Here is a 54,930-nt window from a genome sequence, read left to right on the forward strand (position 1 = left end):
CATCCGACGAAATCCACGGTCCAGTTGATGTCCTGCGGGGAGTCAGCGCTCCTCTCGACTGTCAGATGGCGTCGTCCCTCGCGGCGCCGGGCGATCCGTCGATGCGCCAGATCGGTCTGCCTCGGCCGCGGAACACCTCGGATTTGGCGCAACGACCGATTGGTTTTCTCCTTGCCGGCCGTGCCGCTGCTGCGCTCCCTCCCCGCGGCCCGCGTCATCATCCCGTTGCTGGCGTGCCGGAAGAACGATCCCCGACCTCGAATCACGGTGGAGCGCTTGTCCACGCACGGCATTGCCGGGCACTTCCTTCTGGGACGCGACGATCTCGAACCCTCCGGCATCGCTATCGTCGAACGCTCCGCCGAGTTCCCAGGCGCCGGGGCGGACTGATGTTGTCGTCGCGGCGGGGCGCAGTGCGTCGAATGGGGAACGGGCTTGGGTTCGACATGCCCCTCGATTGCCCAGTCCCTCGCTCCGTCGGCCGTCGCCCGGACACCCGCCGGGCGTCCGGAACGGATCCTTCGGAAAATCGGCGATCGAAATCGTCCGCGCCCTGTCACGTTGGTCACATCGCCGGAGGCCGGCATTGCCGATGCTGATCCCAGGCCAAGGGCCGGCGCATGTCAGCCTGCCGTCGAAGAAGGGGCAAACCGATGCAGAACGTTGAACAGGCGATCGAAGCGCTCGGAGCCGCGATGGGGCTCGACGGGATCGGCCTCGACGGCGCCGGCAACCTCACGCTGATCTTCGACGGATCTCTGCCGCTGAACATCGCGCGCCGCGGCGCGAGCGAGCTCGAACTCTGGACGCCCCTGCCCGGCCAGGGAACCGACGCCGCTTCGCTGCGGCGCCTCCTGGAGGCGAACCATCTCGGCGAGGCGACGGGCGCCGCCCGGCTGGCCCTTCAGCCCGGCGGGGGCGCGGCCGTTCTGTGCGAGCGCCTCGACGTGCGCGACCTCGACGCGGAGGCACTCACGCGGCGCGTCCTCGATTTCGTGCGCCATGCGAGCTTCTGGCGCTCCGACGAGGCGACGCACGGCGCGGCGAGCCCGTCGATGCCGACAGACGATTTCCAGATGGGCGGCACGATCTTCCGCGCCTGACCGGCGCGAGCAGGCCATCAGCACGGACACAAGGACCGCAGGGACATGAGCAACACCATCCATCAACGCGCGAGCCTGCCGATGACGGGCAGCGAGGTCGGCTCGGCCAGCGCGGCGCAGGCGCCGACCGGCGTTTTCGGTGCGCATACGGTGCAGCAGGCGCCCCAGGCCCAGGCTCCCGCGCCCGCCTCTGGCATCGGTCACAAGATCCAGGCCTTCTTCAAGCCGCTCACGGATCTCTTCGGCAAGTTCGGCGACCAGCTGAAGGCGTTGTTCAAGCCGGCGGCCGCGGCAAACGCGCCGGCCCAGCCAGCGGCTCAGGCGGCAGCGCCCGCCGCGGCAGCCGCGCTGCCCTTGAAGCGCCAGGCCCATGGGATCTTCAATTCCGACGGCCTGCCCTTCGACGTCAACAAGGCCAGCGTGAGCGAGCGGAACGCGGCCACCTACGCCATCGTCAAGAACACGGCCGACGGCATGACCGCGGACTCCATCGGCGCCTTCCTGCGCGGCGCCAACCCGATGTCGAACGGCGCGAACCTCACCGGCGCCGCCTGGGGGGCCGAGGTCGCCGGCCGTGCGCTGGCCCATCTCCCGAATACGCCCCTCGCCATCTCGCCGCGGGCTCATGGGCTCGACGTCAACAGCGGTGAGCCGATGGATTCGACGTTCAAGGCGCTTCGCGACGGACCGGTCGACCACGACGCGCTTGCGGATCAGGCCGTCGACGTCATGAAGGGCGCCTGGGCCTCGATCTTCGGCGCCCCGGGCGATGCCGCGTCCATCGCGACCGCGGCGCAACGCGTGCCGACCGAACTGCGCGCGGCTTTGGCCACGGCGTGGCAGGCGATCGACGACTCCGCCGCCGATCCCCAGCTCAAGACGGCGATGAAGGAACATGCCGCACGCGACATCCTGCTGCTGCGCACGGTCAATGCGCACGTGGGCGCCAAACCGGCTCCCGTCGAGGGCACGAAGGAGGAGATCGACGCCTTCCGTGCCGCGGAGAAGGAAAGCACGCCCTATCAGAACCGGGTGGAGCTTTCCGCGGCGCTGCAGCGGCTCGGCAATGGCCGGGATTTCGAAGCCAAGAGCGGGCATCCCTCGCTCACCGCGCGCACGCAAGGCTTCGGGCAGACCTACGGAGCGGCCCTCCAGGAGTTCGCCCGCGCCGTGGTCGACGGGGCCGATGCCTGGGACGTCTTGGCGGCCAAGGGCGGCGGTCGTCAGATGATCGCCGATTTCGAAGCCATCCGGACGGACTGGAACACGAAGATCGACAACGGCATCGATCCCCGCCAGCCCGCCTGATCAGCGCGCGCCGGGCCTCCCGGCGCCACCGGGCTTCGGGTCGCCGGCCGGCGCGTGCGGATCGGCGTCCATCTCGATGACGCCGTGGTCGAGGCGCTCGCGATACAGCTTGTCCTTGTTGCGGGCGACCCAGGCCAGCACTTCCGCCACGGCGTCGAAGAACTCGTCCGGGATCGCCTCGTAGAGCTCGGCCTCGGCGAAAAGACCGCGCGCCAGCGGCGGATTGCGGAAGATCGGGACGCCCGCCTCCTCGGCCTGGGCGCGCAGGTAGTGGGCCTGCATGTTGCGCCCCTTGGCGGTGACGAGGGGCAGCGGCGTCTCGCCGGGCTCGTAGCGGATCACCACGGCGAAGTGCGTCGGGTTGACGACGACCGCGGTGCCCTTGCGCGCCGCGTGGCCCCCGTCGCCCATGGCGAGTTCGTGGGCGAGCTGCTTGCGCTTGCCCTTGATGTGCGGGTCGCCCTCGCTTTCCTTATATTCGCGCTTCACCTCGTCCTTCGTCATCATCAGGCTCTTGGTGTGCGAGTGGCGCTGATAGACGAAGTCGACGAGCGCCACGACGATGAAGGCGAGCGCGGAATAAACCAGGACCTGGCCGAGCGCGGCCACCGTGATGTCGCCGATGCAGGGCAGCCCGCAATCGAGCGACTGCACGTAAGGGGCGATGACGTCGAGAACGACGAGGTAGAGCAGCACCGACAGGAAGACGATCTTGACGATCGACTTCAGGAGGTCAACGAGCTGCTTCATCGAGAAGATGCGCTTGAAGCCCGCGCCGGGGCTGATCTTCTCGAGCTTCGGGCTGATGCTCTCGAAGGAGAACAGGGCCCCGATCTGGAAGTAGTTGGCGGCCACCCCCGAAAGCACCACGACGCCGAGGATCGGCGCCATGATCATCACGGCGTCCCAGGACGCCGCGGCGATGCCGGCCATCGCGTTGGTGCGGAAGTCGCCGACCGCGAGCGCGGCGACCTGATCGAAGAGCGTCGTGAGCCGCGCATTGGTCGCGTCCCAGGTCACCCAGACATAGGCGATCACCGAGAGGAGCGAGACGGTCGTCACGACGTCCTGGCTTTTGGCGACCTGCCCCTTCTCGCGCGCGTCGCGCTCCTTTTTCGGGGTCGGAAGCTCGGTCTTCTCGCCCGATGAGCCGCTCATCGCGGCGTCTCGGGAGCGGGCGGCGACGGATCGGCGGGCAGCCGCCCCGGCGAAACCGGCCCGGCATCGGGATCGGCGAAGCGCATCTCGTCGTAGAAGCGGTTCATCGCGGGCTCGAAGAGCTTCAACTGGTCGGTCGCGTAGGGCAGCAGCCGCGAAAAGTAGAAGATCAGGATGAAGATGGCGAGCGCGCTCTTGATCGGCATCGCCAGGATGAAGACCTGCACCTGCGGCGCGAAGCGGCTGATCATGGCGAGCGCGAACTCGGCGAGAAACATCACCGCGACGATCGGGCCCGCGATGATGACGACGATGCGCATGGCCTCGTCGGCGATCGAGAGGGCGAGCGCGGGGAAGGCCTCGGACAGGATCGGAATGCCGCGCGTCGCCGGCCACAGAACGAAGGACTGGTACATCAGCCCGAGCACTGGGAGGATCGCGCCGGTGACGAAGACGTAGGTGAGGAAGGCCTGGCTGAACAGGATGCCGAGCGGCGAGGTCTCGTGCCCCTGGAGCGGGTCGATCGAGGCGGCGATGGCCGCGCCGCGCTGGTTGTCGATCAGCGCGCCGGCCGACTGGACAGCCCAGAACAGCCAGCCGACGACGTAGCCGAGCACGAAGCCGATCGCGTATTCCTTCACGAAGAACAGCGCGAAGGACACGACCGTCATGTCGAAGTCGGCGGCGTGCGCGTAGTTGATCGGCACGGCGATGACGGACAGGGAGATGATCGCGCCGGTGCGCGCGAGGCGCGGAACGGCGGTCTGCGCGAGGAGCTGCGAGGTCGAGAGAAAAGCGTAGATGCGCGGCAGCGTCAGGAGGAGCGCGACGATCTCCGTGTCGAAGAAGCTGAAGTAGAGCCGCGCGACCTCGATGACGTCCCTCATGTCATGCTCGGAAATTCCGTGAAGAGCTTGGTCGCGAAGTTCACCATCTCCGAGCCGAGGAGGCCGGCCATGGCAGCGATGGTCGCGGCCACGGCCACGAGCTTGATCGCGAAGGACACGGTCTGCTCCTGGACCTGCGTCAGCGCCTGGATCAGGCTGATGCCGATGCCCACCACGGCCGCGACGATGATCGGCGGCATGGACAGGACCATCACGAGGACCATGGACTCGGTGATCTGCTGCAATGCGACGTCGGGGGACATGGAACGTGCCTTTCGGACCGGGCGGCCGGGATCAGACGTAGCTTTCGACGAGGCCGAGGATGAGCCGCGACCAGCCGTCGATCATCACGAACAGGAACAGCTTGAAGGGCAAGGAGATGGTGAGCGGGCTCACCATCATCATGCCCATGGCGAGCAGGATGTTCGAGACGATGAGATCGATCGCGATGAACGGCAGGTAGAGAAGGAAGCCGATCTCGAAGGCCTCGCGCAGCTGCGTCACCGTGAAGGACGGCAGAACCACGGCGATGCTGTTCATGTCGAGCTGCGCCGCGAGTTCGGGCGGCCAGAGCGTCTGCGCGGCCTGGAGAAAGAAGACCTTCTCGCGGTCGGCCGCGTGGCGGTTGAGGAACTCGGTGATCGGCCCCTTCCCCGCGTCGTAGGCGGCGCGAACGCCCTCCATGGTGTTGAACTGGAAGGTGCCGGTGGAAAGGATGTTGAAGGTCTCCACCACCACCGGCGCCATGATGTAGCCGGACAGGATGATGGCGAGCGCGTTCAGCGCCATGTTGGGCGGGATGTTCTGGACGCCGATGGCGTTGCGCACGAGCAGGAAGACGACCGAGATCTTGATGAAGCTCGTCGCGACCACCGCCAGGAAGGGGAACAGCGCCGCGGCGGCGACGATGAAGATGAGGTTGAGCGGATCGATCACGCCGGCTGTCCCCGACGGCGGAGGACAGGGCGGCACGCGAAGCTAGGCGCCGCATACGGCGCTGCGACCAAGTCTGCCACGGATCAGGCTCGCAGCGACAGACGGGTGATGCGGACCGCTACCCGGTCGTCGATCCGCACGAGGTCGCCGCTGCCGACGAGGTCGCCGTTGACGCGGATCGTCACCGGGATCCCGTTGTCGAGGGTCGGCGAGCCGAGTTCGACCAGGGCGCCGCGCTGCCAGGACGCGATGGTCGAAAGCGGCAGCATGGAGCGGCCGAGGTCGAAGTCGACGGCAACGCGCAGGTCGCCGAGCGAGAGCGCCTCACCCGCGTCTTCCTTCGTATCGTCGGCCTCGTCGGGGCGGGAAGCCTCGTCCATCATGCGTCCCTGCGATGAGCGGTGAACGGGGTGACGCGGCTCGAGTGCTCGAACCGGACGCGGGCCGGAACAGCGCCAGCCGTCGTCGCTGTCGGTGAATTCGAAGAGGTGGTCGGCGGCGCGCAGGACCACGAGCCCGGCCGGCCGCTCGGCCAGGACGACCACCGCGCCGGGCGCCAGCGCGCGCAGCTCGCCGAGCGTCAGGACCAGGGTGCCGAGGGTCATGTCGACGGGCGCCGGAATCTGCGCGGCGACCGCCTCGATCCGCCCGTCGCCGAAGGGCGGAGGCAGGTGGTCGGCCGCGGCCGCGACGATGCTCGCCCGATCGCCGCCGAGTCGGAACCGCACGGCGAGGCCGTCGGCACGGCGCAGGTCCAGCTCGAACCATTGCCGCCCCGCATCGGTCAGCGTCGGAAAGCCGGATGCGATGCCCTGCGCCTCGACGACGAGGTCGGCCGCGAGCGCCGGCGGCAGCATGGCGCGGGCAGTTTCCAGGATCCCCTCGATCAGCGCGAGCCGCAGGCCGTCCGGCAGTCCGCCGAGGTCCGGCACGGAGAGATCGACGCCGAAGCGCTCGCGAAACGGGAAGTCGAGGATCTGCACGAAGGTCGGCCCCGCCAGCGGCGGCAGCCGAAGCTGGGCGACGGCGGCTTCAGGCGGCGGCGGTTCGCAGAGCGCGTAGGCGAGCGTCGCGCCTGTCCCGGTGAGCGGCAGCGGCGTGCCGGCCGCGGCGGCGACGCCGTTCCACAACTCGGTCGGCCCGAAGCCGGTGCCCAGATGGCTCGGAAACCAGGCGAGCGTCACGAGCGGGCATCTCCGCGCCCGAAGAGCTGCGAAATCTCGGACAGGCCGTCGCCGGCCGCACGATCGTCGGCCGCGGCGACGTCGATCTTCTCGTGGATGCGCACGGTGCGGCCGGGCCAGCGGGCATGCAGGCGGTCGGCGAGCGACTGCGCGGCCGCGGCCAGCGCGCCCATTCCCGCCTCGTCGCACAAAAAGACGAGATCGATGGCGTCGGGCGTGATCGTCAGCGTCAGGCCGCCGATTCCCGTGCCGCCCACCGGAAAGTCGATGCGCAGCGGCTCCCCGGCGGACGCGGCGGCGAATGACGCTTCCGCGGCCTTCTCGACGCGCAGCGCGAGGTCTTCGATGCCCGCGACGCGAGCCCCCGCCGGCGTGGCGCCCGCACGCTCGGGCGCAGACACGGCCACGAAGCCGCCGGCCAAAGCCGACGCCCCGCCGCCGGCCATGGCGAGCAGCTTGGCGCCCTCGTCCGCCGGCTCGCGGTTCTGCGTCTCGGATTTCCCGTGCCTGGCGCCGGCCAGGCGGAGCCGATCCTCGAAATGCCCGCGCGCGGCATCGTCGGCATGCGAGCTCCAGAGCGGGTCGCGCCCGCCCGCGGCCCCATGCTTGTCGAAGCTGCCGAAGTCGCGCTCGCTTGAGCGTTGGTGGAGGTGCCCTTCGCGCCCGAAGCGCTCGTCGCGTCCGAAGCCCTGACCGGCGCGGTTGTCGGCCGACCGGCGCTCCGCGGCGTCCGCGTCGAGGCGCGGGTCGGGGCCACGCATCTGATTGTCGATCCGCATCAGGCCGCCCTCGCCCGCGGCCGCGAGAACAGCTCCTCGACCTCGTTCTCTTCCTTCGCGTCGGCTTCGGCGGCCGCGACGCTCACGAGCTCGTCGGTGATGAGCACGAACTTGTCGCGGATCTTCACCGCCCCCTGATAGGTGGCGAGCGCCGCCTCGACCTCGCCGGCGAGACGGGCCTCGACGTGGATGCAGCGCTCGACGCCGTCCTTCAGGATCTGATGGTCGCGCTCCAGCTGCTTGACGCGAGCATGGACGTCGTCGACGCCGTCGAGCCCGACGACGCGGCCGAGAACCTCGGCATAGATCGCGTCCTCGCGCGCGCCGTAGGTCGCCGCGCTCTCAACAACGGCCGCGCGCGCCCGTGCAGTCGCCGCGACCGCCGCGGCGTGCTGGCTGCGCTTGGCCTGAAGGGCGCGGAACGCCTGATCCTGCTTCAGCTCCTTGACGCGAACGAGGACCTTCATCTGCCGGATCATGCGGTCAGAGCCTGGAGCTTGCGCAAGGTCACGTCGAACGAGTCGAATTCGTCCGTGCGCTGTTGAAGAAAGGCATTGATCTGCTTGTACTTGGCAATGGCGACGTCGGCTTCCGGATCGCTGCCCTTCTTGTACTCTCCGACCTTAACAAGAAGCTCGACATCGGCATAGAGCGCCAGCCACGAATTCACCTGCCCGGCCATGGCGCGGTGGTCGCGCGTCGTCACCGCGTTCATCACGCGGCTCTTGGAGGCCAGGACGTCGATCGCGGGGTAGTGGTTGGCGGCACCGAGCTTTCGCGACAGCACGATGTGGCCGTCGAGGATCGAGCGCGTCTCGTCGGCGATCGGCTCGTTCATGTCGTCGCCCTCGACGAGCACGGTGTAGAGCGCCGTGATCGAGCCCTTGTCGTTCATCCCGACCCGCTCCATGAGCTTGGGCAGGTTGGCGAAGACCGACGGGGGAAAGCCGCGCCGCGTCGGCGGCTCGCCGGCGGCGAGGCCGATCTCGCGCTGGGCGCGGCCGAAACGGGTGACGGAGTCCATCAGGAACAGGACGCGCTGCCCCTGGTCGCGGAAGTATTCCGCGATGGCGGTCGCGGTGAAGGCGGCCTTGGCGCGCTCCATCGAGGAGCGGTCGGAGGTGGCGACCACCACGATCGCCTTGGCCATGCCTTCGGGGCCGAGGTCGTGCTCGATAAATTCGCGCACCTCGCGGCCGCGCTCGCCGATCAGCGCCATGACCGTGATGTCGACCTCGGCGCCCTTCACCAGCATCGACAGGAGCGTCGACTTGCCCCCGCCCGCCGCGGCGAAGATGCCCATGCGCTGGCCCTCGCCGCAGGTGAGGATGCCGTCGAGCGCGCGCACGCCGAGCGGCAGCGGCTTGTCGATGATGCGCCGCGTCATCGGATCGGGCGGATCCTTGTAGACGGGGTAGTAGGTTTCCGGCGCGAAGGGCTCGTTCTTGTTGTCGATGAAGTTGCCGAGCCCGTCGAGGACGCGGCCTTTGAGGCCGGGCCCGACGGCCACCTGCTGGACGCGGCCGGTGCGACGCACCTCGGTCTGGGGGCTCACCCCTTGCGTGTCGCCGATCGGCGAGAGCAGCGCTTCCTCCGCGAGGAAGCCGACGCATTCGGCGAAGAGGCGCGTGCCCGCGGCGCGGTTGAGGAGCTCGACGATCTCGCCCACCTGCACGTCCGGCACGGCGGCGTGGATGATGGTGCCGACGACCTTCCGCACGCGGCCGGTCATGGGATAGGGCACGAGGGCGTCCGTCGCGGCCGCGAGCCGGCGGCGCAGCGCGTCGATGCTCGTGCCGATCACCAGCGCCCGCTCGGCCTCGATCGAGATGGAGGAAGCTTCCTCCAGCGGCTGCTCGCCTTCCGGCGCGACGACGACGGGCGGTCCGGCCACGTGACCCGGCAGGACGACGCTGGTCATTCGGCCTCCGGCGTCAGCAGGATGGGCGCCGCGGTCCCCGGTCCGCCGGCACGGCGCAGCGCGCGGCCGAGTTCGTCGAGGCTGCGGCCGATGTCGCCGTCGACCCGGCCGATCGCCGTTTCCACCACGACCCGCGAGCCCTCCAGCGACATGTCCTCGACGACGTCCACCGACTTGATCTCGGGAAAGTCCTTCAGGATGTCGGCGACGCGCGCGCGCATCGGCTCGTGGAGCTCGGGCGAGACGCGCAGCTCGGCCTTGGTTTCGCGGCGCATCTGACCAAGCGCGAGGCGCACGATCGACTCGGCCTTCTGCGCGTCGTCGAAACCTTGAACGAGCCGGCGGACGGCCGCGATGACGATCTCGGTCAGGTGCGCCTCGATCTCGGCGAGCTTCTCGTCGAGGAGATGAGTCTCGCCGAGCAGGCGCTCGATCGCTTCGAGGCGAGCCATGCGCAGCCCTTCCTCGTAGCCGCGGAGGCGCTCCGCCTCGAAGGCCGCCTGCGCGCCGCTCTCGATCTCGGCGGCGCGGGCCTGGGCGGCGCGCACGAGCGCGTCCGCCGCTTCGAGCGCCTCGACCGCTTCGGTCGGCAGGACGTGCGCGCCCGCGGGCAGGCGCAGCCCGTGCTCCTTCAGCCGATATGGTCCGACCATTCCGGATGCCTCCTTCGGACGAAGCGCGTGAAGGCCGGGAGGTGCGGGCCGAACGCGCCCGGGGTGGCGGCCGCGGCGGGCGCGAGCGGCAGGCGGGCCGCCATGGCGCCGGCGAGGCGCGGCTCAGTGGCCTCGACGAAGGCGAGAAGCAGCGCGAGGCCCCAGTCGGTCAGCCGCCGGCGGTTCTCCTCGGCCTCGTCGGAGACGACGATCGCGTCGAGAGCGCCCTCCGGCGCGAGGGCGGCGAGGCTGGGGTGAAGCGTCGGCGCTTCCTGCGTCGCGACGAGGAACGCGGAAGCGCCGAAGGCGGCGCGCAGGCGCTCGCGCATCGGCTTCAGCGCGACGCGCAGCACCTGCTTCTGCAAGGCGACGGCGGCGGACGAGAGCGCGACCGGCTCGATCGTTTGACGCGGCTCGCAGACGAGGAGCCGCGCGAGCCGAGCCGGCGCCTGGCTCGCGGGTGCCGCGAGGGAGCGTTCTTCAAGGTCCAGGCGGGAGCGGTCGAGCGCCGCCGCGAGGACGCGTTCGAGCGGTCTGCGAAAGGCCGCCTCCCCCGCCAGCGCAAAGACCTCGCTCGGTGCCAGCGGCCCGGCCGACCACCGGGAGGGATGCACGAGGTCAAAGGTCCGCGACAGCGCCACGCCGAGGCGCCCCGCCTCGGCAAAGGCGGCTCCCGGCGCGGGATCGGGTGGTGCGGCAGTCTCCATCCCCCGGCGCTCCCCGCCTCAGATCCGGCGGGCTGGCGGCGTCGCGCGGCCGGCGCCGCCCGCGCTCACGAGGGCTCCATCAGCGCGTTGGGCGCATCGCCCGCGACCACGACGGCGCGGCCCGCACGACGAGCGCGACGCCGCGACAGAACGGACACGATCCCGACGACCGTTCCCGCCAGAAGCAGTGCCAGGAGCACCGCGACCCCGCCGGCAAGGCTCCAGAAGAAGCCGACATCGGCCTCCCGAACCGCGAGGCCGGGCAGCACGTTCACCGTCCGCTCCGCCGCGGGAGGCGGCAGGTCGGTCGCCGCCGCCTCGGTGAGCACCACGGTCACCGCCTCGTAGGACAAGCCTTCGATCGAGCTCGAAACGAGGCGGCGGATCTGCGGCACGAAATATTCGAGGTCGACGTTCGGCTCGTGCTTGATGAACACGGCGGCGGAGGACGGCGTCACCGGCTGGCCGAGCTGCGGCTCCGCCGGAAGAACCACGTGCACCCGGGCCGACACGACGCCGTCGATCTCGCTGAGCGTCTGCGCGACGTCTTCGCCGAGGGCGTAGATGTAGCGGACGCGCTCCTCGAAGGGCGAGGAAATGATGCCGGACTTCTGGAAGACCGAGCCGATGGAGTCGCGCTGGTTGCGGGGATAGCCCTTGGCATTGAGGATCGAGATGGCCTGCACCATGTCGGCCTCGTCGACGCGCAGGGTGAAGGTCTCGCCGAGCCCCGACTTCTCCGCCTGGATGCCGCTCGACATCAGAGCGGCCATCATCTGGTTGGCCTCGACCTCGGACAGGTTCGAGTAAAGGTCCGCCTTGCAGCCGGACAGGAGAAGGAGCCCGACCGCCAAGCCCGCCAAAAGCGCGTTGGACCGGCGCCGCGGATCGCGCGCCTTCGAGAAAGCCGCCTGCAGCACCGGTATCGCCCCTCAGCCCTTCATCAGGGTGTCGAAGGCCTGCGTCGACTTGCCCGTCAGCTTCGAGGAGATGTCGACGAGCATGGTGAAGTTCACCACCTCCATCTGCATGGCCATCAGCGCGTTGGCGTCGAGCGTCTTGCCGCTCATCAGCTCGCCGATGCGCGCTTCCCGGGCGTCGAAGACGCCGCGCATCTTCTCGATGCCGTTGAGGATCATGTCGCCGGCGCTCGGCGGCTGCGCGGCGCCGACCGAAGCCGAACCGCCGTCGATGCCGAGCCCTTGCCGGGCACGCGCCTCGGCGTCGGCGTCGATGCCGCCGGCCTGCGGCGTCGGCGCGGGCGCGTCGGCGCCGGACACCGCCGTCGCCTCGGGCGCACCGCCGGCCGCAGCCTCGTCGACGCGGCGCTGCATGGCGCTCTCGAAGGCATCGATGCGGTCGGCCGATACGGGGGCTGCGACCGGCTCGGGCGTCGGCACGACGCCCGCCGCGGAAAAGAGGACGGAAGTATACATGGACGAGCCCCTCTAGACCGACGGGCCGGTCGAAGGACCCCTCCCCACGCAGCCTCACTCACTCATAACTCTTGGACAGGCCGAAAGAAAGAGCCGCAACCGGAGAACGAAACGAAGGTAAATCGGGTCCCTATTCATATCTTCGCGAGGTGCGCGACATCGGCCGGCGCGAACGTTCCTCAGCCGCCCCGCAGCTCGGCGAGGGTGGCTTCCGCAAGGTCGCCGAAGGGCGTTCCGGAGGCGGTCTGCGCGACGTCGGCGAGAATTCGGCGCGCCTCGCCGATCGATCCTTCGCGCGCCAGCGCGAGGCCGAGATAGGCGAGCGCGGCGTCGGTCGGCGGCAGCGGGCGCAGGAGCGCCACGGCGCGGGCCGGCTCGTTGCGGGCGAGATGCACGAGGGCCAGGCCGATCGGCCCTGCTTCCCCGCCCGGCCGCGCCGCCGAGACGCCGGAGAAGATCGCCTCCGCGTCCCGGTCGAGGCCGGCGGACAGGGCGATGAAGCCGATCTCGACGAGCATGCGCGCGTCGTCGGCGTCTACGAGATGGCCCGGCATGCGATGGCAAGCCCCTTGTCAGGAGGAAAGGTGCATGAGAAGCAGTGCGCGCTGCGCCGCCTGGAGATCCTGCCGCAGCTCGGGATTGGCGCGCGCGAGCCGCGCGGCCGCGGCGAGATAGCTCTGCGCCCCCGCCATGTCGCCGCGCTCCAGGGCGCAGATCCCCGCGACGGACAGGGCTCTCGGATGGCGCGCTTCGGCCTGGAGGCAGCGCTCCGCCAGGACCTGCGCCTCGGCGAACAGTCGGAGGCGACATGCGATCACCGACAGGCCGAGGCAGCCCTCGACCTCGCCCCAGGCGCTTCCGGCCAGAAGTCCGAGAATGAGCACGGCTTCGCCCGTCGCGCCCGTGGCATCCGCCTCGAAGGCGAGCGCGTAGAGCGCGGACGCGTCCTCTTCGGCGCCGGGAACGAGCCCGAGCCGAACCGCCGCGGCTTCCCGGTCGGCGGCCTTCGGAACCGTCTCGATCAGCGTCCGCGCGGCGCGCGCCTCGACCCCGCCTTCGGCCGCCCGTTTGTCGAGGCGCGACAAGCCGTCCTCGATCAAGCGACGTGCCGGTCCGGTTCCGACGGCGGGTCCGGCCTCGCGCGGCTCACCGTCCCGCCCCCCGATGGGAGCCGGAATCCGGTCCGAGACCTCGGCAAGGGCGTTTGGCATCCATTCTCCTGGCCTGTGCGGCCTTGCACGCCGCCCGGCAGCGCGCGACGCTCGTCGCCCGCACCATGCCACGACCGGCCGTGCCGCCAGTGTACCATATGGCACAGCAGCCGGCGGCGGCAGGACCTAGAGAAGATGGCGCCCTTCGCATCGGTGGCTCGGGGCGCGGGGCGAGCGGCCGGAGCGGACATGGCGGACGAGGAGCAGTCGAGCGAGGCGGCACGGGCGAGCGCAGTGGTGGAAGCCTGGCTCGCCGCGCGCGGAAGCCGGCCGCCGCTCGACACGGCCGTGCTTGTCGAGCTGCGTCTGGCGCTGGCGCGGGTCTGCGAGGCCGAAATCGTGGGCCGCGATCCGATGGCGCAGCGAATCCTGCGCAACATGGCCTGGGCCGAGGACATGGACGAGTTCCACGCCGCGCTCGACCGCTTGAGCGCGCGCGTGGCGGAATTGACGAGCGGCGCGCGGCACGAGACGGCGGCGCCGCGCCCGCCGCGCCGGCTTCTCCGCCTTTAGGGATGAGCGCGGGACGCATATGAAAACGGAGACCGGCCGGGGCATCGCGAGACCCGGCGTCGACGCCATCGGGAGACGGCAGGCATGAGCACCATCTCGAATTCGTGGACGGGCATGACGACGCTCGCTTCGGGCCAACTCGGCACGGTGCCGGCGAAGAACGAGGACCTCGCCGTCGCGCCCGCCAGTCTCCTGCCCGACACCTTCCGCTCCTGGACGCTGGAGAAGCAGGACGCCTACCTCACCCGGCACGGCTCCCCCCTGACGCTGGGCACTGCCGTCACCTCCCGCCCGCTGGATGTGAAGCGCAGCGGCGAGCCGGCCCTGACTCTGACGATGAAGACGGCGAAGTTCCTCAACGGGGCGGCCGACGGCTTCACCTTTCGGGACGTCACCGCCGAGACCGGGATGGTCAGCCGCCCGACGGATTTCAGCCTGCCGCCCGCCTCCCTTCCGCCGAGCTCCTTCCTGTCCTGGACGCGCGAGGAGCGGCTGCGCTACGCGCAGGCAAACGGGTTCGGCGCGATCGGCGGCTCGACGACCATCGGCAGCGCGACCAACCAGGGCACCCTCCTCGTCGGCGTGGTGGACGACATCGTGATGGAGTCGGGTCCAGTCTACGGCAATTCGGCCGCGACCGGCGGCTCGGCCGGGATCCCCTACTACCACCTCAACGGCTCCACGGACGGCATGCCCTCGCAGACCGTTCGCGACCAGGCCGACAAGCTGTTTCCGACGATCGACGGTGAAAAGCACACGCTCGACGCGGCCGATCGGCCGAAGAGCATCTACAAGGAAACGAACGACCCGGCCGACCCGCGGCCTCTCCGCCCGGACGCCGAGCAGAAGGGCTTCTATACGAACCCGGGCCGGCTGACGACGGAAGCCCAGGCGCAAGCCTTCATGAAGGACTTCGTGACCTGGCATTCCGGCTATCAGCTCGAATTCGTCAAGCTGCACGGCTCGGGCGACCCGACGCGGCTGGTGATTCCGGCGGGCTCCGCGACGCCCGTGCTGGCGGCGATGGTGTCGCAAACCGACAAGACCCAGCTCTACATCCTCTCCAGCCTCGACAAGGCGGCCTTCGCCAAGATGTCCCTGGCCGATCAGACGGCGATCGCGACGCTGCCGGGCTTCGCCGCCGTCGCCAACCAAGTCGGCCTCAAGGCGAAGGACACGAGCGGAGCAAGGATCACCGACCTCACCAGTCCATCGGGCGATGCCGTCGCGCCGGACGTGGCGGCGAGCAACCTGAAAGCGTTCATCAACTCCAAGATCTCGACCAAGTCCCCGGGAGAGCTCCAGGGGCGGATCGTCACCCTCTCCCAAACCAACCCGCAAACCGCCGAGGATCGGGCTGCCAACATCTATTACGTCGGACCGACGGCAGTCACGCCGGCAACCAATCCCGCAAGCTATTCGTGGGAAAAACGGGAGCGACTGCCGACGGCGGAGCATCGCAGCTACTTCACCAGCCAGATCGACGTCCTCACGACTCAGCTGAGCACGATGGCGATCGTTTCACCGGCCGAAATCACGAATCGACTCAAGGCTTTGAAGGATCGCTTCGACCGCGCCTATGCCTTCTGCGACGTGGCTATCCAGACCCCGGTCACCGGCTTCATGGGCGTTCCCGCCACCAACGCGACGATGTACAAGGACGTCATCAGCCTCGACGACAACAAGACGATCGCCAAGGGCTACCAGGTCTTCATCGCGCAGGAAAAGCGGCTCGCCGAAACGATGCAGGAACGATCGCGCGTCGCCTCCAACGACGGCGCCCTCTACGGCCGCCGGCTGGACGTGCCCGAGCTCGTCTTCCGCCTGCAGAGCCTCTACAACATCCAGCTCGAGGCCGAGGTCGTGATGGAGACGGAGGAGGTCAGCCAGCAGAACGCCCTGCTCCAGACCTATGCCAAGATGCAGGACATCGTGAACGAGACGCTGTCGCGATTCGGCAAGACCGACGAAGACGGCAAGTATATCCTCGGCAAGGGCGTCGACGACCTTCGGAACGACCAAAGCAACTTCTCGGACGATCAACGCAAGATCATATCCATGTTCGAGACCGAGCTCGGCAAATTCCAGAAGCACCCGCTCGAAATCCTGCGCAAGATCGACCGGCCGCTGCACAACACGATCTCGCAGTTCAACTACACCGACACCAATCTCGGCGGCGGCGGCAGCAACGACAACTATAACCTCAACACCTTCACTCATCCGCAGTGGCAGGGCTTCGGCACCCGCCTGTCCGAGACGGTGACGATCATCAACCAGAACAGCCAGATCAAGATGAACGAGATCAACTCCACGGACAAACAGCGCAACCGGCACTTCGAGCTGGCCAACAGCGCTCTGTCGAAGATGAGCGAGATGATCAACAACATCGCCCGGGCTGGCTGAGGGGCCGACCGGGATGCGCATCAAGAACCTCGACGTCGGCGTCGAGCAGGTCACCCACTGGCAGGCCGCGGACGAGGTCCACCTGCCGGCCGAGGGCAAGGTCGCGCCGGCCTTCCTGCCGCAGGAGCGCGCCCTCGACGCCATCCTTCAGCGCCCCTCGCTCGACGAGCGGCTGCCGAACCTTCTGGAGCCGTCCGGCCTCGATCCCTCGCTGCTCGAGCCCGCCGCCCTCGCCCGCACGCGCGACGAGCTCGGCAGCCTCTTTCGCCGTGCCGCGGCCTCGGCGCACGACCACGAGGACAGCGCGGTCTTCTCCGCCGCCGCCGAGGTCATCGCCGCCGACCAGCGCCTCGACGACGAAGTGCGCACCGCCCTCGCGATGCTGCTGCGCGGATGAGCGACCGCTTGTCCGTGGCGGCTGCCTCGCCGCTCGATCGCCGCTCGCGCGACTTCCTGCTGCTCAACATCTTCGTCTACCTGCGGCACGGCTACGTGACCAAGGCGTCGATCCTCGCCGAGGCGCTCAACCGCCTCGGCGACGATACGGCGGAGGTCCATCTCGCCCGCGCGGTTCTGCGCTATGCGGCCGGCGCCCATGCCGAAGCGCTCGAGGCCTTGCGCGAGCTCGACCGCGTCGATCCCCTGGAGCGCTTCGGCGATTATCGCCTCACCGAGCGCCAGCGCATGCGCCGCTACCTCAAGCTCCGCTGCCTCCACGAGATCGGCGAGACGGGCCGCGTCCGCGACGCCCTCGATTCCTACATGCGCCACGGCGAGGCCGGCCCGGACGCGTCCGAATAGAAGCCGGGGGCGCTGTCACGTTCGAGACAGGGCCCGCGGCGAGCCCGCGCCATCCTGCCTTCGAGAACAAGCGGTGCGATTCCCGAAAGGCCATCCGATGTCGATCCTGGACCATCCCCTGGGCAATCCCGATCACCTGCCGGACGCGATCGTCTATGCCGCACAGATGACGGCCGCGGCCCTGCCGGAGCTGGACCCCAAGACCCGGCGGATCCTGGAGCTGACGGCCGACGGCACGTCGCTCGGCGACGCGCTCGGCATCACGAAGGAGCAGAAGCAGGCGCTTCTCGACCTCGGCTGCCGCCTCATCCAGGTCGGCGAGCTGGAAAAGGCCACCGACGTCCTGTTGCGCCTCAACCAGTACGATCCGCTGATGGAGCCGGCGCTCTACGCGCTCGGCGTCATCTGCCAGATGCGCGGCGAGCTGCAGAAGGCCGCCTTCATGTACACGCAGTTCCTGGCGCTCGATGCCACCAACCCGATGGGCTACCTGCGCGTCGGCGAGTGCCTGATCGCGGCCGGCGAATTCTCGGAGGCGCGCGCGACGCTGGAGATGGCGAAGCTCTTCGCCGCGGAAGGCAAGGGCCAGCCCGGCAACCTCGCCGAGGCCGAGACCCTTCTCGCCCACCCCGACGTCGCGGCCGCGCCGCTTCCGCAGACGTCCTGAGGCAGGCGGAGCGCCTCGCTCCGCATTCCCCGTCGATGCTGGCTTCGGCAGGCATCGACGCGGCGCGCACCGCCGGGAAGTTCGAGGAAACCAGCACGCGGGCCGACGCCGAGCGCCTCGAAGCGGGCGCCGAGCAGAACGAGGCCATGATGCAGATGCTGGACGACATGATCGATCAGGCGCTCTCACGACTGATGGCCCCGCGCGGCCGTTTCGATGCCGTCTTCGACACCATCGTCGAGGCCGTTCAGGACCGCGGCAACACGCTGCCGCGCGCCCAGTTCCGCGGCTGAGCCGCGCATCCCGTCGCGCCCCATTCGAGAGGCCGCAGGCTCCCCGCCGGCGGCCTCTTTGCATTTCGGGGTCTTCATCGGCGCGGAAGAGCTTGGCTGTCACGAACGGGACAGGAGCTCGGAAAGCTTGGGCTAGTCTGCAACCAACAGCCGACGAAAGGGCCCGGTCCTATGTGCAGCGCGATCAACACTTCGAATTCCGACCGCATCCTGACCGACGCGCTCATGCGCAGCCAGGGTTCCGGCCAGACGGGCGACGTCAAGGGCGGCAAGAGCGTCGGCAGCGGCGTCAACGGCGGCGGCAACGTGCCGGACGCGCCCGGCCAGGCCGGTCAGTCCGGCGCCCCCGGCGCCAACGCCCGCCTGAGCCTCCAGGTCTTCATGTCGACCGGCGGTCAGAGCGTCGACACCTCGGTTCTTCTCGTCCAGGTGGCCGTGTCGATGCGCGACACGGAAGCGACCACGCAGAAGTCGAAGATCAACACCGACATGGAGGCCAAGAAGGCGCAGGCCAAGGAGAAGGAGGCCAAGCTGGAGGAAGCCCAGAAGAAACTGGCCGAGGCGCAAGAAAAGAAGAACAGCGCCAACCTCTTCGACAAGATCAAGCTCGCCTTCGAATGGCTCGGAGCCGTTTTGTCCGCGGCCGTCGGCGGAATCATGATCGCCCTCGGCGTCACGGCCGCGATCGGCGTCGCGCTCGTCGCAGCGGCCGTCGTCGCGATCACCATGGCGATCGACTCGACGATCCAGATGGCGACCGGCATGGGAATCGCCGGCAACTTCCAGATGATGGCCGACAAGGCCGCCAACGCCCGGGGCGAGAACGTGCCCCCGCTCACCGAAGCCGAGATGAAGGAGCGCGCCGGCAAGGCCGACATGGGCTTCCGCATCTCCATGGCGGTGATCGGCATCGCGCTCGCTCTTGCCACCGGCGGCAAGGACATGATCAACGGCATCAAGAACATCGCCAACGCCATCAAGGAAGCCGGGTCGACCGCCATCCAGTTCGGCCGGGCGGCCGTTTCGTCGGCCTCGACCGCCGGCAACGCGGCTTCCACCGTCGCCAAGACAGCGGACGGGGCGCAGAGCATCGCGGGAATCGCGGGCACGGCTTCCAAGCTCGCGAAGTCGGCCGACTCCGCGGCCGACTTCGTCAACGTCGCCGAGGATTCGGCCCAGGCAGCGCAGAAGATCGGCGGCTTCTGGGGCAAGCTTTCGGACAAGGCGATCAACAGCCTCGCCACCCGGATGGGCACCAGCGCCGAGCAGGCCACCAAGACGCTGCAAACGGCCAAGTCCGGGATCGGCGCGGCGGAGGACGTCGGCCAGATGACCTCGACCGCGATCGACATGGGCTCGCTCGCCGAGCGCTACAAGGCCACCGAGACCTCCGCCGACGCCAAGCGTCTTCAGGCCAGCGCCAAGCAGGACGAGGCCATGATGGAGATGCTGGACGACATGATCGACCAGGCGCTCTCGCGCCTCATGGCCTCGGGCGACCGCTTCAACGCCGTCCTCGACTCGATCGTCGAGGCTGTTCAGGACCGCAGCAACACGCTGTCCCGCGCCCAGTTCCGCGGCTGAGCCGCCCCCATTTTCGAGGTATCGCCGCGATGACCAACACGATCAATCCGAATTTCGTCCCGACCTCCTTCTTCGGTGCCAACAACGAACTGAAGGTCGACAAGCCCCTCGCCGAAGCGGTCCAGACCGAGGTCAAGGCCCGCCTCGACCAGATCCCCGACGCCGTCGGCGACAAGCACTTCCTCGAGGCGATCGCCGACCTGTCGCCGACCGACGTCGCCTTGCCCGGCCAGCGCAAGGAACTCTTCGACAAGTTCACCGCGGCGGCCCAGAAGTTCGCCGCCACCGAAACGACGCCCCTGCCCTACACCGGCGACATCGCCAAGTTCCTCGCCCGCGTCATGATCGAGTTCGCGGGCGACCAGCGCCAGCAGGCCCTCAACGACCGCGTTCTCGCCCGTCAGGCGGCGCAGGCCGAGATGATGAACCAGGCGGGACAGCAGGAAAAGGCCGCCACCGAGATGATGGCGGGCGCCATCACCAACGCCGTTCTCGGCGCTGTCGGCGGCGCCCTGGCCTTTGCCGGCTCGGCCGCCTCCTTTGCCGGCCAGGCCAAGGGCCTCGTGCAGATGAATTCGGCCGCCAAGCAGAGCGCCGCCGCCCAGAAGACGATGGACGGCCTCCTCGACTCGGCCGGAACATCCTCCCAGACGACGAAGTCGACGCAGGCCGCCAAGGGCGGATCGGTCGATGTCGACGTCAGCGTGAAGGTGACGCAGGTCGGCCCCAAGCCGAAGGACGCCGGTTCCATCGGCGGGGCCAAGACGCCTGACGGCGTCGGCACGCCCGGCAACCTGCCGCCGAAGAACGCCGCCACGGACGCCGACGACGCGATCGCCAAGCTCAACCAGAAGGATGCGGCGCTCGCCAAGATGACGCCGGAGCAGGCGCAGCAATACCGCGCAGCCGAGGCGATGAAGGCCAGGGGGGACCAGAACTTCACCCTCGCCGAGAAGCAGAACCAGATGGTCATGACCTTCGGTCAGGCGATCGAGACGATCGGCGGCATCCAGAAGACCATCGGCGGCTCCGCCGACAGCGCCATGCAGGCGACCGCCAAGAAGTCCGAGGCGGAGGGATCGCGCGACGCGGCCGACGCCGAATACGCCAAGCAGGTCGCGGACGGAAAGAAGGAAATCCAGGACGCGATGAACGAGATGATGAAGCAGATCATCAACTTCATCAAGGAAATGCAGGACGCCGAAGTCGAGGCGATGCGCGCCATCACGCGCGGTTGAGCCCGGTCATGGCGACGATGGACGGCTTCGAATCGACGGTCGAGCGGGTCTGGTCCCGCCTCGGCCTCGGCGCCCCGCGGCCCAGCGAACCGGGCCGGATCCGGCTGCGCGTCGAGAGCGTCAACATCGATCTCTCGGATACCGGCCGCGGATCGATGCTGATCGACGGGTCGGCCGGCCGCCTCGCCCCGGAAGGGCCGGCGCGCGCCGCGCAGATCCGCAGGATCCTGGAAACCAATGCGGGCCTTCTCGTCGACAACGACGCCGGCGTCTTCCTCGCGAGGGCGCCCGACGGCCGCGAGATCCTCGCCGTACGGTCGGTTTACCGCTATCGTACGGGAAACCTTGATCGCCTCATCAAAAAGATCGAGGATAGCGTCAGGGTTGTCGAATTCTACGCCGCCGAGTTCCGCTCCACCGGCCCTCAAGCGTCCCGCGCCTCGTCCCAGGCGGCGCCGGCGCCGGAGTCGGTCATGATCTTCCGCCCATGAACGCCGCCGGTCCGCTCGGGCCCCAGTGCGCCCGGGCTTTCGTCTGCCGCTCTCTCGTTTTCGGGGACTGCCCGTGAGTTCACTCAGAGACGCCGTGATCGAGCCCCAGCCGGCTCCCGCTCCCGAACTCGACGACGAGGCGGCGCTGCGCGCGCTGCTCGCCGGAAAGATCGCGGGGGAGCTCGGGCTGACCGGCGACGACCTGCGCATCGGCCTCACCATCGCGCGCAACCTCATGAAGCGCGGCGCCCATGCCGAGGCCCTGCGCGCCTATGGGGTGCTGGTGCTCTGCGAGCCGACCAACATCGATTTCCAGATCGGCCTCGCCAACTGCGCGAGCATGGTCGGCGCTCATCTCGTCGCCATCCAGGCGGCCTCGGCCCTGATCGTCCTCGCGCCCCGCGATCCGCGCGGCTACCTCTTGTCGGCGCGCGGCTGCCTCGGCATCAGCGATCTCGCCGCCGCGCGCGAGGATCTGGAGGACGCCCGCCGCTTGTCCGCCGGGCAACCGAGCCATGCGGCGGTCGAGCGCGAGGCGACGCTGCTTCTCGCCCGCCTCGACATGAACACGGCCAGCTGAAGGCGGATCTGCCGCGCTTTTCACCGCAAGGGGGCATCGTCATGGCCGAAGCCGCGGGCGATCCATCCGGACATGAGACAGCGCACGTCGGGAACGAGGCGCTCGCCCGCCTCTTCCGCCTACCGCCGGAGGACGCGCGAACCGTCGCCTCGCTCGCCCAAGAGATGCTGTCGGGTAGCGGCGTCGACGCCACGCGCTTCTTCGCGGCCCTCGACGCGGGTGAAGGCTTCGGCGCCGCGCTCGGCCTGACGCCGCCGGTCCTCGAAGCGCTCTACGCGCGGGCCTATCGCTGGTTCACGGTCGGCCATCCCGAAAAGGCCGAGCCGTTGTTTCGCGCGCTCTGCGTTGCCGATCCCGGCAATGCAGACGCTTTCGTCGGCCTCGGCATCTGCTTGCGGCTGCTCGGACGGGTCGATGCGGCCCGGCTGGCGCTCGACACGGCCGCCCGGCTCCGGCCGGACTGGGCGGTTCCGACCTTCCACCTCTGCGAGCTCGCGCTGGCCTGCCGCGACGACGCGGCCGCCGCGCGGCATCTCGAGGACTTCCGCAACCGCGCGCGCGCCGACACGCCGGCCGCGATGAGCGCGGAAGCCGCCCGCTTCGCTCAGGTGCTCGCGCTGCGCCGCCGCCGGCCGGAAGCAGCGGCCGGATGACCGGCCTCGACCTCAACCTCGGCCTGACCGCCCTGAGCCTGAAAGTCGAGCTCCTCCAAGCGATCGCCCGCAACATCGGCGGAGGACCGGAGGCCCAAGCGGGGTCCGCGACGAGCGCGGCCGCCAACGCTCCGACCGGGGAGGACGCGCCGCACGCGCGCGGCGAAGAGCGCCCGCCGGTCCTCTCGGACGTCGCCGCCGACCCTCAGGTCCGGCCTGCTTCGGGAACGCTGGTGGGCCTGCGGCAACCCGCTGCGGAGGCCATGCGCCGGGCACTGGCCGAGGAAATCGCCCGGCTGATGAAGCCGGAAACGCTCGGTCCGCAGCCGGCGGCCGGGTTCTCGGAGGCGGCGAGCGCCGAGGGCGCGGACGGCCGCTTCGTCGAAGACCGAGGCTCGGCCGCAGACGGTGCCGGTTTCGAGTCGAGCCTCGCCGCGATCTTCCGCCGTCCCGTCGCGCATCCCGGTGCCCCACGGCCCGCGACGACGCCCGCCGACAAGCCATCGGCCACGACCGTTGACGAGCAGCCGATCGCTGCCGCGGCCGGCGATCTGTCCTCCAGTCCCGCGGCCGATCATCCAGCGATCGCAGCGCGGTGGACTGGCCCAACGGCTCCGCGTGACCTGCCGCTTCCAGCCGATGCGTCCGCCGGTCTCGCGCGCGAAGGCGCCGATGATTCGAGTATCTCGGTTCGAGGCGAATTGACGCGCGAGGCCGCGCCTGCGGAACAGACGGCCAAGCCGGCCGGCATCCTCGCTGCACGAACCGACGCTGCCGTGGACGCGACGGCCGACGGGTTTGAGCCCACCCTCGCGTCCAGCCCCCCGATCGCAACCAGCGTCGCGGCCCCCGGCATCGAGCGGGCGATCCTCGAAGGAGCGATGGGCCTGCCGGACCTGTCCGCCGCGCTCGCCGCTTCGCTCGGCGACGGCATCGGGCCGATGTCGGAACGCGGCGGCGTGATCGCGTCCTTCATTCTCAACGCCGCCATGATCCCCGGCTGGCCGCCGCCCCGCCCCATCGAACCCGCGGCCCTGCGCGCCTTCGTGTTCTCCGTCGTCGGCGAGGCCAAGCTGACGCAGGACGAGGCGGAAACGCTTCTCTACCTCGCCAATCTCGGCGTTCGCGCCAAGGATCTGCGCCGCATGATGCGCCGCATCCTCGCGGCGAAGAACCGCTCGGTCCTGATGCTGGCGTTGGCCGCGATCCTGACCAATGCTCGCGCCGCGATGACCGCGCTGGCCGACGAGATCGCCGCGCTTGCGGAGGAGATGAGCGAGGAGCGCCGCTTGGCAGCGGCCGACGGCCGCTCGCGCCTCCTCCTCCGCTGACCCCGTCCCAGTCATCTTCGGCACAGGCCCCCGCCCGCCCAGCAGCTACAAGCGGAGGAACGCAGCAGCCTCGTCCCCGACCGGCCGCATCTCAGGAGCGCTTCCATGGCGAACACGATCACCATCGCCCCGCAACCGCTCGTGCCCTTCCAGTCACAGCAGCTCGACGAGGCGGTCGCCGCGGTCCCGGCCTCCGGCAGTGCACCGGCCGCGGAGAGGACCGCCCTTCCGCGCCCGCAATGGCAGATCCCCAATGCGGGGTCGGGCACGAACTACGAGATGCTGGGCCTGCCGATGCCGCGCTCCAACGGCGATCTCGCGGCCCTCCTCGCGCAGGTCTCGCTCTCGCTCGAGCGGACCACGGACGAGGCCCGCAAGAGCGAGGCGATCGCGAGGCTCGCCGGCCTCGCCGCCCAGCTGACGCAGTTCGACCTCGCCCCGCTCGGCGCGACCGTGGACCGCACCACCGCGACGCGCCAGCGCGCCGAAGCGACCGAAGCGAGCCTGCGCGCCGCGACCGATCCGCTGATCGCCCAGCGCGGCGGCGCGACGTCCGATGCCGCGCGGGCGGAGATCGACCTGCAGATCATGGCTGCGCGGATCGCCAGCCTCGACGCGCGGGCCGCCGATCTCCGGGCCGATCTCGCGGCGGCGCCGACCGTGGCCGACAAGGCGTCCATCCAGGCCAAGCTCGACGACGTGATCGCCGCTCGGACGACCCTCGCGGAAACGCGGACCGGCTTCGCCGACACCTTCTCGGCGATCGAACGGAACCAGGCGCTGCTGGACGCCGAAAGGGCCAAGCCGGAGAAGGAGCGCAACGGGACCCTGATCGCGAGCCTCAGCTCCTGGCTCAGCACGGCGCGGGAAAACCTCCCCAGCGTCTACAGCCAGCTCGCGGCCCAAGGCGTGCCGGCCGTCGCGGCCGATCTGACGACGCTCGCGGGCAACACGTCCAGCAGCCGGACCCTCGAGCAAGCGGCCCGCACCGCCCTGAACACGGCAAGCACCATTGCGGTCGCCGTAGCTCGCGCCGCGGCGGCCGCCTATGCCGCGACGTCGACGAGCGAGAACAACCAAGCGGCCGAGCGCGACATCGGCATCGATCGCACCTTCGTCGACATCGCCGACACGTCGAAGCAGATCGCCGCGCGCCTGTCGGCCGTCGACGAGGCGCGGGCGAGCAACATCGAGGAGAACGAGAAGGCCGGCGAGCAGCGCCTCGCGGCCCTTGCCGCCGCGCTCGTCTCCGCACTCGCCAACATCGCCTCGGTGCTCGCCTCGACGGGCAGCCTCGCCTCCGGCGATGCGGCATCGGCGCCCCCGAGCCGTGCGCGCACGCGCATCGACGCCTGAGGCGGGTGGACCCCGCGCCACATCGTCAACCCTGCCGCCCGATATCGCAAGTCTTTGACGGCTAAGGGCGTATCCTTGCGGCGCACGCGATGCTAGAAACGCGCGCCGCTTGGCCCTAGATGACCGAGGTTGGACGATGCAGCGTTTCCTGGTGACCTTGTCGAAGCGCAACGACCTCGTCCTCGCGTTTCTGCTGGTCTGCATCATCTTCATGATGATCCTGCCGCTGCCGATCGCGGTGGTGGACACGCTGATCGCCATCAACCTGATGCTCGCCGCCATCCTCCTGATGGCCTCGCTCTACCTGTCCGACGTCACGCAGCTCTCGGCCTTCCCGTCGATCCTGCTGCTCACGACCCTGTTCCGGCTCGGCCTCGCGATCTCGACGACGCGCCTCATCCTCCTTCACGGCGATGCCGGCCACATCGTCGAGACCTTCGGCGAGTTCGTCATCGGCGGCAACCTGATCGTCGGCATGGTCGTCTTCCTGATCCTGACGATCGTGAACTTCATGGTCATCACCAAGGGCTCGGAGCGCGTGGCCGAGGTCGCCGCCCGCTTCTCGCTCGACTCGATGCCCGGGAAGCAGATGTCGATCGACTCCGACATGCGCGCCGGCCAGATCGAGATGGACGAGGCCAAGCGCCGCCGGAACAAGCTGGAGAAGGAGAGCCAGCTCTACGGCGCCATGGACGGCGCGATGAAGTTCGTGAAGGGCGACGCCATCGCGGGCCTCATCATCATCGCCGTCAACCTCATCGGCGGCATCTCGATCGGCATGTTCCAGCGCGGCCTGCCCGCCGGCGAGGCGCTGAACCTCTATGCGCTGCTCACCATCGGCGACGGCCTCGTCCAGCAGATCCCGGCCCTGTTCATCTCGATCACCGCCGGCTTCATCGTCACCCGGGTGGCTTCCGAGGACAGCAAGGACCTCGGCTCCGACATCGCCGGCCAGCTCGTCGCCGACCCGCGCGTCCTGATGGTCACGTCCGCGATCCTTCTCGTCTTCGCCGCCGTTCCCGGCTTCCCGACGATCATCTTCCTGGCGCTCGCCGCGCTGACCGGCGTCGGCGGCTTCATGATGATGCGCAAGCAGAAGCAGACGGCGGGCACCAAGCGCTCCACCGAGATGCCGGCGCTCGCCGCGGCGCTCGCCCCCGTCGGCACGGCGCCCTCGCTGCCGGACGACGACGAGGACGGTCCGCCGATCGAGCAGGTCAGCTTCGCCCTCACCGTCCCGCTCATCGTCGACATCGCCGCGAGCGTGCGCAATTCGATCCGGCCGGACAAGCTGGACCGCGAGGTCGCCCGCGTGCGCCGCGCCCTCTACTTCGACCTCGGCGTGCCCTTCCCCGGCATCCACCTGCGCCTCAACGAGAACCTCGGCGAGGGCGAGTACCGCATCCTCGTCAACGAGATTCCCGTCGCCGCGGGCCAGGCGCGGCCGGGCTACGTCATCGTGCGCGAGACCGAGTCGAACCTCGCCATGTTCGGCATTCCCTTCGAGCGCGGGCCGGACTTCCTGCCGCACACGCCGAGCCTCTGGGTCTCGATGAAGCACATGCCGGTCATGGAGAAGGCGGGCATGCAGGTCATGACCCTGTCCTCCATGCTGACCTTCCACCTCGCGCACATCCTGAAGAGCCACGCCTCCGAGTTCATCGGCGTTCAGGAAACCATGTTCCTGATGAACCAGATGCAGAAGAACTTCGGCGAGCTGGTGCGCGAGGTGACGCGCCTCCTGCCGATCACCACCATCACCGACGTCCTCCAGCGCCTCGTCTCGGAGGAGATCTCGATCCGCGACATGCGCACGGTGCTGGAAGCGCTGGTGAACTGGGGCCAACGCGAGAAGGACCCGATCGTCCTGTCCGAATACGTGCGCGGGGCTCTGTCGCGCTACATCACGCACAAGTTCTCCGGCGGGCAGAACATCATTCCCGCCTACCTCATCGCCAAGGACATCGAGGACGCGGTGCGCGGCGCCATCCGCCAGACGAGCGGCGCGTCCTATCTCGCGCTCTCGCCCGACATCCATCGCGAGCTCATCGCCAGCATGAAGAAGGTGGTCGGCACCGATCCGAGCGCCCGCGGCGCCAGCCAGCCGGTGATCCTCGCGCCGATGGACATCCGCCGCTTCATGCGCAAGATCGTCGAGCGCGACTTCCCGAGCCTCGCCGTTCTGTCCTACCAGGAGCTCACGCCCAGCGCGAACATCCAGCCGCTGGAGCGCATCAAGATGATGCAGCAGGGCCAGCTCGCCGCCGCGGAATGAGCGCCGCCTCGCCTCCGGCGGATCCGCCGGCCGCGCCGCTGGCGATCGAGGATGGCAGTCGCCTTCGCCTCGGCGTCTACCTCGCGGCGCTCCTTGCCGGCCTTCTGGCGCTCGGCCTCCTCGACGTCCGCGCGCCCCTGGCTCTCGCCGTGCTCCTGGCCGCTGCCGCTTGTCTGGCCGCGGGGCTGCTCCTGCCGCGCCCACGGATCGCCGTCCTGCGGATCACGGGCCTCGGCGTCGCCCTCGCAGCACTCCTTGCCCTGGCCGGTCCCTTCGCCGCGACGCTGGGCGCCGGCCAGGGGCTGGCGGCGCTTTCCGGTGGAGCGAGCTTCTGGCCCCACGTCCTCGTCCTTCTTTTCGGCTCGCGCGTGCTGGCCGAACTGTCGGACGCGCGCTTCTCCCTGTTCTGGCGCGATCCGCTCGATCCGCGCGGGCGCGGGCGGGCGCAGTCGATCGGCGCCGCCTGCCTCGGCGGGCTCTGCCTCACCCTCCTCTTCGGCCACTTCGTCGGAGCGTTGGCGGTCGCGCCCGGCGCGCTCGATCCCGCCTCCATCGTCCTGCGCGCCTTCACGGGCGCGACGGTCGTGCACATCGCGATCATCGCCCTCTTCTTCACCGTTCTCGCCGCCCTCGCCGATGCGGGGCTGCGGCTCATGGAGGACGCGGCGGTGCTGTCGGCCCTGCGGCGCTTCTGTCAGGACGAGGTGGCCGCCGGTCGGCCGCTCGCGCGCTCCGCCCTGGGGCGCCTCGTCGCCCAGCGCTTCTTCGCCTTCTCGCACACCCGCGCCGTGCAAGGCGTGATCGCGGCCTGCCTCGGTCCAAACGGGGCGGGCGGCGAGCCGGATGCGGCGCAGCGCACGCTCGCCGCGATCCACCTCGCCTCGCGCCGGTTCCTGCGCGCGCTCCTGTCCTTTCTGCCGCTTCTCGGCTTCCTCGGCACGGTGATCGGCCTGACCGCGGCGATCGGCGGCCTGCCGGCCGATCTCGGGCCCGAGGCGGGCGCCCGGCTCGACATCGGCGCCAGTCTCCTCGGCCTCGCGGTGAAGTTCGAAACGACGCTTCTCGGCCTTCTCGGCGGCCTCCTCGGCTCGCTTCTCCTCGCCCTTCTCGAAAGCCGCGAAAGCGAGATCGCGGCCGAGTGCCGACGCTTGTCCGAAGTCGCTGGCGATGGCTGAGGGTCGCGCCGTCGAGGATCCCGGCGACGAGGCCGACGACGCGCTCGACGGCCTGCCCGCGACCATGGCCGACCTCTTTCTGGCGCTCGTCGCCGTCGTCGTCCTCATGCTCCTGTCGCTGCTGCCGGCCATCGCCACGCCGGGCGCGCTCGCCCCGGACGGCGCCGAGGAGCCGTGGCGCACCGGACAGGCGCGGCTCGACGGCGGCACGCCCGCAATCATCGTCGCCGAGGCCGGCGGCCTTCGCCTCGCCGACGCGGCCGTCCCCGGCGCCGATCCCGTGTCGGACCGCTCCGGCGGTCGGCTCGTGCCCTTGGATGCGCTCTTCAGCGATGCGGATCTTGCCGCGCGCCTGGAAGACGTAGCGCGGGCGCAAACGCCGGTTCTCTTCGTCGTCGAGCCGGACGGGGGCGAGGCTGCCTTCCTGTTCGACGCCCTCGCCAGCCGCGCGGGGCTTGCGACCTACGCCCAGATGCGGCTCGGCAGCGACTGCGCGGTCCGCTCGCGGGGCGCGGCCTGCGCGCCGGGCGCAGTGGGCGCGCCATGACAGGGTGGCGGTTCGACCTCGCGGTCTTCACGGATCTGTCGGCGAGCCTCTTCGCCGCCTGCTTCATGATCCTCCTGATCTTCCTCCACCTCGCGCAAGAAACCGACGCCGCCCGCTCTCCGCCCCGCGCGATCGAGGCCCGCACCGCCTATCGCCTCATCGACCGCACGCCGCTCGCTCCAGCCGCCATGCTCGATCTCCTGCGCCGCCATCGCGGCGATCCGGGCGGCGTCTCGATCGACCTCTTCGCCGATCGCATCGAGATTTTGGGGCCGGGCGGCGCGGCTCCGGCCGTCGTCGCGCCGGAAGCCGTCGGCACGCTCGCGCGCGAGCGCCTCGGCGGGATCGGGAGCGAGGCCCGCCTCTACGTGCTGTCGCCACGGCTCTACGATCGGACGATCGCGGCGCTGACGGATGCCGGTCTGTCTGCCGCCGAGATCACCGTGCCCCGGGCGCTCGGCGACGGGACGCTGCAGCCGATCGCCTGGCGCGGCGCCTTCGCCGACCTCGAAGCGACGTCGCCGACGCCCGAGGCCTTCCGCGCCGGTGTCGCGCGCATTCTCGAAGGCGGCGACGAGGAGCCCATACCCGCCCGCACCCAGGGAGGCGCGCCGGCCACCGGCGCAACGGCGCAGAGCCTTTCGCAGCGCGTTGCCACGTGGATCGCGCGCCTCGTCGCGGGTGCCGCGCTGATCGGCGGCTTCGGCCTCGTCGTGGTTCAGGAGCGTCGGCGCATCGGCGCGGCGCGGCTTGCCGGGAGCCGGGTGCTGGCCTCGCCCGCGACGACGATCTAGACTGAGCGCAGACCCGTTCCCGCCGTTACCCCCGCGAGGCCGAGACCCATGGTCGACTCGATCCAGAGAAACAGCACCATTCCCGTGCCCGCCTTCCAGACGGAATCCGGCGCGCACGATCCGCTGCCGATGGATGCGCCCAAGCAGTTGCAGCGTCTGGAGGACACCGCCAAGGCCGCGGGCGCCGAGGCGCAGAAGGACCGGTTCGAGGACTATCTCAACCAGGGCTCGGTGACGACGGTGGCGAAGGATCGCGATCGCGGCACCGTCTTCGATCCGGCCGCCGAGATCGCGGCCGCCAGCGTCTACGGCCAGCCGAGCGCCAACAAGCCTCTCTGACCCGTCAGCCGAGAACGGCGCGCGCCGCCATGAGCTGGCGCAGGCAGGTCTCGATGGCCGGAAGGTCCATCTCGTCGTCGTCGAGGCCGACGGCGAAGATGACGTGACCGCCGCGACCGACGCCGACCGACAGGAGCCGGCCGGTCGACGGGTCGGGGCCGGCGAGTTGGATGAGCTCGCCTTCGAGCCGCTCGTCGAGCTGCTGCGGACGAGCGGCGAGGCTGACAAGGACCCGCCCCGGCTCGGACGCGGCGGTGAGGGTCAGCGTTCCCGAGCGCTGGAAGACGAAGCTGTAGCTGCCGTCGGCGGCAGGGGCCGCCTCGACGCCCATGCTGGCGGCAAAGGCGTTGATGGTCTGGATCGCTCGGGAAGAAATGGCCATGTCGATCGGGCTCGGGCTGTCCGGGGGGCTGCGGGTGGTTGGGTCAAGGCAGCGCGCGGCCGGCCCGATCAGGAATAATGGCCGTTCGCGTCCATCGCCGCGTATTCCCGCTCCTCGGCCGCGACCAGCTCGTCGAGAAGGGTCAGGATGGCGGCGTTCTGCTGCAGGCGCGCCTGGGGCGAGGGCATGATCTCGTCCGGCAGTTCGGCATGGACGCCGCGCAATCCGTTGGCGAAGACCAGCTGCGTCGCGACCGAGCAGCCCTCGTAGCGCGACAGCATGGCCTGCGCCTCGACGGCGCCGGGGGCGGAGCTGCTGGCGAAGTTCAGAAGAGCGCCGGCGACGTCGGCCGCCTTGCCCGTCGGCGCCTCGCCCCGCTGGAGCTGGCGATCGGACAGCGTGATCAGCTGGCCAGCCATGTCGACGACACTCTGCATCTTCTTCAGCTTGCCGAGTTCGGTCAGGAGGGCGTGGAGAAAGGCGCTGTCGGTGGAGGGGCCGGTGCTCGCTAGGTCGCGCCCGGCCGCTTCCATGAACGTGTCGACGATCTCGCCGAAGCTCTTCATCACGTCGAAGCCGCGCATCGCTTCGAACAGCGCGCCCATGTTCTTCGTCTCCCGCAGGAGCGAGCGATAGGTCTCTCGCACGGCCGCCGGATCGGTCTCCAGGGTCATCGCGGCGCGCGAGGCGGTCTGCGAGGCGGCGAGCCCCGCGCGCACGTCGCGGCCGAGATCGCCCTTGCCGTATTCGGCATGCGCCTCGTCGAGGAGCATCTGGAAGTCGTTGCCGGCGCCCGCTGCCGCGAAGAATTCGCGCGCGATGTCGAGCGCGGCGAACTGATGGGTGACGTCCGGATCGAAGCGCTGCAGCGTCGCCAGGATGTCCTCCTTGCTGACGCCGCCTCCCCCTCCGCCACCTTGGCCCAGGCGCTCGAGATGGGCTTCGAGTTGCTCGACCAGCGCCTGAAGCTCCACCTCCCGCGGCATGTCGGGAAGCTTGTCGTAGTAGTCGGCGATGCGCGCGAGGGCGGCCAAGCTCGCGCCCTGCCCCTGGCGCACGTCGCGCCGGTCGAGGGAGCGCTTGTCGGCGCGGTGGGCGACCGACATGCCGATCTCCTCCGCGGCGTCCTGGAGCTTGGAGGCTTCCGACGAGACGGTGACGGTTTCGCCGCGATAGTCGCCGCGCAGCTGAGCCGCGACCTCGGCGCCGACCGGCGAGGTGACGTTCAGCGCCGTGAGATTCTGGCGCAGCGTTTCGATGGATCCGGACATGGGCGGAACCTCCGGGGCATGTGATGGTCGCGAGGCACCATAAACGGGATGCGGAACCCGTTTGTCCCGTTCGTCACAGGTCGGACGACGTCCCGGCGCGGCCGCCCCGGCGAAAGCGTCCCGGCAACAGCAACAGGGCGCCCCGAAGGACGCCCCGTCTCGGTCAGCCGCGGCGGAGCGGCGCTCCGCCCGTCGAAGCCAGTCGCGTCAGGACACGTTGCGCGCGATGCTCTTCAGCGTGTCGGCGACGCTCTTGAGCATGTTGGTGCGCAGGTTGCTGATCGCGGACCAGGAGTTCATCGCCATCTGCATCGAGAACATCTTCTCGGTATCGGACAGGTTCGCGTTCTGCTCGATGTCGCGGATGTCGTTCTCGATCGCCGTCATCTGCTCCTGGAGCTGCTTCTGCCGCCAGATCAGATCGAAGCCGTCGCTGTTCGTATAAGGGACCGGGCTGAAGGTCGTTTCCGTCGCGGTCGACGATGCGTAAAGACCAGCGGTGCTCGTCGGTGCAAGAGCCATGTCTATCTCCCGGTTTTGTCTTGGGGAACTGTCACGGCCCGGTCGTTTCGGCTCCGCTCGACTGCATCAATAGCACAACCCGCCGAGCTGCAACAAGACTTCTTTCCAAAGAGTTAAAAGCTTCAAATCGACCGAACGGAACCCCGGCCGCCACTTCGACGCGCAGGCTATGGAGAAGGGCGTCGATCCGCCCGACGACCTCGGCCGCCACGTCGGCGCCTCCGGGTCCCGTCAGGCGCTCGCCGAGTTCGGTGAAGGATCCGATGTCGTCCGCCTCGTCCATGTCAGCATCCTTTCCGATCGAGGCGCCCGGCCTCAAATGTCGTCGTCCAACGCCAGCGCGTCGAGCCCCGGCCGGTCGAGCACGAGGAGGGAGCGGTCTCGGACGGCGATCAGCCCGTCCCGTTCCCAGGCCTTCAGGGCGCGGTTGACGTTGCCGCGCGCGCCGCGCGCCATCAGGCCGAGATCGCTCTGGGTGACGAAGGCGCCGAGGCGCCGCACCCGGCGGCCCCCGTGCTCGGTCCAGTCGTCGAGGCTGTCGGCGAGGCGAAGAACGCATTGCGACAAGCGCGCGGGCAGCGTCTTCAGGCCGAGGATGCGCGTCAGCGAGATATAGGAGCGATAACGCCGCGCGACGGTTCGGCCGAGCGCCACCGCCAGCTCCGGATGCGCCTCGCAGAGCCGCCGGAAGGCGGGCGCCGCGACGCTGAAGATCGAGCTCGTGCCGATCGAGGTCGCCATGTCGCAGTGGCAGCCGCCTTCGAAGACGCCGAGTTCGCCGAAGCTCTCGCCGGCCGGCAGGATGCCGAACAGGATCGGCGAGCCGTCGTCGAGGAGATAGGACAGCCGGACGTGCCCCGAGCGCACGAAGAACAGCGACTCGGCCTCGTCGTCCTGGAGGTAGATGAATTCGTTCGGCCCGCAGATCCGATGCGTCGCGATCGACTCCAGCCGGCGCAGGACGCCTTCGTCGATCCTGAAGAACTCGCTGCCGCGGAAGTGGGGCAGATGCGAGAAGCGCTCGGCAGCCAGATGACGCAAGGGGAGATACCTTCAGCGCGAACGACGACCCGGCCGCGCCCTGCCGCGGACGCTCGGTCCCGTGCCTGCGGATATGGAACGGGGCGATCCTTGTTTCGCGAGATTGCAGTTCGCGCGCAAGGGGAAAAACGCGAGGCGTCCACCACGACCGGCGACGCCGCCCGGATCGGCCGGCTCCGGGGCTTCCCCAAGGATCGTTAAGACCGAATCCGTATGGCCGATGAATTGATGAGGACATCGCGCAAGCCCTTTGCTATTGACGTGTTTCCAGGGATTTGCGGGGCTGACGGGTCGGCGCGCGGGGGCGCGTGCCTTCGACTACCCGCTTTGAGCGAAAGCGGGGTTGGCAGTGGCTGGCCAGGGAAGCGGTGCGACGATCCTCAAGATCCTCAGCGGCGTCCAGGCGGGCGTCGACGTGCCGCTGGCCGACGGCACCTATCTCGTCGGTCAGGGTGACGACGACGACATCCAGATCTTCGACATCAGCCTGAAGCCCGGCCATCTTCGCCTGACGCTCGGCGGCGGCAAGATCGTGCTGGCCGCGGCCTCGGGTTCGGTGCGCACCCGCAACGGCATCACCCTCTCGCCCGGCGACGAGGGACAGGAGATCGAGCAACTCGATATCGTCTCCGCGGGCACGACCCGCTTCGCGCTCGGCGCACCGACGGCCAACTGGGCGTCCGTGACGGATGTCGAGACCGGAGCGGCGGCCGGTCCGGCGAAGAGCCCCGCCCCGCCGGAAGGCGCCGGCCTCGCGCGTCGGCGCGCCTGGCAAGTCGCGCTTCCCGTGCTCGCGGTTCTCGTTCTTCTCGGCGGGGGAGCCGCCCTCCTCCCGATCCTGAACGCGCAGCGCGCCGTGTCCTCCGAGCAGATGGCCGACGACGACCTCGCTCGCGTCCGCACCGCCGTCGGCAGCTTCGACTTCGGCCGGCGCCTGCGCGTGGAGCAGGAGGTGGACGGCGCGATCTTCGTCACCGGCTACGTGGAAACGCCCGTCGAGCGCCGGGCGATCCAGGGCGCCGTGCGCGAAACCGACGTTCCGGCGCGCGTCCGCCTTCCCGTCCTGGGGCTGATCCGGAGCGAGGTCGAGAACCTCATCAAGGCCGAAGGCGCCCAGGTGCGCTTCGCTCTCGACGACGACGGCGCCCTGACGCTCTCCGGGCTCGTTCGCGATCCGGCCCGCGCCGAGGCGCTCGTCGGCACGATCCGGGAGCGCATCGACGGCCTGTCCGGCGTCACGTCTGAGATCCGCACCGCGCCGATGATCCTCGCCGACGTGCGCGCGCTCGCGGACCGCTCGCAGATCGCGCCCTACGTCATCTTCCGCCTCGACGGCACCGACCTTCTGGAAGTCAGCGGGATCGTGCCGACCGACAGGATCGATGCGTGGGTCGGCTTCCTCCAGGCCTATGCGACGCAGTTCGCCGAAACCATGCCGCTGCGCTCGCTGGTGCAGCTCCAGCGGCCGGACGGCACCGTCGGCCGGCCCGGCGAAACGCCGCAGACCGGGCTGTTCCTGGGCGCGGGAACGACGTCGAACGGCGACCAGCCCGTGGATGTCGAGCGGCTGCGCACGGGCCGGTTCGACATGGCCGACATCTTCGCCGGCGAAACCGAGCCTCCGGCACCGGCGGCCTCCGAGCCTGCGCCCGCAGCGCCCGAGGACGAGCGGCAGGCCGTCCGCCAGCTGATCGCCGCCGGCGGCTCATCCGCTGCCACCCTGCCCGAACCGACGCCGCGGGAACCGTCGGGCGATACCCGGCCGGCGTCCGATCCGGCGGGCACTGCATTGCGCGAGGAGCCGGCGGGCCGACCGGCGGAGATCACCGCGTCCGCTCCCGGAGCGCAGGATCCGCCCGCGTCGAACGGGCAGGGATCGTCCCCTTCGATCACGCGGGATCCACTCGTCGCCGATGTCGGGGCGTCGCCCCGCGACAGCGAGCCGCCGATCAACGATCTCGCGCGCGATCTCGTCGAGCGCTGGGAAGAGGACCGCCTGCCGGGCTCGGCCGCCGGCCGCAGCCTGGCGGAGGGGCTGCAGGCCCTGCAGAACTGGGGACTCGGCGTCTTCGGAGCCGAAACGCGGCCGGTCGCCGAGCGCTACCAGCCCCTGCTCGCAGGTCCGCTGGGTCAGCCGGACGCGCTCCAAGCCTGCTGGCCCGGCTCGCGCCTCGAGCGCCGCTCGGTGCTCGGCGCGCTGTTCTGGCTCGATCTCCTCAGCGTTTCCCGCGAGCTGACCATGGTGGATCTGCCGGCTTCGGAACAGTCCCTCGTCCTGGAAGCCGCGCTCAATCCGCGCGGGACCGGGCAATGCGCCGATGCGGCGGCGGGGCGACCCTTCCAGTCGGTCTACCTCGTCGAAGCCTCGCGCAACGACCGCTTCGTCGACTTCATCACCCGCGACCTCGCGCCGTTCCCGATCGAGGTCGCCGGCGTCAGCCTCCTCGGAGACCGGTTCGTCCAGACCCGGACCGGCGAGAAGATGCGCCAGGGCGCCGCCCGCGACCGCACCAGCCGGCTGGCGCTCGTCGGCGAGCTGGGGCTCGCCTTCGAGCAGTCCACGGGCTACTCGACCCACCTCTTCGGCAACGATCTGAACTGGCGCGTCCAGTAGTTCGGGATCGACGCCGGCTTAGTTCTTCGTCGTTGCGTAGATGTCCTCGTTCACCTGCTGCTGGACACGAACGCCTTGGATGAGGCGGGTGATCGACTCGATGCCGGACGAGGTGCGCACGACCCGCGGCGTGATGAGGACGAGGAGTTCCGTGCGCTGGGCGGTCGAGCGGTTCTGGCGGAACAGCTGACCGATGACCGGCACCTGCGAGGCGACCGGCGTGGCGTCCTCGCCCTTCTCGATCCGATCCGAGATCAGGCCGCCCAGAAGGATGGTCCGGCCCGACTGTCCCAGGATCTGGGATTCGATGTCGCGGGTCGAGATCACCGGCGTCAGGTCGCCGGCCGCGGCGCTGGACGACGGCGTCGAGACGGATTGGACGACGTTGAGCTTCACCGAATTGTTGGCGAAGATCCGCGGCGTGATCTCCAGGACGACGCCCGTGTCCAGGATCTCGACGTCCTGCGTGACCGTGATGTTGCCGAGGTTGTTCGAGCGCTGCGAGCGGGTGGCGAAGGGGATCTGGTCGCCGATCACGAGGCGGGCGGAAGCGCCGTCGACCACCGTCAGATAGGGCGAGGACACGACGCGCAGGTTCGTGACGGCGCGCAGCGCGCGCAGCACCGCGTCCACGGTGACGTTGCCGATGTCGGCGCCGACGCCGATGATGCCGCCCTGCGTCGGCGACTGGTTTCCATCCGGGATTCCCGAGCCGACGACGATGCCGTTGCTCTGGAGGAAGAACTGCACGCCGCTTTCCAGGCGGTCGTTCAGCTGCACCTCGATCACCGTCGCTTCGATGATGACTTGGGCCTGCGGCACGTCGAGCGTGCGCACGGTGTCCTGGATCCGGTTGAAGACGTCGTAGGTCGAGTAGACGAGAAGCGAGTTCGTCCGCTCCTCCGCCACGATGCGCGTCTCGCCGGGGGACGGCGCGAGCGCGGTGGACGCGACGCTTGTCTCCTCGGCAGCTTCCGCCTGCACGCGGCCGCCCCGCGCGTTGGCCCCGCCCTCCGCGGGCAGGGTGTCGACCCGGACGTTCCCCGCGGCAGTGGGGCCCGCGAGCGCCAGTCCTGTGCCGTCCTCGTTGTCGTCGATCGCCGTGCTGCCGTTCGGGGCGCGAAGGCGCGCCGCCGCGCCGATGCGGCTGGCCGGCGCTTCCTCCCGCTCCGATCCGCCGATGCGCGAGCGGGTGCCCGTGCTGCGCGCCTCGGTGGGCCCGGAGGCGACGGACGAGCCGAAGATCTGCGAGAGCTGCGGCGCGATCTCGACCGCGCGAATGTGGGTCAGGGGCACGACGCGCAGGCCGCTGACGTCCGTCACCGAACGGTCGAGCTGCCGGGCGAGCTGCTGAAGGCCCGCCATCAGCGTCGGATCGGAGGTGCCGACGAGGATCGCCTGCTGGTTTTGGAGCGGGATCGCGGTGATGGGCTCGCCCTCCCCGCGCAGCGAGCTGCCGTAGAACTCCGTCAGCTGGGCCGCGACCGCCTCCGGCGCGCTCCGCCGCAAGGGGATGATGGCGACCTGCTCGCTCCCCACCGCGGTTTCCGAGAGCGTGCGCACGAGGCGCTCGACCGACTCGATGTCGGACGGGCTCGCCTTGATCACCAGGGTGTTGGCAGCCGTGCTGGCCTGGACGCTGGTTCCCGCCGGCAGGAGCTGCGACGCGAGCTGAGCGACCTCCGCAGCGTTGCCGTCGGACAGTTTGACGATGCGCGAGACCTCCTCGCCGGTCCGTCCGGCCGCGGCGTTCGTTTCCAGCGTCGTCAGGGTTTCCAGCGTTCCGATCTGGTAGACGCCGTTGATCAGCCGGATCACCAGCCCCTCGCGGGCCAGAAGGTCGCGGACGACCTGAAGGACGCGGCTCTTCGGGATCGGGGTCTCGGTGCGGAAGTTGACGCTCTGCGGAAGTTGCTCGGGCGCGACATAGGTCACGCCGAGCGCGCCGCCGAGAAGCTGCTGAAGGATGTAGGCGAGGGTCGCGTCGCGGAAGTCGATCGTCACCAGCTCGTTCGGGTCGAAGCTGGGCGCGACGACGTTGCCGAGATCGCGCAGGTCGGCCTCGATGGCGCTCCGCTCGCCGGCGTAGTTGACGCGCGTCGAACCGACGAAGCCGGCATAGGGCGCGATCGTCCGCGAAACGGCGCGCGCGTTGAAGGCCGCCGCGTTGATGATCGGCCCGACACGCTGAGGCTCGCCGTTCTGGAGGCGCGGCTGCACCGTTCCCGTGGTGAAGAGATCGGGATCGTCGATGCCCGAGCTGGCGCAGCCGGAGAGCGCCACCGACAAGGCCAGGAGGCTGATCGCGGGCCGGGCGATCCACCGCCGTGCGCGCCCGCCGCGACGCGACGAAGGTCCTGCCGGAAGGGACAGCGTCATGGTCATCGTGCCCCGGACCGAGGAAGCGGCGGCTCGAAGCCGATCAGCCGACGTGCGGACCGTGCCGGAAGCGCATGCGCGTTCATCACAGACCACCCTCCTCAAGTGCCTTGGCGGCGAAACGAGCTTCGAACCGCGAAGCGGCCCGATCGCGAGCGCGCCGATGCATGGACGGCCCCGGCACCGCGACCCCGCGCCAGATCCTTGAGGGACTATTCAACCTTTGAGCTTGATCGAAGCTCGCGCCGTGCGTCGGCGTTCGACGAACGCTGCGGCAGCGGGCATGAATCGATGCCTCCTGTGACGAACGACACCGCCATGCGGGACGGTTGCCCCTAGGAACGAGGTCGGACACGGTGCGCCGGACCGGCCTTCTCTTGGGAACCTGACGAATGAACACCTTCGCGAATCTGATCTCGGCTCTCGCTCGGTCGCTCGAGCTGAACCTGTCCGAGGCCGCCGAAAGCCCGGTGGAGATCGTTGTCGACGATCTGACGATCACCGTGTCGCGCGAGGTCGTCGCCGACATCGAGGACATCGTCCTCTTCTCGGTGATCGGCACGGTAGAGCCGCGCGGCGAACTCGAAGCCTATCGCCTTCTTCTAGAAGCGAACGTCCTTTGGTCGGCCACCGCCTTTGCGACGCTCGGCGTCAATTCGGCGACGCGCGAGGTCGTCATCTGCTTCCGCTGCAAGGCAAGCGAGACCGACGAGGCGAGCTTCCCGAACCTCGTGACGAGCTTCGCCGAGATCGCCGGCATCTGGCGACACATCCTGTCCGAGCAGAACGCCGGCCGTCCGGTCGATACCGGCGAGCTGACCAGCGACTTCGCCATCATCCGCGCCTGACCGCCTCCAGGAGATCCGTTCGATGAGCAACATCAGCAACAACCCGCTGCGCCAGGCAGGCTTCCACGACATCGGCCAGCTCACCCAGGCGCGCCAGGCGCCGCAGAGCGGCGCAACCTCTACGCCAATCGCCCGGGGCCACGCTCCGGCGAACTCGACCTTCCAGGGCACGATTTCGATCAGGAATGCCCCGGCGGTCAACGGCGCCGGCGCCACCCAAGCCGCCAGCCAAGGCCGTCTGGCGGCCATGACGTCCACCATCGGCACGTCCCTGGCTTCGGCCGCATCGTCCCTGTCGCACGCGGCATCCGCCTTCGGAACATCCGTATCCAACGCGGCCTCGGCGCTCGGCACGTCCCTGTCCAACGCCGCCTCCTCCGCCCAGGCGGGTATCCGGTCGGCGGCTTCGGCGGTCGCGACGGCGATCGACAAGAAGCTGTTCGAGCCGGGCCGCATAGCCGAGCAAAAGTTCGCGGCCATCAGCGCCGAGCGCGACTTGCTACGCGACAAGCTCGGAGCCCCGAATCCGAACAGCATCCTCAACAAGGAGATCACGACCGCCGAGGGCAAGCACACGGTCGAGACCTTCATGAAGACCTACGTCGCGTCCCTGCACGGCAAGAGCAACGTCACGGCGCAGGAGGTCATGACCTTCGTGCGCATGGGCGAGCAGATCGTGACCGAGCTCTACAAGGGCTCGGACCAGGACTTCAGGCTGCCGCTGACCACCACCATCGACGGCAGGCAGGTCACCATCCCCTCGAACCTCGATACGACGCGCGCCGTCTCCTGGTATCTCCAGGCCAAGTGCATGTCCGACAACGCCTCGCCCGACCGCGACAACGTCCAGATCCATTCCGGCTCGATGACGGTGGGCGATCCCGGCAACCGCCTCTACAAGTATCTCAGCTCCGCCCCGAACTGCTACGGCCGCTGTTCCAGCCACCACGAGCGCCGCAGCGCCATGGACGGCGACCGTCCCGCGACGGCTACCAAGGGCTTCACCGCTCCACTCCTGCACGGCTTGGCGAAGCAGCCCATGCAGAACGGGATCGAGGATTTCACCAACAAGTTCCCATCCAATGGTGGCACCCTCCTCTTCGACAAGCTGAAGGACGGTGTGAAGGGCGGCGAGCTGTTCATGAAGTGGGAAGAGGTCGGAATGCCCGACGCGGTCGGCTCCGGCCGGGTCGCCAAGCACGGCGACACGCGCGAGGAGAAGGCGACCTTCACCATGGCCGCCGGCCGGTGCAAGGGCCACATGTTCAACTTTCTCAACCGCCATTCCGAGAAGGCGGGCGTGGCGCGCGGCGAACAGGGAGCCAAGCTCGCCGCCGCGCAAACCAAGCTGATGAAGGATTTCCAGACCCTGGTGAAGAAGTCCGATCTCAGCGCCGAGGACAAGGCGGCCTACGGTCCCGACAAGAAGGACCACGACGTGCAAAGCATGTACGAGGGCTTGGCGAAGATGATGCAGACGGCGGCTGACAAAGGCCACTCGATCGCTTCCTATCAGAAGATGATCGGCCGCGTCGACGACCTCGATGCCAAGGTGGGCGACGGCGGCGGCGACCTGCACATCGGCAGGCAGGCCACGCTGATCAACGACTTCAGGTCGATGGTGAAGGGTTCGGACCTCAGCTCCGCCGACAAGAAGGCCTACGGCCTCGACAAGGACAAGCAGGACATCCAGAACATGTACGAAGGCTTGGCCAAGCTGATCCAGAGCGCGGCCGACAAGGGTCAGCCGATCACCCAGTACCAGGCCATGATCGCGGAAATCGCCGACCTCGATGCCAAGATCGGCAATGACATGGGCATCCTGCGCAGCGGTGCCGAAGCGCACACCCGCCTGCCCTGAACGCAGCAGCCTCCACCCGTGCCGGTTTCGCCAGCGCGGGTGGCGCTTGTCGGACGGCGGCGGGATCCACCCGCCGATCATCGCTCGAGCGGAGTTCCGGAGGGTAGGTTGGATCACCGACCGCAAAGCAAGGGCCGTGAACGACGGTGGATGCCCGCGCGACGAGAAACCGGCGCCTCACTGCACCGGCCGAGCCGCGCAGACGAACGCTTCGATGCAAAGCGGCCATCGAAATGCGGACACTCCCCCGCAGCCCCGGATTCAAGATGAGCAGGAGACGACGATCCAAATCCTTCTCGCCGCACCCCAGATGATCCCGCGCTTGATTAGCCGCTGAATTGATTCCTCGATCAATCGTTGTCAGACGGTTTGCTTACGGTCTCCGACTATCTTACCATCCGATGATCGGTCGGAGAGACGATCGACGGTGATGGCGCTGCCGTTCCATCCGACCGGCACCAATTTATTGAGTTTATCCCTCATCGTCCCGCCCGCGGACGCGCGTAAGTCTCGCGGTCGACAGTAACGACTCGACGCATTGCGCCGAGAGGCTCCGCCGAATGTTCGGTTCATCGGACCGAAATCCTCGCAGGAACGAGAGGCTTCGGCGATGTCGTCCACGACTTCCAAGTTCGTTGCTCTTGCTTTGGGGGTCGCGATGGCAGCCGGCACCGGATCGAAGGCCCTGAGCCAGGCGCCGGTCCTGTCCGCCGCCGAGTCGGACCCTCGGGTGATGGGCTGGATGCAGGGTTTTCCGCCGCCGCCCGACAAGATCATCATGCAGCCGGAGTCGGACTACTTCAGCTTCCCGCGCCTGCGATGGTCGGTCTGCCATATCCGGCAGCTCCTGCCGACCGTGGAGATCAGCCGCGGCATCGGAGCGCCGGTTCCGCTCGACTACGTGGACGTGCTCGCCTTCGCAAACCAGCGGGCGGCGATCGACGCGCTGACGTTCAAGCCGATCGGCGCCGACAAGGAGATGACCTGGCGGGAATCGCTCGACGCCAACTACACGGACGGCATCCTCATCCTGCACGAGGACCGCGTCGTCTACGAGCGGTACTTCGGCTGCCTGGACGATGCCGGCAAGCACGCGGCGATGTCGATGACGAAGTCCCTGACGGGGCTCCTGGCCCAGATCCTGGTCGCGGAAGGGCGGCTCGACGAGAACGCGCTCGTCTCCAGCATCATCCCCGAGATCAGCAGGAGCGCCTTCGCCACGGCGACCGTCCGCCAGGTGATGGACATGACCACGGGGCTGCGCTTCTCCGAGAACTACTCCGACCCCAAGGCCGACATCTGGACCTATTCCGCGGCCGCCAGCCCGCTGCCCAAGCCCGCCGACTACAAGGGGCCGAACGGCTACTGGGCGTACCTGGAGCAGGTCCAGCCCGAGGGTCGGAACGGCGACGCCTTCCACTACAGGACCGTCAACGCCGACATGCTCGGTTGGATCGTGTCGCGCATCGCCGACAAGAGCGTCGCCGAACTCGCCTCGGAGCGCTTGTGGCGGCCCATGGGCGCCGAGCAGGACGCCTACATGACGGTGGATGCGAAAGGCGTCCCCTTCGCGGGCGGCGGCCTCAGCGCCGGCCTGCGCGATCTCGGCCGCCTCGGCCTCCTCATGCTGAACGAGGGAGTGATCGACAACAAGCGCCTCTTCCCGGCCGCGGCCGTCCAGCGGATTCGCGCGGGCGGCGATCCCGCGAAGTTCGGGACGAACTATCCGGCGCTGATCGGCGGCAGCTACGCCAGCATGTGGTGGATCTTTCCCGGCCGCGACGGCGTCTTCGCGGCCCGCGGCGTCCACGGCCAGACGATCTACGTCGATCCGGCCGCCCGCATGGTGATCGTGCGCTTCGCCTCCTATCCGCAGGCGGAGAACAACCTGATCGACCCGACGACGATCCCCGCCTTCCAGGCCGTCGCGGATTACCTCAAGGCGAAGCCGCAGGCGTCGGACGTCGAGCCGCCCGCGGCCGTTCCCAAGCCTTCGAACCGTTAGCTCCCGACGCTTGACAAGGATGCGTCCGCGACTCCATCGTGAAAGCGGTTTCACTGGGGTGGCGGGGACGTGCAACTGGACCTTTCCGTGCTGGCGCCGCATGCCGGATTCCTCTGGCGGGGAGCGATCCTCACCGCCGAGGTCTGCGGCCTGGCCATTCTCGGAAGCGTCGTCCTCGGCGCCCTGGTCGCCATCGCCCGGACCGCGTCCAGCCGCTGGCTGCGTGGGCTCGCCGCGGTCTATGTCGACCTCTTCCGGAACGTGCCGTTCCTGGTGCAGCTGTTCTTCTTCTATTACGGCCTGCCCGAGCTCGGCATCTACATCGACGCCTTCACGACGGGCGTCCTCGCCCTCTCGATCGCGGGCGGCGCCTACGCTTCCGACGCGATCCGCTCCGGCATTCTCGCGATCGATCCCGGGATCATCGAGGCCGCCGAGGTCAGCGGGCTGTCGCGCCGGGTGATCTTCACCCGCATCGTTCTGCCGATCGCGCTGCGCACCTCGATCCGGCCGCTCGGCTCGGTGCTGATCAACATGATCCTCACCTCCTCGATCCTGTCGGCGATCACGTTGAACGAGCTGACGGGCTCGGGGCGCATCGTCGCCTCCGACACCTTCCGGCCCTTCGAGGTCTACGCGGTGCTGCTCGTCGCCTACGCCGCCCTCACCTGGACGGTGTCGCTCGCCGTCAACCTCCTGCACCGGCGGATGAACCGCGGCATCACGCAGGCCGTCGCGTGATGCGCTACACCGAGTTCACTCCTTACGACATCGTTCTCCTGGCGCAGGGTCTCGGCGTCAGCCTCGCCCTCTTCCTCGCGACGTCGGCGATCGGCCTCGTTCTCGGCACGCTTTGGGCCGTGACGCGCTTCTACAGGGTGCCGGTCCTGTCGCAGGCCCTGGCGTTCCTCGCCGAGCTTCTGAAGAACTCGCCGGTCCTGGTGCAGCTCTTTCTCGTCTTCTTCGGCTTTCCCGCCTTCTTCCGGGTCAACGTCACGCCGGTCGAGGCGGCGCTGATCACGCTGTCCGCCAACACCGCGGCCTTCGTCTACGTCATCGCCGTGTCCGGCATCGAATCGGTCGGGCGCGACCAGATCGAGGCGGCGCGGGTCTTCGGCCTCACGCGCTGGCAGGTGCTGCGCCGGGTGATCGCGCCGCAGGCGGCGGCCTTCGCGACCGGCCCGCTCGTCGCGCTCCTCGTCAACCAGCTGCAGGTCACCTCGCTGATCTCGGTGATCGGCGTCGCCGACCTGACGAAGATCGGCAATATCCTGAATCTTCGGACCCTGAAGCCTTTCGTCGTCTGGACGGTCGTCGGGCTCCTCTACTATCTCGCGGCGAAGCTCGTCGCCCTAATCGGCGCGCGCATCGAGACGCGGCTGCGCGCCCACAGCGCTTGGCGGGGGCTCTAGATGCTGGCGATCGAGAAGGTCCGAAAGGTCTTCGGCGCGACCACCGTTCTCGACGGCGTCGAGCTCGTCGTCGAACCGGGCGAGGTCGTGTCGATTCTCGGCTCCTCGGGCTCCGGCAAGTCGACGCTGATCCGCTGCATCAACGGGCTGGAGCGCCTCGACGGCGGCCGCATCACGGTCGACGGCTTCAACGTCTCCAAGCCCAGGGAGCTCGCCGAGGCGCGAAAGCGCTCCGGCACCGTCTTCCAGCTCTTCAACCTTTATCCGCACATGACCGCGGTCGGGAACGTCATGCTGGCGCCGGTCGAGGTGCTGAAGCTGCCGAAGAAGGAGGCCGAGGCGCGGGCTCGGCGGATCCTCGATTCCGTCGGCCTCGGTCCGCGCGCCGACGCCTATCCCGCCCAGCTCTCCGGTGGCCAGCGCCAGCGCGTCGGCCTGGCGCGCGCGCTCGCCATGGAGCCCCGCTACCTCCTCCTCGACGAGGTGACGAGCGCGCTCGATCCCGAGATGACCGCCGAGGTGCTCGGCATCCTCGCCGAGCTCGCCCGATCCGGCACGACGATGCTCTTCGTCACCCACGAGATCGAGTTCGCCCGGCGCATCTCGAACCGCATCGTCTTCCTCGACGGCGGCCGCCTCGTCGTCGACCTGCCGACCGCCGCGTTCTTCAGCGCGGCCGGCGGCATGGCTCATCCGCGCATCGCGCAATTTCTGTCCAAGATGCAGAAGGACTGACGCCGCCCATGCTGCTCGTCGCCAATGCCGAGGCGTGGCCCGGCTTCGCCACCACCGTCGAGCGCCTGCGCGAAGGCGCGCCCAGCCTCGACGCCATGGTCGAGGGCATCGGCCACGTCGAGCGCGAGGCGAAGGTGCGCTCCGTCGGCTACGGCGGCTGGCCGAACATGCTCGGCCGCATGGAGTTCGACGCCGGCGTGATGAACGGGACGACCCGCGAGGTCGGCGCGGTAGGCGCCGTGCCCGATACGCTGCCCGTCTCGCGCCTCGCCCTTGAGGTCATGCGCCGCCTGCCTCACGTCATGCTGACGGGCGATGGCGCGCGCCGCTTCGCGACCGAGATCGGCATGCCGCTCGACGAGACGCTACATCCCGACAGCCGCCGCGTCTGGTGGGAACGGCTGGAGCGCGAGCTGTCGCGCGAGGAGCTCGACCGCTTCCCCGATATTCCCCTCGCCCCGCTCAGCCGCGCCATCACCGATCCCGAGCGCGTGCGCGACACCACCGTCTTCCTGTCCGCCGATCCGGCCGCCGGCATCCATGCGGCGACCTCGACCTCCGGTTGGGCCTGGAAATATCCGGGGCGCCTCGGCGATTCGCCGATCCCCGGCGCCGGCTTCTACGCCGACAGCCGCTACGGCGCGGCGGCCTGCACCCATACCGGCGAGATGACGATCCGCTGCGGCACCGCCCGCACCATCGTCCTCGCCCTGAAGCTCGGCCGCTCGCTGCACGACGCGGTGCGACTGGCGGTGGACGAGCTGTGCGAACTGCGCGGCGGCTTCCTCGCCGGCGTGGTGATCCATGCCGTGGATGCGGGGGGCAACCACGAGGTGGTGAATGTCCGGTGCGAGGGCGAGATCCGCTACTGGCTCTGGGACGAGGGAATGGCCGAGCCCGAGCTTCGGCCAGCGACGACGATCTGAGACAACCAAGCTCAAGGGGAAGTTCATGAAGCGCATACTGACTGCCATGGCCGCGCTCGCGCTCGTCGCCGGCGCCGCCCTGCCCGCTGCCGCGGGCATGATCGACGACATCCGCTCGCGCGGCACGGTGCGGATCGGCGTCTCCCTCGGCGGCGAGCCCGTCGGCTTCCGCGACGCGCAGAACAACCCGATCGGCTACGACGTGGACGTCGCCAACCGCCTCGCCGAGAAGCTCGGCGTGCCGGTGGAGTTCACCGACGTGTCGGGCGACGCGCGCGTGTCCATGCTCGTCTCGGGCCAGCTCGACATCGTCGTCGCCAACACCTCGGCGACGCTGGAGCGGGCAAAGACCGTCAACTTCTCGATCCCCTACAACCGCGCCGGCCTGCGCGTCATCGTCCAACGCGATGCCGGCATCACCCAGCTCTCCGACCTCGCCGGCAAGAACGTCGTCGTCGGCCGCGGCACGACGGGCGAGACCTTCCTCAAGCGCGAGGTGCCGGAGGCCCAGCTCGTCTACGTCGACAACTTCGCGCCGGACGGCGTCCTTCAGCTCCAGCAGAAGCGCGTCGACGCGGCGATCGAGGACTCCTCGCTCGTCGACTTCCTCGCCACCCAGAACGACCAGCTCGTCACCCTGCCGGAGCTCTACTCCAACGACCCTATCGGCATCGCCGTCGCCAAAGGCGATCCGGAGTTCGTGCGCTGGCTCGACATGTTCGTGTCCGACTACATCCAGTCGGGCGCCTACGAGGCCAACTACAAGAAGTGGTGGGGCGAGAGCGCCAACCCGCCGCAGCTCAATCCGCTCTGGTGAGCCGGGCGGCGGGGAGCCTTGCCGCTCCCCGCCCGCGCGTCATGCCGTCGCCCGCGGAAAGAAGTGCGTCGGCACGCTGACCGGCGGCGAGCCGGGCACGAAGACGTCCGGCTCCACCACGAGCCGCGTGATGTGCTCGACGAAGAGCGCCTTGTCGAAGCCGATCGAGGCGATGGGATAGGCGTCGTAGTCGGTGAGGCTGAGATTGTCGAAGCCGTAGAGCCGGAAGCGCTGCGGCCGGTTGTTCGGAAACAGCGGCCGGCAGGCGTCGAGGACGCCCATGGCCATAGCGTCCGACGTGCAGAACACGGCGTCCGGGCTCGGTCCCGACAGGAAGGCGGAGGCCGCGCGATGGCCGCTGGCATAGGAATAGTCGCCCTGCAGCGTTTGCTCGAGCGTGATGGCGTGCGCCGCGAACGCCACGCGGAAGGAGGCGATCCGCGCCTGCTCGATCAGGGACGAGGCGCGGCCGGTGACGAGCGCGGCGCGGCGCACGCCCTTCGCCGCCGCGTCCGCCACAGCCTCGCCGATGCCGACCGCCTCGTCCGGCACCACGGCGGGCGAGAGCGCGTCGTGCCGCCCGTTCATCATCACCACGAGGTCGGAGCGGAACATCCGCCGCACCGTCGCCGCATCCGCGAAGTCCGACCAGACGAGCGCCGCGTCGACGTGGTGGGCGACCCCGTCGCGCAGGAATTCCTCCACCCGGTCGACCGAGCCGACCTTGAGGAGCAGCACCTGCTTGCCGACCGCCTGGATCGCGCCGAGCAGGCGGTCGAAGAGGTCGAGGTCGGACAGGTCGTGGATGTGGTTGACGACCACGGCGACGAGGTTGACGCGCTTGGTCGTCAGGCTCTGCGCCAGAAGGTTCGGGCGGTAGCCCAGCGCTTCCGCGGCCTTCAGCACCCGGTCGCGCTTGTCGGCCGAGACCGGCCGCGGCGAGGCCGACAGGGCGCGCGAGACCACGGCGCGCGAGACCTTCGCCAGCGCCGCCACGTCGTCCATGGTCGGCGGAATGGCGGGGGCCTTGGCGGTCTTCTCGTCGGGCAGGTCGGTCAAGTGTCGGCTCGGCGGCGCGTTCGCGCCTTCCCTCTATCCCATCCCCGCCGCCCGGACAAAGCCGCAAACGCGGCAGCGGCCGGGCGGCGGCCCAGCACAGCCCGACCGGAGGAGCCCGCATGAGCATCGTCCTGAAACCCGTCGCCCTGCCCGACTTCGGCGCTCTCGGCGATCAGCCGCAGGTGCCGGCCGCGACCTATGCGGCGCGAGCCGACGCGGCCTATGCGGGCGGCGGCTGCGACTGGCTCGTCGTCTACGGCGACCGCGAGCATTTCGGCAACATCGCGTTCCTCTCCGGCTTCGAGCCGCGCTTCGAGGAAGCGCTGCTGCTGCTCGGCCCCGGCGGGCGGCGCGTGCTTCTGGCCGGCAACGAGTGCGAGAGCTACGCGGCGCTCGCCGGCCTGCCGGGCCTGGAGGTCATGCGCGCCCAGAGCCTCAGCCTGATGGGCCAGGACCGCTCGGCCGAGCCGCGCCTCGCCGATCGCCTGCGCGAAGCCGGCATCGGCAAGGGCGACAGCGTCGGCCTCGTCGGCTGGAAGTATCTCGAAGCCGAGGAGGACGAGGACGCCGCCGCGCTGTTCTTCGTGCCGGACGTCGTGGTCGCGCTCCTGCGCCGCGTCGCGGGCTCGCTGCGCGACGCGACCCCCGTCCTGATGCACCCGGAAACGGGCCTGCGCTCCGTCGTCGACGCCGACCAGATCGCCGCCTTCGAGTGGATCGCGGCGCGCACCTCCGCCATGCTCTGGCGCGTCGTCTCGAACGTCGGGGTCGGCGACACGGAGTTCGAGGCGCTCGGCCGCCTCGGCTACGAGGGCGACCCGCTCAACGTCCACACCATGTTCGCCTCGGCCTCGCCCGGCGAGCCGGTGATCGGCTTGCGCAGCCCGACCGCCCGGCGGCTGAGAAAGGGCGACGGCGTGACGACGGCGCTCGGCCTATGGGGCGCCCTGTCCTCGCGCGCCGGCCTCTTGGACGACGCCAACGACGCCTTCCTCGCCGTCGCCAAGCGCTACTTCTCCGGCCTCGTCGCCTGGTACGAGACGGCGGATGTCGGCGTCGCCGGCGGCACGCTGTTCGAGGCGGTGACGCAGACGCTCGCCGAAGGCGGGCTGCGCTCGGCGCTCAATCCCGGCCATCTCGGCGGGCACGAGGAATGGTCGCATTCGCCCGTGCGGCCCGGCTCGCGCGAGCGCCTGCGCTCCGGCATGGTGTTCCAGGTCGACGTCATCCCGACGCCCCTGCCGCCCGGCCAGGCCCTCAACAACGAGGACGCGGTCGTCTTCGCCGACGAGAGCCTGCGGGCCGAACTCGCGCTGAAGCACCCGGCCGTCGCCGACCGCATCGCCGCCCGCCGGGCCTTCATGGCGGACACGATCGGCGTGCCCCTGCCCCCCGGCATCCTGCCGCTCTCCTCGACGCCCCTCTGCCTGCCGCCCTTCTGGCTGCGGCCGGGCGATCTCCTCGCGCGGGAGTGACGGGGCGCCGTCCCCGAGCCTCCACCGCAATGCCGCCCAGATTGGCGGATGCTGTGGACGCATGGACGAGCTTTCCGACCTGGCGGACTTCCTGTCGATGCTCGGCGACAAGCCGAGCAAGCGGCGCTGGGTGAACTGGCTGCTGTGGATCTTCGCCCTCGTCGGAGTGCTGCTCACCCTGCTCGTCATCGTCGGGCAGCTCGTCGGCTGACCGGCATCTTGTCGAGCGACAAGGGTGCCACCACCTGCATGTCATGGCACTTCTCGACAAGATCATCCGCACCCGTCGCTATTACCGCATGGCCCGCCGGCCGCCCACGGCGCGCGGGCTCCTCGCGATGGCGCTCACCTCCGTGGCGGCCAGGCTGATCCGGAAGGTCGTCTACAAGAAGCGCTGAGGCGACGGTCCCGCGGGACCGTCTGGTTCTCCGCCCGGCGATCGTCGACCGGGCGCCGCGGCTCCGGGCCATCCCGGCGCCGGATGCTCTCCCGCCGCGTGGCGGCGGGAGGCTTTTGGTCTCACATGGCTCGGCCGGCGTTCAGCACCCGCTCGTCGCCCTGGTGGCGATGATCCGCCCCGAAGGCGTCCTCGCTGCCGTCGCTGTCGTCGTCCGCCCCCACGATCGACCAGCGGTCGGCATCGAGGCCCATCTGAGCTCGGGTTTCCGCGTCCTCCAACGCGACGACTTGCGGCTTCTGGTACGCGTATGCGCCAACTCTCACGATGTTCGACATGGCGTCCTCCTGTGCCAGAGATTGGTAAGTCTGCGCCACCATCTGGTAAGTGCTTAACTAGATTATTCGGTTTTATCCTCGATGCAACCCCGGCCGCGTTAAGCCGGCCCGCTCGCCTTCAACCCTTCGCGAGATCAGTCGCTTCGCGGCGGAAACAGGGACAAGTGCGGCTGGTTGCGGGCAATCTCCGGCAGCCTGATCCGGCGATCCTCGGGCAGGAAGCTCGCGACGATCAGCCCGTCGCCGCTGAACGATTCGCCGACACCGTGCTCGCACAGGACATGCGCGCCGAGCCGTTCCAGTTCGGCGACGCAGTCGTGATGGGTCGACGGCGAACCCGAGATGCTCTCGTGGTGCGTCGACGCCACGACGAAGCGGACGCGGCGGGCGGCTCCGGCGGCTTCCATGGAGCGGATGAAGGGCAGCTCGGCGCCCTGCGCGTCGATGTGCAGCATCTCGACCTCGCCCCCGCCGGCAAGCGCCAGGACGCCGTTCATGTCGACGCAGGGCAGGACGTGCGCCTGCCCGTCCGACTCGCAGACGGCCGAGATCTCCCGCGAGCCGTCGCCTCCGACCCAGGCGCGGTGGAAGCCCATGCGGTGGGCGACCCCGTTGAGGCCCGCATTGAAGCGCCCGACCTCCAGGTGCGCGGGATCGGGCTCGACGCCGATGGTGCGCGAGCCGGGAATCTCGTGGAGATACCAGAGCGAGTAGTAGGACCAGAAGGCGCCGAGCTCGACCATCAGCGTCCCGTGCCGAACGAACGGCATCAGCGCGTGGAAGAGCAGCTCTTCCTGCGGCTCGTGGTGCCCGCGCAGGCCGCGGATCACCTGCGCCATCCAGTCGCCGTAATAGCCGCCGGCCTTCACGCGCACGCCGTTGTGCATGATCTGGACAGGCCCGGCATCCGTCGCGACGATGCGGCCGGCATCCGCGACCTTGGGGATCGGGTCGCAGTCCTGGCACGAGATCGTCATGATGGTCCGGTCGAGCGCCGTCACGGGCCGTGGCGGCTCGCGCACGGGCTCCTCCGGCGCCGCGGTCGACGGGTCGGCCGCGCCCTTCTGGTTCAGGAACCGCTTCAGCATCGCATCTCCGCCTCCACCATCGGGCCGACGCTTAGCAGGGCCGCGCGCCGCCGGCCATGGCGCGCGTCCTCTCAGGCGACGAGCTTGGTCTCCCGCGCCGCGTCCCGTGCGGCGCCCTCGGCCGCGGCGCGGTCGAGATAGGCCGCGATGCGCCGCCGGAAGGCTTTCGGCTTTTCCGCGAAGAGCCGCGCGCAGGCCGCGAGCGCCTCGACGCGCAGCTCGCGCTGGCGGGTGGAGGCGAGAGCGGCGATGCGGGCGCGGTGGGTCTGGGCGCCGAACAACTGAGGCTCGGCCTCCATCTCGCCGAGCAGGACGGCGTAGTCGTGGTCGCTGCCGAGCGCGTCGGCGACGCCGTCCGCCGCCTTGCGGGCCGGTGTCAGCACGTCCGGCCAGATGTCGGCCAGGAGCTTGAGGTGCATGGCGTGGTACTTCGCCCGCTTGCGCAGGTCGTGGAAATCCTCGGCGTCGCCGCTGGCGGTCGCCGTCTTCAGCGCCGTGCGGGCGCGGCGATAATTCTCCTCGAGCCCATGAAGAAGCGAGGAGCGCCCTTGCGACGCGCCGACGGCGCGGCGCTCGCGCCAGTCCTCCAAGGCGCCGTCCAGAACCTCGATCACCTGCGACACGCGCGCGCCGACATCGCCCTCGGACGCCACCACCACCTGCCGCTTGTGCTCCAGGGCCGCGCGGATGGCGGCGAAGGACGCCGGCGCGACGCTTGCCCCGACATGCTCCTGCAGCGCGTCGAGCGATTCGATCAGCGCCGTGCGGTCGCGCACGGCCGACAGGCTGCGCGCCGCGTCGCGCAGGCGAGCGTTCTCGCGCCGGTACAGGCGCGCATCGCTTTCCCGCGCGAAGCGCAAGAGCCCGCGCAGCTTCTTCAAGCGCTTGCGAACGTCGTGGATCGCTTCTCCCTGATCCGCGTCGGGGTCGCGCAGTTCCGCCGCCGCCTTTTCCAGCTCCTCGCCGGCCACGCGGGCGATCTCTTCGGCGGGCGGGCGATGAGGGTCGAGGCGGTAGGCCATGGGGTGTCTCACGACTGCTGAGGGAGGGGCGGCGCCTCTGCCAGCGCCAAGGACGAGTTCGAGTAAGCGCCCTCGCCCGTCACTTCGGGCCCGAGCCAGTCCGGCAGCTCGACCGCGTGGTCGACCGCCGGCAGCTCGATCTCGGCGAGAACGAGCGGCGCCAGCGCGCCCTCGAAGACGTCGACCTCGACGACGAGCCCGTCGGCGCCGAGATCGACCCGGTAGCGCCGCTTCTCGACGGTTCGGCCGATGCGCGAGGCTTCGAGCTCGCGCGCCTCGTCGAGCGGGATCTCGTACTCGTACTCGCCGCGCGACAGGCCGGCGCCGGTCTTCAGCGTCATCACGGCGCGCGCCTCGTCGAGGATGCGCACGCGCAAGGAGAACCCATCGCGCACGGCGAGATAGAACTGACGGATGCGGCGGCCGTCGTCGTCCTCGACCTTCTGCCGCCACTGGTCGTCGACGATCCGGAACTTGCGCTCGATCTCGATACCCATGCGGCAATTACGCGCAAAAGCGCCTTTCGTTGCCCGCCGAGCGCGATTTCGACGGTGCCCTGCCGCCGAAGCGTGCCGTCATCGAACCTCCATCCGCAGCGTCTTGCCGACGAGCGCGGCGAACTGCTGGAGACGCCCTTCCGGCTTCTCGCCGACGAGGCCGCCGAGATCGCGGGGCACGGCCAGCGTGAAGCCGCCGCGCGAATCCGGCATCCAGCGCAGCCGGTTCAAGAGGCCCGGCATGGCCGCCGTGAGAAGGTAGGTGACGCGGAACAGCGAGGCGAGGAGCCGCGCCCGGGCCAGGAGCTTCTCGTCGATCAGCGTTTCGATCTCGGGCACGTGCGACTGCTCGAACGAGCCCTCGTGGCGGTAGTAGTTGGTCAGGCCCAGGAAGGCGCGCCCGCGATGGTCGATCGCGGGAAAGGCCGCGTGCGCGATAAAGGACAGGGCCTGCTTGCCGCGGTAGTCGGGATGGGCCCGCCAGCCGACATCGGCGAGGAGGCAGGCGGCGGCCCGCAGCCGCTCCTGCTCCGGCGTCTCGTCGATGCCGAGCGTTTCGAAGCTGCGGTGGCTCCATTCGACCAGTTCCAGCGCATGCTCGGGCGAGCGGGCGCGCAGGAAGGCCAGCTCGCGCGAGGCCTCGATCAGCGGGTCGAGCCGCTTCTCCTCCTCCGGCAGGCGCGCGTAGAGGAACCCCTCGCGCACGCCGAGAGCCGAGACGACGATGGAGGACGGCTTGAGGTGGCGCAGCACGGCGTGAAGCGCCACCGCGCCGAAGGCGAGAAGCGCGCGGCGCGACTTCGACACGGCGGCGATCCCGGGCAGCTTGTCGACGTCGCCGCGCGCCACCAGCGATAGGAACGCATCGGCCGCGTCCGGCGCGATCTCGTAGCCGTGCATGACGTGCAGCGGGTAGTTGCGCTGCTCCATGTGGAGCTTGGCGAGGTTCCGCCACGTGCCGCCGATAGCATAGAAGGGCCGGCCGCGGCCCTTGCGAACCAGATCGCAGCTCGCCACGAAGCTGTCGGCGATGAGCCGCGCCTTGGCGAGGTCGCCGCCCGACAGGTCCTGGAGGCGCAGGCCCCCGAGCGGCATCGTGAGGCCGCCCTCAAAGATGCCGTCGTGGATGTCCACGAGTTCGAGGCTGCCGCCGCCCAGATCCCCGGCGATGCCGTTCGGCTCGTGGAAGCCGGCGAAGACGCCTTCGGCGGCGAAGCGCGCCTCGTCGGCGCCCGACAGGATGTTGATCGGCGTGCGCAGCGCCGCCTCGGCCGCCGCGATGAACTCGGCGCCGTTCGAGGCCTCGCGGGCCGCGGCGGTCGCGATCGGATGAAGTTCCTCCACCTCGGCCTGATCGGCCAGAGCCCGGAAGCGGGCGAGCGCCGAGAGCGCGCTCGCCATCGCCGAGTCGTTCAGGCGACCGGTCTGGGCGAGGCCCCGTCCGAGGCCCGACAGGACCTTCTCGTTGAAGAGCGGCGTCAGCGCCCGGGCATTGCCCTCGTAGATGACGAGGCGCACCGAGTTCGACCCGATGTCGACGACGCCCACGGGCTTGCGGCCCGGCAGGCGCCCGAGCGCGGGGAAGCGATCAGTCGACACGCGAATGATCCGCGCGCTGGCGCGCGATGAGCTTCGGGGCGTCCGACTTGAGGGCCTTGCCGCGACCGGAGAGGCTGGGATTGGTCATGAAGTAGCGCTGCGCGTTGAAAGGCTGTTCGCCGGGCGAGGGCACGATCCGGCGCGAGGTGCCGTCGGAGGCCACCGACCAGCTCTGCTGGTTGTCCAGGATGTTTCCGAGCATGATCTGCGACAGGACCTGGCTGTGGACCGTCGGGTTGGTGATGGGGACGAGCGTCTCGACGCGCCGGTCCAGGTTGCGGGGCATGAGATCGGCCGAGCCCATGTAGACGAGGGCCTG

60 protein-coding genes (2 of these 60 cut by a window edge) are annotated in these 54,930 nt (G+C 69.4%); 32 read left to right on the forward strand and 28 right to left on the reverse strand.

Annotated features, from left to right (window positions below):
- Positions 1 to 284, reverse strand: partial view of a hypothetical protein gene (locus FZN60_RS04395; protein WP_158871493.1) — the 5' portion only. 28 nt of this gene lie to the left of the window's left edge; 284 of the gene's 312 nt are visible here — the first part of the coding sequence; it begins with the start codon at positions 282 to 284; its stop codon lies off the left edge, out of view.
- A gap of 369 nt (positions 285 to 653) precedes the next feature.
- On the opposite strand from FZN60_RS04395, the gene FZN60_RS04400 reads away from it, so the two are divergent.
- Both FZN60_RS04400 and FZN60_RS04405 read left to right on the forward strand, forming a co-directional pair.
- A complete protein-coding gene (locus FZN60_RS04400) occupies positions 654 to 1,103 on the forward strand; it encodes a type III secretion system chaperone (RefSeq protein ID WP_158871495.1) in 450 nt (149 codons plus the stop codon).
- 45 nt (positions 1,104 to 1,148) lie between these two features.
- A complete protein-coding gene (locus FZN60_RS04405; protein WP_158871497.1) occupies positions 1,149 to 2,411 on the forward strand; it encodes a hypothetical protein in 1,263 nt (420 codons plus the stop codon).
- On the opposite strand, the gene sctU is transcribed toward FZN60_RS04405, so the two are convergent.
- The 14 genes from sctU to FZN60_RS04475 form a co-directional block, all read right to left on the reverse strand.
- Entirely contained in the window at positions 2,412 to 3,569 is a 1,158-nt protein-coding gene (gene sctU / locus FZN60_RS04410; protein ID WP_158871499.1) for a type III secretion system export apparatus subunit SctU, read from the reverse strand. It abuts the gene before it with no gap.
- Positions 3,566 to 4,456: a type III secretion system export apparatus subunit SctT gene (gene sctT / locus FZN60_RS04415; protein WP_158871501.1), complete on the reverse strand. Its 891-nt coding sequence runs from the start codon at positions 4,454 to 4,456 to the stop codon at positions 3,566 to 3,568. Before sctT ends, sctU begins: the two co-directional genes overlap by 4 nt.
- Positions 4,453 to 4,719 (reverse strand): type III secretion system export apparatus subunit SctS, encoded by a 267-nt coding sequence (gene sctS / locus FZN60_RS04420; protein WP_158871503.1) that lies wholly within the window; start codon positions 4,717 to 4,719, stop codon positions 4,453 to 4,455. The genes sctT and sctS overlap by 4 nt, the downstream gene beginning before the upstream one ends.
- Before the next feature lie 31 nt (positions 4,720 to 4,750).
- Positions 4,751 to 5,392 (reverse strand): type III secretion system export apparatus subunit SctR, encoded by a 642-nt coding sequence (gene sctR / locus FZN60_RS04425; RefSeq protein ID WP_199266483.1) that lies wholly within the window; start codon positions 5,390 to 5,392, stop codon positions 4,751 to 4,753.
- A gap of 83 nt (positions 5,393 to 5,475) precedes the next feature.
- Complete coding sequence (locus FZN60_RS04430) at positions 5,476 to 6,576, reverse strand: FliM/FliN family flagellar motor switch protein (protein ID WP_158871505.1); 1,101 nt, start codon at positions 6,574 to 6,576, stop codon at positions 5,476 to 5,478.
- Positions 6,573 to 7,355 (reverse strand): hypothetical protein, encoded by a 783-nt coding sequence (locus FZN60_RS04435; protein ID WP_158871507.1) that lies wholly within the window; start codon positions 7,353 to 7,355, stop codon positions 6,573 to 6,575. The genes FZN60_RS04430 and FZN60_RS04435 overlap by 4 nt, the downstream gene beginning before the upstream one ends.
- Positions 7,355 to 7,822, reverse strand: a complete 468-nt coding sequence (gene sctO / locus FZN60_RS04440) for a type III secretion system stalk subunit SctO (protein ID WP_158871509.1) — start codon at positions 7,820 to 7,822, stop codon at positions 7,355 to 7,357. Before sctO ends, FZN60_RS04435 begins: the two co-directional genes overlap by 1 nt.
- Before the next feature lie 8 nt (positions 7,823 to 7,830).
- Positions 7,831 to 9,276 (reverse strand): type III secretion system ATPase SctN, encoded by a 1,446-nt coding sequence (gene sctN / locus FZN60_RS04445; protein ID WP_158871511.1) that lies wholly within the window; start codon positions 9,274 to 9,276, stop codon positions 7,831 to 7,833.
- Entirely contained in the window at positions 9,273 to 9,929 is a 657-nt protein-coding gene (sctL, locus tag FZN60_RS04450) for a type III secretion system stator protein SctL (RefSeq protein WP_158871513.1), read from the reverse strand. The genes sctN and sctL overlap by 4 nt, the downstream gene beginning before the upstream one ends.
- Positions 9,908 to 10,636, reverse strand: a complete 729-nt coding sequence (locus FZN60_RS04455; protein WP_158871515.1) for a hypothetical protein — start codon at positions 10,634 to 10,636, stop codon at positions 9,908 to 9,910. The genes sctL and FZN60_RS04455 overlap by 22 nt, the downstream gene beginning before the upstream one ends.
- A 65-nt stretch (positions 10,637 to 10,701) precedes the next feature.
- A complete protein-coding gene (sctJ, locus tag FZN60_RS04460) occupies positions 10,702 to 11,556 on the reverse strand; it encodes a type III secretion system inner membrane ring lipoprotein SctJ (protein ID WP_158871517.1) in 855 nt (284 codons plus the stop codon).
- A 12-nt stretch (positions 11,557 to 11,568) separates the two neighbouring features.
- Complete coding sequence (gene sctI / locus FZN60_RS04465; RefSeq protein WP_158871519.1) at positions 11,569 to 12,072, reverse strand: type III secretion system inner rod subunit SctI; 504 nt, start codon at positions 12,070 to 12,072, stop codon at positions 11,569 to 11,571.
- 179 nt (positions 12,073 to 12,251) lie between these two features.
- Entirely contained in the window at positions 12,252 to 12,626 is a 375-nt protein-coding gene (locus FZN60_RS04470; protein WP_158871521.1) for a hypothetical protein, read from the reverse strand.
- Between the two features lie 18 nt (positions 12,627 to 12,644).
- The gene (locus tag FZN60_RS04475; RefSeq protein ID WP_158871522.1) at positions 12,645 to 13,283 is read right to left on the reverse strand and encodes a hypothetical protein; all 639 of its coding nucleotides are present in this window, start codon (positions 13,281 to 13,283) and stop codon (positions 12,645 to 12,647) included.
- A gap of 189 nt (positions 13,284 to 13,472) precedes the next feature.
- On the opposite strand from FZN60_RS04475, the gene FZN60_RS04480 reads away from it, so the two are divergent.
- The 18 genes from FZN60_RS04480 to FZN60_RS04565 all read left to right on the forward strand — a co-directional run bounded on the left by FZN60_RS04480 (position 13,473) and on the right by FZN60_RS04565 (position 30,323).
- Entirely contained in the window at positions 13,473 to 13,796 is a 324-nt protein-coding gene (locus FZN60_RS04480; protein ID WP_158871524.1) for a hypothetical protein, read from the forward strand.
- Between the two features lie 84 nt (positions 13,797 to 13,880).
- Positions 13,881 to 16,199 (forward strand): hypothetical protein, encoded by a 2,319-nt coding sequence (locus tag FZN60_RS04485; RefSeq protein WP_158871526.1) that lies wholly within the window; start codon positions 13,881 to 13,883, stop codon positions 16,197 to 16,199.
- A gap of 13 nt (positions 16,200 to 16,212) precedes the next feature.
- Positions 16,213 to 16,596: a type III secretion apparatus assembly protein SctX gene (gene sctX, locus FZN60_RS04490; protein ID WP_158871528.1), complete on the forward strand. Its 384-nt coding sequence runs from the start codon at positions 16,213 to 16,215 to the stop codon at positions 16,594 to 16,596.
- Positions 16,593 to 17,000, forward strand: a complete 408-nt coding sequence (locus FZN60_RS04495; protein ID WP_158871530.1) for a hypothetical protein — start codon at positions 16,593 to 16,595, stop codon at positions 16,998 to 17,000. The genes sctX and FZN60_RS04495 overlap by 4 nt, the downstream gene beginning before the upstream one ends.
- A gap of 97 nt (positions 17,001 to 17,097) precedes the next feature.
- Positions 17,098 to 17,667: a tetratricopeptide repeat protein gene (locus FZN60_RS04500; RefSeq protein ID WP_158871532.1), complete on the forward strand. Its 570-nt coding sequence runs from the start codon at positions 17,098 to 17,100 to the stop codon at positions 17,665 to 17,667.
- 35 nt (positions 17,668 to 17,702) lie between these two features.
- Positions 17,703 to 17,960, forward strand: coding sequence for a hypothetical protein (locus tag FZN60_RS04505; protein WP_158871534.1), 258 nt, complete (start codon positions 17,703 to 17,705; stop codon positions 17,958 to 17,960).
- Between the two features lie 171 nt (positions 17,961 to 18,131).
- Entirely contained in the window at positions 18,132 to 19,544 is a 1,413-nt protein-coding gene (sctE, locus tag FZN60_RS04510) for a type III secretion system translocon subunit SseC family protein (protein ID WP_158871536.1), read from the forward strand.
- Between the two features lie 29 nt (positions 19,545 to 19,573).
- Positions 19,574 to 20,782, forward strand: a complete 1,209-nt coding sequence (locus tag FZN60_RS04515; protein WP_158871538.1) for a hypothetical protein — start codon at positions 19,574 to 19,576, stop codon at positions 20,780 to 20,782.
- A gap of 8 nt (positions 20,783 to 20,790) precedes the next feature.
- Positions 20,791 to 21,273 carry a type III secretion system chaperone gene (locus tag FZN60_RS04520; RefSeq protein ID WP_158871540.1) on the forward strand — a complete coding sequence of 161 codons (483 nt, stop codon included), beginning with the start codon at positions 20,791 to 20,793 and terminating at the stop codon, positions 21,271 to 21,273.
- A gap of 73 nt (positions 21,274 to 21,346) precedes the next feature.
- Positions 21,347 to 21,853 carry a pathogenicity island protein gene (locus FZN60_RS04525; protein WP_158871542.1) on the forward strand — a complete coding sequence of 169 codons (507 nt, stop codon included), beginning with the start codon at positions 21,347 to 21,349 and terminating at the stop codon, positions 21,851 to 21,853.
- A 41-nt stretch (positions 21,854 to 21,894) separates the two neighbouring features.
- Entirely contained in the window at positions 21,895 to 22,506 is a 612-nt protein-coding gene (locus FZN60_RS04530) for a tetratricopeptide repeat protein (RefSeq protein WP_158871544.1), read from the forward strand.
- Positions 22,503 to 23,837, forward strand: a complete 1,335-nt coding sequence (locus FZN60_RS04535; protein WP_158871546.1) for a hypothetical protein — start codon at positions 22,503 to 22,505, stop codon at positions 23,835 to 23,837. Before FZN60_RS04530 ends, FZN60_RS04535 begins: the two co-directional genes overlap by 4 nt.
- A gap of 105 nt (positions 23,838 to 23,942) precedes the next feature.
- Complete coding sequence (locus FZN60_RS04540; protein WP_158871548.1) at positions 23,943 to 25,193, forward strand: hypothetical protein; 1,251 nt, start codon at positions 23,943 to 23,945, stop codon at positions 25,191 to 25,193.
- Between the two features lie 136 nt (positions 25,194 to 25,329).
- Positions 25,330 to 27,468 (forward strand): type III secretion system export apparatus subunit SctV, encoded by a 2,139-nt coding sequence (gene sctV, locus FZN60_RS04545; protein WP_158871550.1) that lies wholly within the window; start codon positions 25,330 to 25,332, stop codon positions 27,466 to 27,468.
- Positions 27,465 to 28,643 carry a MotA/TolQ/ExbB proton channel family protein gene (locus FZN60_RS04550; RefSeq protein ID WP_158871552.1) on the forward strand — a complete coding sequence of 393 codons (1,179 nt, stop codon included), beginning with the start codon at positions 27,465 to 27,467 and terminating at the stop codon, positions 28,641 to 28,643. Before sctV ends, FZN60_RS04550 begins: the two co-directional genes overlap by 4 nt.
- The gene (locus FZN60_RS04555) at positions 28,636 to 29,190 is read left to right on the forward strand and encodes a hypothetical protein (protein ID WP_158871554.1); all 555 of its coding nucleotides are present in this window, start codon (positions 28,636 to 28,638) and stop codon (positions 29,188 to 29,190) included. The genes FZN60_RS04550 and FZN60_RS04555 overlap by 8 nt, the downstream gene beginning before the upstream one ends.
- Complete coding sequence (locus FZN60_RS04560; RefSeq protein ID WP_158871556.1) at positions 29,187 to 29,984, forward strand: hypothetical protein; 798 nt, start codon at positions 29,187 to 29,189, stop codon at positions 29,982 to 29,984. The genes FZN60_RS04555 and FZN60_RS04560 overlap by 4 nt, the downstream gene beginning before the upstream one ends.
- Positions 29,985 to 30,032: 48 nt before the next feature.
- On the forward strand, positions 30,033 to 30,323 hold the full coding sequence (locus FZN60_RS04565; protein WP_158871558.1) for a hypothetical protein: 291 nt from the start codon (positions 30,033 to 30,035) through the stop codon (positions 30,321 to 30,323).
- Positions 30,324 to 30,327: 4 nt separating this feature from the next.
- On the opposite strand, the gene FZN60_RS04570 is transcribed toward FZN60_RS04565, so the two are convergent.
- From FZN60_RS04570 to FZN60_RS04590, 5 genes are all read right to left on the reverse strand, one after another.
- Positions 30,328 to 30,705 (reverse strand): type III secretion system chaperone family protein, encoded by a 378-nt coding sequence (locus FZN60_RS04570; RefSeq protein ID WP_158871560.1) that lies wholly within the window; start codon positions 30,703 to 30,705, stop codon positions 30,328 to 30,330.
- Positions 30,706 to 30,773: 68 nt separating this feature from the next.
- Positions 30,774 to 31,976, reverse strand: a complete 1,203-nt coding sequence (locus tag FZN60_RS04575; RefSeq protein WP_158871562.1) for an HrpJ domain-containing protein — start codon at positions 31,974 to 31,976, stop codon at positions 30,774 to 30,776.
- A gap of 207 nt (positions 31,977 to 32,183) precedes the next feature.
- A complete protein-coding gene (locus FZN60_RS04580) occupies positions 32,184 to 32,498 on the reverse strand; it encodes an EscF/YscF/HrpA family type III secretion system needle major subunit (protein WP_158871564.1) in 315 nt (104 codons plus the stop codon).
- Positions 32,499 to 32,529: 31 nt separating this feature from the next.
- Positions 32,530 to 32,781, reverse strand: a complete 252-nt coding sequence (locus FZN60_RS04585) for a hypothetical protein (protein ID WP_158871566.1) — start codon at positions 32,779 to 32,781, stop codon at positions 32,530 to 32,532.
- A gap of 32 nt (positions 32,782 to 32,813) precedes the next feature.
- Positions 32,814 to 33,539 (reverse strand): Crp/Fnr family transcriptional regulator, encoded by a 726-nt coding sequence (locus FZN60_RS04590; protein ID WP_158871568.1) that lies wholly within the window; start codon positions 33,537 to 33,539, stop codon positions 32,814 to 32,816.
- Between the two features lie 349 nt (positions 33,540 to 33,888).
- Here FZN60_RS04590 and FZN60_RS04595 point away from each other — a divergent pair, with 349 nt between their 5' ends.
- Entirely contained in the window at positions 33,889 to 36,153 is a 2,265-nt protein-coding gene (locus FZN60_RS04595) for an FHA domain-containing protein (protein WP_158871570.1), read from the forward strand.
- Between the two features lie 18 nt (positions 36,154 to 36,171).
- Here the strand turns inward: FZN60_RS04595 and FZN60_RS04600 are convergent, their stop codons facing one another.
- Entirely contained in the window at positions 36,172 to 38,532 is a 2,361-nt protein-coding gene (locus FZN60_RS04600) for a secretin GspD/PilQ domain-containing protein (RefSeq protein ID WP_158871572.1), read from the reverse strand.
- 392 nt (positions 38,533 to 38,924) lie between these two features.
- Here FZN60_RS04600 and FZN60_RS04605 point away from each other — a divergent pair, with 392 nt between their 5' ends.
- The 8 genes from FZN60_RS04605 (at position 38,925) to FZN60_RS04640 (ending at position 47,136) form a co-directional block, all read left to right on the forward strand.
- Positions 38,925 to 39,380, forward strand: a complete 456-nt coding sequence (locus tag FZN60_RS04605) for a type III secretion system chaperone (protein WP_158871574.1) — start codon at positions 38,925 to 38,927, stop codon at positions 39,378 to 39,380.
- Positions 39,381 to 39,402: 22 nt separating this feature from the next.
- Positions 39,403 to 41,241, forward strand: a complete 1,839-nt coding sequence (locus FZN60_RS04610) for a hypothetical protein (RefSeq protein WP_158871576.1) — start codon at positions 39,403 to 39,405, stop codon at positions 41,239 to 41,241.
- A 658-nt stretch (positions 41,242 to 41,899) separates the two neighbouring features.
- Entirely contained in the window at positions 41,900 to 43,246 is a 1,347-nt protein-coding gene (locus tag FZN60_RS04615) for a serine hydrolase domain-containing protein (protein WP_246726587.1), read from the forward strand.
- A gap of 69 nt (positions 43,247 to 43,315) precedes the next feature.
- Complete coding sequence (locus FZN60_RS04620; protein WP_158871580.1) at positions 43,316 to 43,987, forward strand: amino acid ABC transporter permease; 672 nt, start codon at positions 43,316 to 43,318, stop codon at positions 43,985 to 43,987.
- Positions 43,987 to 44,658, forward strand: coding sequence for an amino acid ABC transporter permease (locus tag FZN60_RS04625; protein ID WP_158871879.1), 672 nt, complete (start codon positions 43,987 to 43,989; stop codon positions 44,656 to 44,658). Before FZN60_RS04620 ends, FZN60_RS04625 begins: the two co-directional genes overlap by 1 nt.
- Positions 44,659 to 45,393 carry an amino acid ABC transporter ATP-binding protein gene (locus FZN60_RS04630; protein WP_158871582.1) on the forward strand — a complete coding sequence of 245 codons (735 nt, stop codon included), beginning with the start codon at positions 44,659 to 44,661 and terminating at the stop codon, positions 45,391 to 45,393.
- Positions 45,394 to 45,401: 8 nt separating this feature from the next.
- Positions 45,402 to 46,319, forward strand: a complete 918-nt coding sequence (locus FZN60_RS04635; RefSeq protein WP_158871584.1) for an isoaspartyl peptidase/L-asparaginase — start codon at positions 45,402 to 45,404, stop codon at positions 46,317 to 46,319.
- Positions 46,320 to 46,344: 25 nt separating this feature from the next.
- Positions 46,345 to 47,136, forward strand: a complete 792-nt coding sequence (locus tag FZN60_RS04640; RefSeq protein WP_158871586.1) for a transporter substrate-binding domain-containing protein — start codon at positions 46,345 to 46,347, stop codon at positions 47,134 to 47,136.
- Between the two features lie 39 nt (positions 47,137 to 47,175).
- On the opposite strand, the gene FZN60_RS04645 is transcribed toward FZN60_RS04640, so the two are convergent.
- Positions 47,176 to 48,195: a LacI family DNA-binding transcriptional regulator gene (locus FZN60_RS04645; protein WP_246726588.1), complete on the reverse strand. Its 1,020-nt coding sequence runs from the start codon at positions 48,193 to 48,195 to the stop codon at positions 47,176 to 47,178.
- A gap of 119 nt (positions 48,196 to 48,314) precedes the next feature.
- On the opposite strand from FZN60_RS04645, the gene FZN60_RS04650 reads away from it, so the two are divergent.
- The 3 genes from FZN60_RS04650 (at position 48,315) to FZN60_RS04660 (ending at position 50,068) form a co-directional block, all read left to right on the forward strand.
- A complete protein-coding gene (locus FZN60_RS04650) occupies positions 48,315 to 49,670 on the forward strand; it encodes a M24 family metallopeptidase (RefSeq protein ID WP_158871588.1) in 1,356 nt (451 codons plus the stop codon).
- Between the two features lie 61 nt (positions 49,671 to 49,731).
- Positions 49,732 to 49,881: a hypothetical protein gene (locus FZN60_RS04655; RefSeq protein WP_158871590.1), complete on the forward strand. Its 150-nt coding sequence runs from the start codon at positions 49,732 to 49,734 to the stop codon at positions 49,879 to 49,881.
- Positions 49,882 to 49,924: 43 nt separating this feature from the next.
- Entirely contained in the window at positions 49,925 to 50,068 is a 144-nt protein-coding gene (locus FZN60_RS04660) for a hypothetical protein (protein WP_158871592.1), read from the forward strand.
- 121 nt (positions 50,069 to 50,189) lie between these two features.
- Here the strand turns inward: FZN60_RS04660 and FZN60_RS04665 are convergent, their stop codons facing one another.
- The 6 genes from FZN60_RS04665 to FZN60_RS04690 all read right to left on the reverse strand — a co-directional run.
- A complete protein-coding gene (locus FZN60_RS04665) occupies positions 50,190 to 50,405 on the reverse strand; it encodes a hypothetical protein (RefSeq protein ID WP_158871594.1) in 216 nt (71 codons plus the stop codon).
- 134 nt (positions 50,406 to 50,539) lie between these two features.
- Positions 50,540 to 51,493 (reverse strand): class I SAM-dependent methyltransferase, encoded by a 954-nt coding sequence (locus FZN60_RS04670; protein ID WP_158871596.1) that lies wholly within the window; start codon positions 51,491 to 51,493, stop codon positions 50,540 to 50,542.
- A 71-nt stretch (positions 51,494 to 51,564) separates the two neighbouring features.
- Entirely contained in the window at positions 51,565 to 52,515 is a 951-nt protein-coding gene (locus tag FZN60_RS04675) for a CHAD domain-containing protein (protein WP_158871598.1), read from the reverse strand.
- 8 nt (positions 52,516 to 52,523) lie between these two features.
- Entirely contained in the window at positions 52,524 to 53,012 is a 489-nt protein-coding gene (locus FZN60_RS04680) for a CYTH domain-containing protein (protein WP_158871600.1), read from the reverse strand.
- A gap of 78 nt (positions 53,013 to 53,090) precedes the next feature.
- Positions 53,091 to 54,611, reverse strand: coding sequence for a Ppx/GppA family phosphatase (locus FZN60_RS04685; protein WP_246726589.1), 1,521 nt, complete (start codon positions 54,609 to 54,611; stop codon positions 53,091 to 53,093).
- Positions 54,601 to 54,930, reverse strand: partial view of an RNA degradosome polyphosphate kinase gene (locus FZN60_RS04690; protein ID WP_158871885.1) — the end only. It continues 1,887 nt past the right edge of the window; 330 of the gene's 2,217 nt are visible here — the last part of the coding sequence; its start codon lies off the right edge, out of view; its stop codon occupies positions 54,601 to 54,603. The genes FZN60_RS04685 and FZN60_RS04690 overlap by 11 nt, the downstream gene beginning before the upstream one ends.

The sequence above is a fragment of the Antarcticirhabdus aurantiaca genome (assembly GCF_009765365.1).
Taxonomy (GTDB): domain Bacteria; phylum Pseudomonadota; class Alphaproteobacteria; order Rhizobiales; family Rhizobiaceae; genus Antarcticirhabdus; species Antarcticirhabdus aurantiaca.

Bases quoted from the DNA above. Each gene is read 5' to 3' on its own strand.
- FZN60_RS04660 (WP_158871592.1), top strand. From the start codon at position 49,925: ATGGCACTTCTCGACAAGATCATCCGCACCCGTCGCTATTACCGCATG.
- FZN60_RS04405 (WP_158871497.1), top strand. From the start codon at position 1,149: ATGAGCAACACCATCCATCAACGCGCGAGCCTGCCGATGACGGGCAGC.
- FZN60_RS04495 (WP_158871530.1), top strand. From the start codon at position 16,593: ATGAGCGACCGCTTGTCCGTGGCGGCTGCCTCGCCGCTCGATCGCCGC.
- FZN60_RS04485 (WP_158871526.1), top strand. From the start codon at position 13,881: ATGAGCACCATCTCGAATTCGTGGACGGGCATGACGACGCTCGCTTCG.
- sctE (WP_158871536.1), top strand. From the start codon at position 18,132: ATGTGCAGCGCGATCAACACTTCGAATTCCGACCGCATCCTGACCGAC.
- FZN60_RS04600 (WP_158871572.1), bottom strand. From the start codon at position 38,532: ATGACGCTGTCCCTTCCGGCAGGACCTTCGTCGCGTCGCGGCGGGCGC.
- FZN60_RS04530 (WP_158871544.1), top strand. From the start codon at position 21,895: ATGGCCGAAGCCGCGGGCGATCCATCCGGACATGAGACAGCGCACGTC.
- FZN60_RS04455 (WP_158871515.1), bottom strand. From the start codon at position 10,636: ATGGAGACTGCCGCACCACCCGATCCCGCGCCGGGAGCCGCCTTTGCC.
- sctU (WP_158871499.1), bottom strand. From the start codon at position 3,569: ATGAGCGGCTCATCGGGCGAGAAGACCGAGCTTCCGACCCCGAAAAAG.
- FZN60_RS04515 (WP_158871538.1), top strand. From the start codon at position 19,574: ATGACCAACACGATCAATCCGAATTTCGTCCCGACCTCCTTCTTCGGT.
- FZN60_RS04500 (WP_158871532.1), top strand. From the start codon at position 17,098: ATGTCGATCCTGGACCATCCCCTGGGCAATCCCGATCACCTGCCGGAC.
- FZN60_RS04630 (WP_158871582.1), top strand. From the start codon at position 44,659: ATGCTGGCGATCGAGAAGGTCCGAAAGGTCTTCGGCGCGACCACCGTT.
- FZN60_RS04400 (WP_158871495.1), top strand. From the start codon at position 654: ATGCAGAACGTTGAACAGGCGATCGAAGCGCTCGGAGCCGCGATGGGG.
- FZN60_RS04560 (WP_158871556.1), top strand. From the start codon at position 29,187: ATGACAGGGTGGCGGTTCGACCTCGCGGTCTTCACGGATCTGTCGGCG.
- FZN60_RS04675 (WP_158871598.1), bottom strand. From the start codon at position 52,515: ATGGCCTACCGCCTCGACCCTCATCGCCCGCCCGCCGAAGAGATCGCC.
- FZN60_RS04535 (WP_158871546.1), top strand. From the start codon at position 22,503: ATGACCGGCCTCGACCTCAACCTCGGCCTGACCGCCCTGAGCCTGAAA.
- FZN60_RS04520 (WP_158871540.1), top strand. From the start codon at position 20,791: ATGGCGACGATGGACGGCTTCGAATCGACGGTCGAGCGGGTCTGGTCC.
- FZN60_RS04655 (WP_158871590.1), top strand. From the start codon at position 49,732: ATGGACGAGCTTTCCGACCTGGCGGACTTCCTGTCGATGCTCGGCGAC.
- FZN60_RS04640 (WP_158871586.1), top strand. From the start codon at position 46,345: ATGAAGCGCATACTGACTGCCATGGCCGCGCTCGCGCTCGTCGCCGGC.
- sctO (WP_158871509.1), bottom strand. From the start codon at position 7,822: ATGAAGGTCCTCGTTCGCGTCAAGGAGCTGAAGCAGGATCAGGCGTTC.
- sctI (WP_158871519.1), bottom strand. From the start codon at position 12,072: ATGTATACTTCCGTCCTCTTTTCCGCGGCGGGCGTCGTGCCGACGCCC.
- FZN60_RS04625 (WP_158871879.1), top strand. From the start codon at position 43,987: ATGCGCTACACCGAGTTCACTCCTTACGACATCGTTCTCCTGGCGCAG.
- FZN60_RS04480 (WP_158871524.1), top strand. From the start codon at position 13,473: ATGGCGGACGAGGAGCAGTCGAGCGAGGCGGCACGGGCGAGCGCAGTG.
- FZN60_RS04475 (WP_158871522.1), bottom strand. From the start codon at position 13,283: ATGCCAAACGCCCTTGCCGAGGTCTCGGACCGGATTCCGGCTCCCATC.
- FZN60_RS04650 (WP_158871588.1), top strand. From the start codon at position 48,315: ATGAGCATCGTCCTGAAACCCGTCGCCCTGCCCGACTTCGGCGCTCTC.
- FZN60_RS04550 (WP_158871552.1), top strand. From the start codon at position 27,465: ATGAGCGCCGCCTCGCCTCCGGCGGATCCGCCGGCCGCGCCGCTGGCG.
- FZN60_RS04540 (WP_158871548.1), top strand. From the start codon at position 23,943: ATGGCGAACACGATCACCATCGCCCCGCAACCGCTCGTGCCCTTCCAG.
- FZN60_RS04610 (WP_158871576.1), top strand. From the start codon at position 39,403: ATGAGCAACATCAGCAACAACCCGCTGCGCCAGGCAGGCTTCCACGAC.
- FZN60_RS04470 (WP_158871521.1), bottom strand. From the start codon at position 12,626: ATGCCGGGCCATCTCGTAGACGCCGACGACGCGCGCATGCTCGTCGAG.
- FZN60_RS04670 (WP_158871596.1), bottom strand. From the start codon at position 51,493: ATGCTGAAGCGGTTCCTGAACCAGAAGGGCGCGGCCGACCCGTCGACC.
- sctV (WP_158871550.1), top strand. From the start codon at position 25,330: ATGCAGCGTTTCCTGGTGACCTTGTCGAAGCGCAACGACCTCGTCCTC.
- FZN60_RS04680 (WP_158871600.1), bottom strand. From the start codon at position 53,012: ATGGGTATCGAGATCGAGCGCAAGTTCCGGATCGTCGACGACCAGTGG.
- sctX (WP_158871528.1), top strand. From the start codon at position 16,213: ATGCGCATCAAGAACCTCGACGTCGGCGTCGAGCAGGTCACCCACTGG.
- FZN60_RS04505 (WP_158871534.1), top strand. From the start codon at position 17,703: ATGCTGGCTTCGGCAGGCATCGACGCGGCGCGCACCGCCGGGAAGTTC.
- FZN60_RS04580 (WP_158871564.1), bottom strand. From the start codon at position 32,498: ATGGCTCTTGCACCGACGAGCACCGCTGGTCTTTACGCATCGTCGACC.
- FZN60_RS04635 (WP_158871584.1), top strand. From the start codon at position 45,402: ATGCTGCTCGTCGCCAATGCCGAGGCGTGGCCCGGCTTCGCCACCACC.
- FZN60_RS04570 (WP_158871560.1), bottom strand. From the start codon at position 30,705: ATGGCCATTTCTTCCCGAGCGATCCAGACCATCAACGCCTTTGCCGCC.
- FZN60_RS04665 (WP_158871594.1), bottom strand. From the start codon at position 50,405: ATGTCGAACATCGTGAGAGTTGGCGCATACGCGTACCAGAAGCCGCAA.
- FZN60_RS04435 (WP_158871507.1), bottom strand. From the start codon at position 7,355: ATGCGGATCGACAATCAGATGCGTGGCCCCGACCCGCGCCTCGACGCG.
- FZN60_RS04605 (WP_158871574.1), top strand. From the start codon at position 38,925: ATGAACACCTTCGCGAATCTGATCTCGGCTCTCGCTCGGTCGCTCGAG.
- sctS (WP_158871503.1), bottom strand. From the start codon at position 4,719: ATGTCCCCCGACGTCGCATTGCAGCAGATCACCGAGTCCATGGTCCTC.
- sctT (WP_158871501.1), bottom strand. From the start codon at position 4,456: ATGAGGGACGTCATCGAGGTCGCGCGGCTCTACTTCAGCTTCTTCGAC.
- FZN60_RS04585 (WP_158871566.1), bottom strand. From the start codon at position 32,781: ATGGACGAGGCGGACGACATCGGATCCTTCACCGAACTCGGCGAGCGC.
- FZN60_RS04555 (WP_158871554.1), top strand. From the start codon at position 28,636: ATGGCTGAGGGTCGCGCCGTCGAGGATCCCGGCGACGAGGCCGACGAC.
- FZN60_RS04615 (WP_246726587.1), top strand. From the start codon at position 41,900: ATGGCAGCCGGCACCGGATCGAAGGCCCTGAGCCAGGCGCCGGTCCTG.
- sctL (WP_158871513.1), bottom strand. From the start codon at position 9,929: ATGGTCGGACCATATCGGCTGAAGGAGCACGGGCTGCGCCTGCCCGCG.
- FZN60_RS04575 (WP_158871562.1), bottom strand. From the start codon at position 31,976: ATGTCCGGATCCATCGAAACGCTGCGCCAGAATCTCACGGCGCTGAAC.
- sctN (WP_158871511.1), bottom strand. From the start codon at position 9,276: ATGACCAGCGTCGTCCTGCCGGGTCACGTGGCCGGACCGCCCGTCGTC.
- FZN60_RS04565 (WP_158871558.1), top strand. From the start codon at position 30,033: ATGGTCGACTCGATCCAGAGAAACAGCACCATTCCCGTGCCCGCCTTC.